Below are 57671 nucleotides of genomic sequence, written 5' to 3' on the forward strand. Positions count from 1 at the left end.
GTACCTTATTTAGGAAAAATTGTTAACAAATATACAATAAAACAGTAAATATATAAAAAAAGACCACTCAAAAGAGTGGTCCTTATCATCCTTAGAAGGAGTAGCCTACACCAGCGTGTAAACCTTTTGCAGTTTTATCATTGCTATCTACGCTATATTTATCATAGCCATAGTATACATTCAAATCTACATCAGGGCGTACTTCATATTGAGCACCTACTTGATAAGTTTGCTTAATATCATTACCCCAACCAGCCTTAGCAAAGCCGTTTACTTTATTAGTCAAAGGTACATGACCGATAACACCAGCTTGGAAACCAAGTTCAGTATCATTTGTACGAATCGCAGTACCTGCACCATATAGATTTACATTTGGATGTACCTTATAAACCAATGCTAATTGATGATCTTTAATATCGCCATTTTTTGCATTTAATTTATCGTAAGAGTATTGTAATGCAGCTTTATTGGAAAGGTCGTGTTGTAAAGAAACACCGAAACCATCATTGCTATTGCCACCACCGTTAGATACGTGTTGTTTAAAAGCATAATCAGCTTGTACCTTGGTGGATCCATCACTAATTTTTGTTACAGGAGCTGCAGCAAATGCACTGCCGGCTACAACTGTAGCTGCTAAAGTTAATAATACTAATTTCTTCATTTTTACCTCCTATACACATACCAATGGTATGTCTTAATAAGTTACTAATTGATAGGTATAATAATTATACAATCTATAAATTAGCGTTTCATGAATACAGGGATATCAGGGATACCATTGTTAGTATTTGTAGTGGATGCCGGACGGGATGTAGTTGTTGTTTTACCGAATTCAGGTACATTCTTAGTATTTGAATTAAAACCAGTTGCCACAACAGTAATTTGAACTGTATCGCCTAAGCTTTCATCGATAACAGAACCAAAGATAATATTTGCATCAGGATCCGCCGCTTCAGAAATAATTTCGGCAGCTTCATTAATTTCAAACAAGCTTAAGTTAGCACTACCGGAGATATTGAGTAAGATGCCTTTTGCACCATCGATAGATGTTTCCAACAATGGGCTATTAATAGCCATTTTAGCTGCGTCAGCAGCGCGGTTTTCACCTTCGCCAACGCCAATCCCCATCAATGCTTCGCCTTGTTCAGTCATGATAGTTTTAACATCTGCAAAGTCAAGATTGATCAAGCCAGGAACTTGAATCAAGTCTGAAATGCCCTTGATACCTTGGCGAAGTACATCATCAGCTGTACGGAATGCATCGCTTAAGGAACATTTTTTATCTACAACTTGCAACAATTTATCATTAGGAATAACGATAATAGTATCTACTTTTTGAGTCAAGAATTCAATGCCTTTTTCCGCTTGTGCACGACGGCGTTTACCTTCAAAAGCGAACGGTTTAGTAACGACGCCTACTGTCAAGGCACCGATTTCTTTAGCACATTCTGCAACGATAGGAGCAGCACCTGTACCAGTACCACCACCCATACCAGCAGTTACGAATACCATATCAGCACCTTCAAGAGCTTTTATAATTTCTTCGCGACTTTCTTGAGCAGCCTCTTCACCGATTTGTGGATTTGCGCCTGCACCAAGACCTTTTGTAACCTTCTCGCCAATTTGAATCGTTACATCCGCTTTAGATAATTCAAGCACTTGGCTTTCAGTATTAGCGGATAAAAATTGAACACCTTTAAGATCGCTATCTACCATGCGATTAACAGCGTTATTACCGCCGCCACCAACACCGATAACTTTAATATTTGCAAAATCAGACATTGAACTTCCTCCTCTTATCGTTATCTATCGTATCAATATACGTCCCAATGTATCGATTTATATACTGACAATCTTATAACAATTACATTTATTTTACACTAAAATTTAAAAACTTTCCACTATATAGAATGTGATTTATTAGAATCGCTTAGTCATAATAATCTTTCGTATAGCGCCTACATTAATAAATACATGCAATCCAAAGCCAATAAGAGCTACGTAATATAGGTTAATTCCTATGAGGTCACCTACATATACAAGAATAACAGCTAACACAACATTTGAAAAGAACCCAAGTACAAAATTACTAAGATCAAAGGTTCGTTCCAATGCAGCCCGGCTACCACCAAATACAGCATCTAGTGCAGCCAGAACAGCGACCGATGTGTAATTTGCATAACTTATAGGTATATGAAATGGTGAAAGCCACCCTAATGTAGTACCTACAATTAAACCAACAATGGCAAAGATATAAATATTCATTCTTTACCTCCTGTTTCATTAGGCTTTATATGCTCTTCTCTAAAGGTTCCTGTAAAAGCTGGAATAGCTATTTCATTTTCTTCCTTTATGGTTACCTTTATGCCCCAGTGTTTCAAGGAATCCACCACACCGCCTCGCATGGTGAGCGCAGAATTTAGTGTTTTTGGATCACCAATTGCCTTAACTGTAAAAGGAGCCCCAAAAACCTTACCATTCACAGTAATAGTCGGACCAGAGCATCGTATTTCAGAAGTCCCTATGAGACGTTGATCATTGATAGCTATCGCCTCAGCCCCACCAGCTCGCAATTCATTAACAATACGTAAAATATCTTCATCATGAATTACATATAAATTAGGATTTTCACCACTTTGAATTGGCTTTAAGCTATCCTCAATTAATACACTAACACCTGTACCTTTAACATTAGTTAAAGCTGCTTTCATCATCAACTGTTCATCTGCTTTAACATTGCTACTAGCACCAGACTGTTTAAGTTCTTCTATTTGTTTTAACAATGTATCACGTTCACTTTGAGCCTCTCGTAATTGTACGGCTAAATCACCAGCCCGTTGTAAACGGATATTTTCTTCTATATTATCTTGAGTCATCTTATATTGAGTAACAACCATGAAACCCAATATACAACTGACTAAGGCTATTGCCCACCGTTCGTGTCTCACGACAATCATCTACCTTTTATCTTCAACATGACCTTGTTTATCTTGTTTTTTATCATCCTTCTTAGTAGATGAATTTTCTGTTGTCTTTGTTCCAGTCTGATGCTTTTTAACTTCCGGTATTACATCAGTTTTTATATATGGTGATGAAACATTAACATCTATATATTGTACATTGCTATGTGTTGTCTTAATATCTTGTAACATAGACTGAGTTAACTCGGCTTTTTTAGGTAAGTCTTTACTATCTCCTAATCTAATTTGCACCCCCGATACGGTATAAGCCATTATTGCATCAGGATCTCCTATATTGACTTCTGCAATAGTCTTGAAGGTGCTCTCATCAAGAGAGTTTAAGTATTCAAGAGCCGCTAAAATGGGCTTATCCACAACGGTATCACCTAACAAAATATTTCCCGCCTTAACACCTGATATCATTGGTACCGACGTATCTTGTATTGCAGGCTCTGATGCAATCACTTGACCTTTACTGTCAAGTGTTAAATAACCAAACTGAGCTGGTACAACTGCAACAGCTTTGCGCTCTATGACACGTACAACCATTGTAAATGGCAATTGATAACTAATTTGGGCCTCTTCAACCCGTAAGTCTTTCGCCAATCTAGTTTTTAATTTCTCTGTACTAATTTGCAATATATTTACAGGTTCATGAATATCCCCTGCTACCATTACATCTTGTACAGTTACCTTATCCGACCCTATAATTTTTAAGGATCCAAAAGGAATAGGTAGTGTAAACAATCCCACCAACACGAGAGTAACTGCACCACCGATTTTTAACACTCGTTTTCTAAATACAGCCCGTTCATCTTGAACAGGTGTAGAAGACTGCATCTCCCCAGAGTTGGATGGATGGTATTGCTTATCATCCATAGATAACTCCTTATGTTCTATTCAGCCCTTAAAATTTTCCTATACTAGCTGTTAATAGAATCTTTTCACATAATGTTGGAAAGTCAATTCCCATTTCTTTAGCTGCCTTTGGTACTAAAGACGTTGCCGTCATACCTGGCACAGTATTGTATTCTAGAACATACATATCATCTGCATGATCTGTCATAATATCAACACGAATAACCCCACTGCCTTGTACTTCACGATACACAAGTTCCCCTATGCGTTGCATCTCAGCAGTCATTTCTTCACTAATAGGCGCAGGCACTAAATATTCTGTAGCACCTACAGTATATTTGCTGGTATAATCATACTCCCCAGAATGTGGACGGATTTCGATTACTGACAAGGCCTTGCCGTCAAGAACGGATACTGTAAATTCGCGACCATCAAGAAATTGCTCTACTACAAGAATCGGATCATATTTTAGTGCCTCTGTAACAGCATCCTCCAATTGTACCTCATCACGAACAATGGTAACGCCAATACTAGATCCTTGAGTAGCAGATTTTACCACTACAGGAATCGTAAACTGTTTACGAATATGTCCTATAATAGCTTCTGCAGATTCTAAATTACCATTAAAGGATTCAGAAGCGGCTGTTGGAATATTAGCTCCTTTGAAAACATCTTTACTTACTTTTTTATTCATTCCTACCGCATGAGCCATGATGCCCGATCCAGTATATGGAATTTCTGCCATTTCAAGCAAGCCTTGTAATGCGCCATCTTCACCATAACGGCCGTGAATTGCATTAAATACAATCTCTCCGCCTAAGGATTCAATATCTTTTAAAACAGTACGAGGATTAAGTTCTAATGTTTGCGCATTATACCCTTTGCTTTCGAGTGCTTCCGCAATAGCAACGCCAGTACGGCGAGATACTTCAGCCTCTTTGGAAGGGCCACCCATCAATACGATTATTTTTCTATCTTTCATTGTAAGCCTTCCTCCAATATAGCTAATAATTTGGGTCCATATTGATTAATAGAACCGGCACCCATTGTGATAACCAGATCATTAGGTCGCACAATTTTTGCCAATACAGCCGGTATGTCGTCAACAGATGGTACATAATGTACAACCTTATGTGTAGCGGCTTCAACAGCGTCAGGAATAGTACGTCCATCGATACCTGCAATCGGATCTTCACCAGAACTGTAAATATCTGTCATATATATTTCATCAGCACTTGTAAAAGCAGTGGCAAATTCATCTTTCAACAAACTTGTACGTGTATACCGATGCGGTTGAAACACACAAATAACGCGATGTTTTTCAAGCTCTTTTGCCGCTCTTAAGGTCGCTTTAATTTCTGTTGGATGATGTGCATAATCATCGACAACCCAGACTCCACCAACATGACCCTTTGTTTCAAAACGTCGTTTTGCACCGATAAATTTACCTAACGCTTTTGTGATAAAGCGATTCTCTACACCGCAACATTCATGAGCCACAATAAAGGCTGCCAATGAGTTTAATACATTATGTTCTCCAGGCACGCGCAAGCTGATGCGGCTTATATTAATGCCTTTATGATATACATCATATACCAAGGAAGAGTCCACATAATGAATATTTTTTGCTACATAATCATTATTATCCTCTAACCCATACGTAATAAAAGTACGTTTTACGCGGCTCATAACATAACGAATATTTTCATTATCACCACATACGATAGCTTTGCCTGCTTCTGGTAACGTTTCGACGAACTCACAGAAAGCGTTTAACAAGTTATCCATAGTTTTATAATGATCCATATGATCATCTTCAATATTAGTTATAACGATAGTATGTGGATGCAATTTTAAAAATGAACCATCGCTCTCATCCGCTTCCACAACGGAAAAATGGCCTTTCCCAAGGCAACTGCTACCTTTGAGATAATCTACTTCGCCACCGATAATTACTGTAGGATCCGCATTAGCCTCCACTAAAATTTGTCCAATCATTGAGGTTGTAGATGTTTTACCATGCGCACCAGCTACTGCGATACCATCTGTTACATCTAATACAGCCTTTACAATATCAGAACGATGTAAAATGGTAATCCCTTGCTCTTTAGCGGCAACAATTTCAGGATTGTCTTCACGAATCGCTGTAGAACGAACTATGGCATCAACACCATTTACATATTCTTTATTATGACCGATATGCACCGTGGCACCCATATCTCTAAACTTAGAAATCACCGCAGATTCAGCAATATCTGAACCAGATACATCATAACCTTTTTGAATCAAAATATTCGCTATCGCACGCATACCAGATCCACCAATACCGATAAGGTGAATTTTGTGAATACCGTCTAACATAAAACCTCTCCTTGTTACTTTGCAATAGATAAAGCTAATTTTGCAATATCATGAGCCGCATTCGGTTTCCCCAATTGCAATGCTCGGTCTCCCATTTGTGCCAACAAATCACGGTTGGCCATAAACATCTCGATTTCCCCTATTAAATCGTGAGCACTCAACATTTTATCTACAATCATATGCGCCGCCCCTTCTTGTACAAAGATACGTGCATTATAGGTTTGATGATCTTCCGCTGCGTATGGATACGGTATCAATACGGATGGAATACCGCGAACTGCTAATTCTGCAAGACCTATAGCACCAGATCTAAATACTGCTAAATCGGCTGCTGCTAGTGCTTTTGGCATATCATGTAAATACGGCAAAATCAAAGATGAACTACCTAAACCATCCCCATCGGTAATGCCCAATTGGGATAAAACAGATTCATATTCTCCGTTTCCCGCAATATGGATTAATTTAATACCTTTCACACCTTGGAAGTGTTTATGTACATCTATCATAGCATTGTTAATAGTTCTCGCCCCTCGAGAACCTCCAGCTATGAGTACTGTAAAGGTATCATCACTTAAATTGAAATAGTTACGTCCCACTGTTCTCGAATCAACTAGCACATCTGGACGAACAGGATTCCCTGTATAGACTACGCGCTTTGCTTTAGAAAACGATGCTTCCGCATCCTTATAGCCTAGGGCTACCACATCAACAAAACGACTCAGAATTTTATTAGTAATACCTGCTATGACATTCTGTTCTTGAATTATAGTAGGAATATTATGTAATGCTGCAGCCAAGAGAACAGGCCCACATACATAACCACCAGTACCAATAACAACATCAGGTTTAAACTTACAAACTATAGCATTAGCTTTTACAATGCCTAAAGCAGTTTTACCTAATGTAACTAAAGTACCTAACGATAATTGACGCTGCAAGCCTTGCACAGGAATCGTAGTAAACTCTATTCCCTCTTTAGGAACTAATGTAGCCTCGAGACCTTGCTTGGTACCAACATATAACACCTTTGCATCAGGATTTTGTTTCATAATTTCCTTATATATAGTTATTGCTGGATATATATGTCCACCAGTGCCACCACCTGAAATAATAACACGTTTCATTAATGGTGTCCTCCCTCTTGCAACATATGAACACAACGTTTAAAGTCATCTCCACGCTCTTCAAAACAGCTGTACCAATCAAAGCTTGAGCAAGCCGGAGATAATAGCACAATATCGCCCGTCTCTGCCAATTTATAGCCTTTCTCTACTGCGTCCTTCATGGATAAAGCACGATAAATCGGCTTCACACCAGCCTTTTTTGCAGCCGTCTCGAAACGATCTGCCGCTTCCCCCATGAAAATAACCGCTTTAGTCTTCTCCTTAACTAACTCCATGAAGTCTTCTAAAGGCGTCATTTTATCATGACCACCAGCTAATAGAATAACTTGTTGATCAAAGGATTCTAATGCTTTAACCACAGAATCTACATTAGTCGCTTTAGAATCATTATAAAATGTAATACCATCAATCGTTTTAACGCGTTCTAAACGATGTTCAACGCCATGGAACTCACTAATAATACGATGAATTGTCTCTACGGGTACGCCCAATGCATAAGATAAAGCAATAACGGTCAATATGTTTTCAATATTATGACTGCCTGGAATATGAATATCTTCATTTCCAATAACAAATTTTGCTACCCCATCTTTAGCAATATAACATTTCCCATCAGCATAATAAGCGCCATTCTCTACGGCTTTTTTTTGACTAATCTTTAGAATATGACTAGGCGCACGATGTTCCATATCAGCTACAACGGGATCATCTATATTCAACACTAAATAATCTGTACTTAATTGATTTTCAAAGATGCGTTCCTTCGCAGCAATATAGTTTTCCATCGTCTTATGACGAGCTAAGTGATCTGGAGTAATATTGAGCATAATAGCCCCAATAGGCCTAAAATGCTTGATTGTCTCTAATTGATAACTAGATAATTCAGCTACCAAAAAACCGTCTGCAGGCATAGAATACGCCACTTCACTAAGGGAATCACCAATATTTCCACCGACGTGAACTGGTTTTCCAGAGCCTTCTAGTACTTTAGTTAATAAGGTTGTTGTCGTAGTCTTACCATTTGTACCAGTAACAGCTACGATAGGTGATTTAGATACTTCATAAGCTAATTCTACTTCGCTGACCACGTCAATACCACGAGCCTGTGCTGCTTTTACAATCGGAATATCTAAAGAAATACCTGGAGAAATAACGATACGATCCACGCCATCTAGCAAGGATTCATCTTGACGTCCTGTAATAATATTTACCCCTGCCGCAACGAGTCGTTTCTCCTCAGCCGTAGGCAGTGTCATGGGCTTATAATCATTTAACACAACACGCGCACCCACTTGGGCTAATACCCAAGATGCACCTATACCGCTGGCTCCAGCGCCAAGAACAAGTATATGTTTATCTCCGTATTCCATCTATATCACCTAAATTATCTACAAAATTAATGTATCCTATCTAACAAGCATACCATTATTTACAACTTCCGTTAAGTATTATCTTATAAAGTTATAGTCGCTAAAAGCACACCAATAATGGCTAAAACAGCTCCACCAAACCAGAAACGATTAACAACTGTTTGTTCTGCCCATCCGGAAAGTTCAAAATGGTGATGAATAGGACTCATCTTAAATACACGCACACCACGTGTTTTGAAAGAAATAACTTGAATAATAACAGATAATGCTTCCATAACAAAAATGCCGCCAATCACCACAAGTAACAATTCTGTTTTAGTTAAAATAGCCATTGCTGCAAAGGCACCGCCTAATGCCAAAGAGCCTGTATCCCCCATGAATACTTTTGCAGGGTTCACATTATATACCAAAAAGCCAAGACATACAGCTGCTATAATAGCACCGAAGTACGCAACACTTTCAGCACCGATAGAATTTGTCATCGATACAGCCATCAGGCCAATAACAGAGAATGCTATCGCCGCCACTGCTGATGTACCACCAGCAAGACCATCAAGACCATCTGTTAAATTTACTGCATTTGTAGCTCCTACAATAATCAAGAATGCCAATACATAATACCCCCATCCCAATTGTAATTGTATATCTACAACAGGAATCCATAATGTGGTAGGAACAACCATAATCTCAGTAATGCAATAACAGAATACGGCAGCCAATATAAATTGTCCAAGTAATTTTTGCTTCGCTGTTAAACCAAGATTTCGTTTCTTTACTGCTTTTACAAAATCATCAAAAAAACCTAATAAACAATGACCCAGTGTTAAAAATAATAACATACCTGTGCCCACATTCCATGGTGCAAACAATGCCACGCCAATAACAAGGGCCACCATCATGAAAGCACCACCCATTGTTGGCGTACCGGCTTTTGCTTGATGACTTTCAGGGCCTTCTTCACGAATACTTTGTTGTGCGTGCAAAGAACGCAACATAGGAATAGCAATTTTACCTAGCACTACCGTAATGATGAAAGTCGCTACGAAGGCTAATAGAATGTGATTTATCATATGAATCCTCTACTTATTAATAAATAGGACGGCTAGATATAACTAGCCGTTACCTATTATTCTCGATCCTTTAATTCTTCAACAACGCGCTCCATTCGTAAACCACGAGAACCTTTCACAAGGATAACATCCCCTTTTTCACGAATATCACTATATGCGTTGGCCATTTCTAAATGGCTGTTACAACGGAATATAGTTAAACCTGCTTTTTTTGCTTCCTTTGCAATGAAGGCAGCAGCATCACCAAAGGTGAATACAACACTATACCCCTCTTCAGCAAGCAAATGGCCGATTTCACGATGTGCTTCTTCAGAGAAGTCGCCGAGCTCGAGCATATCGCCTAACATCGCAATTTTACGCTTACCTTCTAATTGGCCAAGTGCTTTAATAGCTTCTGCCATGGATGAAGGGTTTGCATTATAAGCATCATTTAAGATAACAATATCTTCAAATGGGACGATTTCTTGACGCATTGGAGTTCCACTAAACTCACTCAAACCTTTGCGAATTGTGTTGGATTTAATGCCTAGCACTCGACCTGCAACGATAGCCGCCAATGCATCATATACATTGTGTTCACCAATCATAGGCAAGAAGATATCAAAAACTTCGTCATAACACTTACAAGTGAACTTAATACCATCTTTTTTATAGCGCAGATGACTACCAATACAAGTAGCATTCCGTTCAATACCATAGGTGATTGTTTTACCCTTAGCCAAACGATCCATTGCTTTTACATATGGATCATCTTCATTGAGGATAGCCACGCTGTTTTCAGGCAAGCAACGAATCAATTCACCTTTCGCTTCGGCAATGGCTTCTCGAGAACCTAAAAGCTCGATGTGACTAGTACCAACATTGGTAATAATCCCCATCGTTGGTTCTGCAATCAACGCCAGTTCTTCGATTTGTCCGAGCCCACGCATACCCATTTCGACAACACAAGCTTCATGCTCAGCAGTCAAGCGCAATAATGTTTTTGGTAAGCCAATTTCATTATTAAAATTTTTCTCAGTTTTTAATACATTAAATTCTGTGCCAAGTACGGCTGCCACCATTTCTTTTGTCGTTGTCTTACCAGAGGAACCAGTAATAGCAACTACAGGAATATCAAAGCGGCGACGATGATATCGTGCTAAGTTTTGATATGCTACCAAAGTATTGTCTACCTCTATACAAGCAATACCTTCTACAGAACGTCCTTTTTCAACGATAGCCCCTGTAGCACCTTTTTCAATAGCCGCATTGATAAAATCATGGCCATCAAAGGTATCACCTTTTAAGGCTACAAATAAAAAGCCTGATTCAATAGTTCTTGTATCAGTAGACACATCGAAAAACTTAATATTGTCGGTATGTGCACTCGTCCCCTTTGTGGCCTCCAGTACTTGAGACAATGTAAATTCTGCCATATTAGATCTCCTTGAGGGCTGCTCGCGCCTCTTCACGATCATCAAAATGGATCGTTTTATCCTTTAAGATTTGGTAATCCTCATGCCCCTTACCTGCAATGAGTACAATATCCCCAGGTTTTGCATGTTGTATTGCATGTTGAATCGCTTCCCTACGATCAACGATAACTTCATAATGAGTTCCTTCTCGAAGGCCGTCTTTAACGCCTACTTCCACATCTTTAACAATTTGTACAGGATCCTCTGTACGCGGATTATCAGATGTAACATACACAACATCACCGTATTGTGCCGCAATGCGTCCCATAATAGGGCGTTTCGTTGCATCTCGGTCACCGCCACAGCCAAAGACTACAATAATACGATTTTCTTGAATAGCCTTTGCTGTTTGTAAAATATTTTCTAACCCATCTGGTGTATGTGCATAGTCTACAACAACAGCAAATGGTTGACCTTCTTCAATCAATTCAAAACGACCAGGTACAGCACTAAATGTTTTCAACGCTTTATCGATGTCTTCCATGGAAATACCTTCTAATAGGCAGGCACCAATAGCTGCTAATGTATTATACACATTAAACAAGCCAGTCGTATTCATTGCAACTGTATAGTCATGACCATCATAAGATACAGTATAACGGCTAGACTTTGGCGTCATATCAACGTCATGAGCATTCAATGTGCCGCTACCATCGATACTATAGGTAATGATAGGGGCTGTAGTTTTTTCAACAACCCGCTGTCCATAGGCATCATCAATATTGATGACAGCACCCTTACCAGATTTTACTTGGTTTGATTTACTAACTTGTTCAAATAGTTTACATTTAGCTGCCAAGTAATTTTCAAATGTTTTGTGAAAGTCTAAATGATCTTGTGTAAGATTTGTGAATACAGCCGTATCATACTCAACACCAGATACGCGTCCTAAAGCCAACGCATGAGAAGATACTTCCATTACACAATGTGTAACACCCTCTTCTACCATTTGATGCAAAATATGTTGTAAATCTACTACGTCAGGAGTCGTATTATGAATCGGATATGATGTATCACCAATCATGATATGAACAGTACCAATCACACCGACCTTATGACCTTGAGCTCTCAAAATATGACGAATCATATGAGTTGTAGTCGTTTTACCATTAGTACCAGTAACACCAATCATGCGCATGGAATTGGCTGGATAATCAAAAAAGTATGGCACACAGGCCATCATAGCCGCACGTGTATCTTCAACAGTGATAACACAAACGTCACTACTTATCTCAATAGGTTTAGATACTAATACAGCTACTGCCCCAGCCTCAACAGCTTTATTAACATAATCATGTCCATCGACAGTAGCACCATCTAAAGCAATAAATAAACTACCTTCTTTTACAGCACGAGAATCAGCGGTAACATCTAAAATTTCAACAGCTGTATTACCTTCTACATGCGGTGCATGTAAGGTTTTTACTATATCTTGTAAGTGTTTCATATACAATCTCCTTTACACGCAAAGGAAAGCAGCCCAATTCGAGCTGCTTCGCCTGCTAGTCTATAATTTGCTGTTTCTCTTGTACATTACGTTCAGTAACAGCGCTTTTTGTGCTATAAACAAAAGAATCAGGCAAAACCATTCCTAGTTGTTCTTCTGCGATTTGTTGGATACGTACAGGAGACTTCAAGGAAGCCACTTCAACGTCCAATGCATCGTTATCTTTTGTTAATTGTACTACAGCTTGCTGTGTTTTAACTACCTCATAGCCCAACTTTGTACTGTATGCATTCATAACCATCATAATAAGTAAGCATGCAACTAATGCAGCAATACCATATACTACTTGCCACATCATAGGGCTTAAATCTAAAGCTACGTTTGCACTACGTCTTTTCCCTTGTGCAATGACCAACATATCACCTTTTACTTGGCCCACAACAGCCTTTCTCGCTAACATAACACTTAACCCCTTCCAAATCTACAACTTTACTGCTACGCGCAATTTAGCGCTTCTAGCTCTCGGATTAACTTCAATCTCCCCTATACTTGGCTCTATAGCCTTATTCTTTGCCTTTACAACTGCCTTGTGATTACAAACACACACAGGCAATTGTGGAGGACATATACATGCAGTACTTAACTCTTTAAAAGTTTGCTTTGTAATTCGATCTTCCAAGGAGTGGAATGTAATAACTCCAATCTTTCCCTTTGGTTTTAACATCGATACAGCATCTACAAAACTATCATGCAAAATTGCTAACTCTCTATTTACTTCAATACGTATGGCCTGAAACGTCCGTTTTGCCGGATGAGGTCCATCTTGTCGCGCCTTTGCAGGTATTGCATTCTTAATAATTCTAACTAACTCGCCAGTAGTAGTAATTCTTTTTTCTTGACGTGCTTCAACAATAAACTCGACAATTCTTTTAGCCCATCGTTCTTCCCCATAATCGCGGATAATTTGTAGTAATTGTTCACTGTCATATTCATTGACAATTTCCTCTGCCGTGAGAGGTGCATCTTTATCCATTCGCATATCAAGAGGTCCATCATTCATATATGAAAAACCTCGTTCAGGAGTATCTAGTTGATAGCTGGATACACCAAGATCAAATATAAAACCATCGACTTCATAAATGCCCGCATTTTGAAGGGCTTCTTTTAAGTTAGAAAAGTTTGTAGGTATTGTTAACACCTGACATTTCAAATCAGATAAACGCTGTCGAGCTACACTCAAAGCATCTTCATCCTGATCTAAACCTATAATCATGCCTTCTGGATCTAGCATCTCGCCCACTGCATGAGCATGTCCTGCCCCACCAAGAGTACAGTCCACATAAATGCCTTTTGGATTAGTTACGACGGAGTCCACCGTTTCACGTAAGAGTACGCTAGTATGATTAAATTCCATCATAGCCTCCTATAACATAATCCCTTCAAGCCCTTCAACTAATTCTTCCATACTTTCAGCCACTTGCTCATCATAGAAATCGTATTTTTCACGGCTCCAAATTTCAACGTGGTCTCCAGCACCTACAATAACAGCCTGTTTATCAAGGCTTGCATATTCACGTAATGGTACAGGAATGAGGACACGACCTTGTTTATCATATTCAAGTTCAGCGGCACTACCAAAAACAAAACGTTTTAAAGCACGCACGCTAGCTTTAGTGGAGGATTGTGATTGTAAAGCTGTAGAAATTTTTTTCCATGCCTCTTCGGTGTAAATAGCCAAGCAGTTATCTAGGCCTTTTGTAACGATGCACAAATCGCCTAGTTGTTCACGTATTTTAGCAGGTATAATCATCCGCCCTTTTGTATCAATGGTGTGATTATATTCGCCCATGAACATATGTATCACCGCCCTTTACTATTTCTTATCCACCACTATATGGTAAATTCTACCACAATTCCCCACCTTTCACAACAAAAAATCTATTTTTATCCCACTTTTTTATATTTTTCTTGTTTAATCTCTATTTTTCTCCTCTTTTCTACAATACATATGTTCGATTAAATATTCAAAAATAAATAATTTAAACCACTCTCCACCACAATTGCGTAATACCAATCCTTAAATGGACATAAACCCCACTTTTAGATGTATTATGTTTAGGAACTCAATGTATTATGTTTAGTAACGCATAAACGTTAAATATATTTAGGTCTATATTAAAAAAGCAAAAAAACCTCATCAATGTACAACACATACATTGATGAGGTTTTCCTCTATTTATATGATTTTAATTATAGTATTAGAATTTAGATTCGATAGCCGCTTGAAGATCGCCTTTAGGCAAGAAACCAATTTTACGGTCTACTACTTCACCATCTTTTAGAATAACGAATGTAGGCAATACTTCAACTTGTAAGTTACGTGCTAATTCTGGTTCTTCATCAGCGTTTACTTTTACAAAGTTAGCTTTACCTTCAAGCTCACCTGCAATTTCTTCAATGATTGGCATCATACGTACGCAATAACCGCACCATGGAGCCCAGAAGTCAACAACAGTAACACCACCTTGGTTTACTAAATCTTGATATTCAGCAGTTTTTAAATCTTTTAATTCGCTCATTGTACCCTCCTACGGTAATTGAACTAATACACAATCTTGAATGACATGCAGATCTAAAGCATGTGCTTTTTCAACAACAGATGGTTTATCCGCCCCCGGTTGCAACCACACAACAGAAATGCCAAGTTCTTTGCATTCATCAAGTGCAGCTAACCCCGCTGCTTCTGGTACAACAAAATCTACCACAGCAGGCACAACGGGAAGTGCAGAAAGACTAGAGTAACAAATGTCTCCATCTATTTCTGCAATATTAGGATTGACTGGATATACTTCATATCCGTGATCTTTAAGACATTTATAAATCTTATAACCGAACTTCTCGGTTTTATGGGTAGCTCCAATAACGGCCCATACTTTTTGATCTAAAGCTTGTTGAATTGTCATTTCGACCACCTCTTATATACTATTATAAATAAATATCGAATATTGTCAATATATTATATCGAATTATATAGTTAAAGAATTATTCTCTTTTAGCAAACATCCTATAACATAAATCAATACTATTTTATTACTCTATTCTTTAATTTGTATCTCAATCGCTTTCTGACTAAGACTAGGTACATTTAAATCAATCTCAATTAATTCAGATAAACTGATTTCTCTACGACTTAATGTATGAGCTTCAACTAAGCCCCCTACAATAGCCAGCTCACCTAAAATCCTATTAGGAGACCATTGATTTTCACGTAATTCACGAATAGTAATACTCTTTTGTCGCTTAGATAATCTATGCCCTTCAGAATCAATTAATAATGGAGCATGCCCATAAGAAGGTAGTTGTATATTTTTAGATTTGAAACTGGTTTGTAATGTTCTATATAAATATATTTGCTGCCCTGTAGTCTCTAGTAAATCGTCTCCACGAATGACCTCCGTTATCCCCATAGCAATATCATCCAGTACAACAGCTAAATTATAGGCATACATACCGTCACCACGACGCAATACATAATCATCTAATTCACCTTCCAAATGAATATGTTGAAAGCCTTGCCAACGATCTACAAAATCTATATCACAGAAATTAACGGCTAAACGCAAAGATGGCTCCTTAGACATCATAAACTCTTTTATCAATTTATCCTCTAGATGACGGCAATGACCATCATATCGATGTACTACCTCTCCTACATGGGGCGCCGAAGCAATAGAATGCAATCTTGTGCGATTACAAAAGCAAGGATAAATTAGTTTTTCTGATGCAAGATGTTCTAATACGTCTCCATAATATGTTTGTCGTTCACTTTGCCAATATGTTGATTCTGGTCCACCAACGCGAGGTCCTTCATCCCATTCAAATCCTAGCCACTCTAAATCATCTAATAGAGCTTCCCCTAACTCACGTTTAGAGCGTTGGATGTCTATATCCTCCATTCGCACAACATACTGCCCTTTTTGTTGCTTCGTAGAAACATAAGATAATAGGGCTATCCACACATTTCCAAGATGGATATATCCTGTGGGGCTTGGAGCAAATCGACCTTTCATGATGCTCTCCTACAGTACAAAACAAGTGGCATATCCCGTAAACTTACACAGAATATGCCACTATAAATAATATAAAACGATTATCCTAGAGAAATAATGTTATCGAATACCTTACCAGCGTCTTTAATTTTTTGTTCGTTCCCCATTGTACAAATATGATTGTCCTTCAATACTGGTTCAACCACATCTGCTAAAGCAACGATATCCTCTGGCTTACAAGCGATAACTTGTTTACGAAACTCTACCTTATCCTCTAGTTTAGCACCGCTAAAATACATTCCCATCGCACGTGGACCACGCAACGCAGGAGTCATAGGCAAGTCCAAGGAGCTCATAGTACCGATAATATATTTACGCATCTCACGATCAGTCAACGTAAACTCACGAAGGTATTGAGGTAATTCTTTATATACATTTAATGTTTCTACCAAGTTTGGATCGCGATAGCTACAGAAAATCATATTACCATCGTCATAGAAGTTTGCAAAGGCACCGTAAGCACCGCCTTGTACACGAATACGAATCCAAAGATACTCATAACGTAAAATCGTTTCCAATACACTCATTGGGCCTACGTGTTTATACCCATGGTCTATAAAGTTACCACCTTGAGCTACGTATTGAACTTTACCAGCTGTAACGATACCATCATTACCAGACAAACGTGTAATTTTTAATGTATCATTACTTAAGTCAGTAGTATCCCAGGTTTCAATCAATGGTTTCATAAGATTTTCAAAGGCTTCTAATTCTCCTTCTTCACCAACGAACATGATATCTACATTATTAGCACGGAAAATCTTACGAGCCACATCAGCTAATTTTTCCGGCAATAATGGTAATGCCGCAGGATTAGAAGCCAATTCGCTAATCTTTTGATAGTAACCAAAGTTACCATTATCTCTAAATTTACCAACTGCAGATACTTGTGCCATAACACGTTGACTTACAATGGAGTTGCCACGACGAAACGCTTCATTATCCCAAATAGCTTTGCTTTCTTGAACAAGTTCGGTCAAGCGTCTATGGTCACTATAATCTGCTTTTTGTACTACTTCGTTAATCAAACGGCATAAGTCAGGTAATTTAGAATGCAAGGCTTTAGCTCGAACAATCATGAGAGGAGTAAATTCATCACGCTTACCATCTTTGCTAATAGCCGTAATATCTGAGCTTAAACCACCAAGATTCATATTGATATCTTTCGCCAATGCTTCATAGCCACGTTCAGATGTGTTGATACGACCGATAATATCACTTAGAATATCGGCATAGAACAACTCATCTTCTGTAAGACAACTTAAATTAAAGTAAAGACCTACATAGTTGATGCCTTTTGTGAAAGTAGGTACAAAATGTACTGTAGTATTGCCAATTTTACTTTCACGACGTTCTACTTCTTCAATATTAGGATTTAAATCTGATAATTCAAGCAATGGAATCGACGCTAATGCTTCGTCGCTATCTGGAGCCTCTTGACGAAGTTTAAGTCGTTTTGTTTGCTCTACAATCGCTTCGATTTCTTCTGGAGTCATCTTAGCTTTTACAGAAGCTAAATATTCTTTAACCTCTGCATCCTTGCGCTCTTGAAGACCACGTTCAGGATAAATAGAAACAAGCACTTTATGATTGTTATTTAAGATAGATTGACGAATTAAATCTTCAAAGTACGTACCGGATAAGCCCTTGCGAATATTCACTAATGCTTCTTCGTAGTGTAATAACTCAAGTGGGTCATTGTCATATAGCCAATTATCCATCATACGGATAACATAAGCAAGACCAATTGGGCGACCACCAAAGTCGCTTTCACGAAGAGCAAACTCAATGCTATTCAAGGAAGCTTCTAATAATTCTTTATCTAAACCGTTATCACAAAGTTCTTGCAATGTAGATTCCACAATACGCTGCAAGTCAGCTTGTTTATCGAGATTAGAACCAGTTGCTTGCACGGTCCACAAAGGTTGACGGATACTATCAAGATAATAACCACTCACATCAGAACCGATACCGGCTTTCACCAAAGCCTGTTTAAGAGGCGCCGCAGGAGATGTCAACAATGCATGTGTTAATACCTCAAAAGCTAAGCTATGCTCAGGTGTTACATCAGGTAACACATAGGCAAAGGAATGTAAAGTTCGGTTGTCTGTTGGCTCTTCAGAACCTACGCTATATGGATAACTTACCACTTTACCTTCCGCAAATGGCGTTTGTATACCAACCTCTGTATTAACCTCAATAGCATCAAAATGACTTAAGTACTCATCATTCAAGAATGCCAATTGCTCTTCAATATTCATATCACCATAAAGGAAGATATAACTATTGGATGGATGATAATGAACTCGATAGAACTCTTGGAACTCTTCATAAGTTAAGTCCGTAATATGATCAGGGTCTCCACCAGAATCAACACCATAAGTGGTATCTGGGAAAAGTTCACGCATCATTTGGCGTTCTAGAACGGAATCCGGAGAGGAATAAACCCCCTTCATCTCATTAAATACAACACCTTTATAGGTAAGTTCATCGTCCGCACTATCTAATTCATAATGCCAACCTTCTTGCATTACGATTTCCGCATCTTCACGAACCCGTGGATACAATACAGCATCAAGATATACGTCCATCAAGTTGTGGAAATCTTTATCATTCTTGCTGGCTACAGGATACATTGTTTTATCAGGGTAAGTCATAGCGTTTAAGAACGTGTTCAAAGATCCCTTAACAAGCTCAACAAATGGCTCTTTTAAAGGAAACTTACAAGAACCACATAAAACGGAATGTTCCATAATATGTGCAACACCAGTACTATTATGTGGTGTTGTTCTAAAAGCGATATTGAATACTTTATTAGAATCTGGTGAATCAATATAAATTAAACGAGCACCAGACTTTTCATGTTTCATTTCATAAGCGGTACCATTGATCTCATCAATGCGCTCAATGCGGTCAAGGCGAAAGCCAGAATAAACCTTATTTATTTCCATGCTGTCCCTTCTTTCTATACTAATATAATGATTTCTCTCTGAATAATTTATTATATCATATCGATGACTCTATATATAGATGTTAAGAATAATTATCGAATTATAAAACCCCATAGGCAAGTATTCCCATGGGGTTCATATTATTTATTATGTTGCATCTGCCACTTTTGATTGCGACGCAAGGTTAATAAGCCTTCTAACACGGCTTCGAATTGTATAAAACTCAATGTATATGGTTGATACATATCTGGTACAACCTTGTAAGTAATAGTAACCTCAGACTTATCGTAATCATAGAAGATACCATGTAAATTACTCATTGTTGTGTAACCAGTTTGAGCTTGTTCCAATGTTGGAATAGGCTGATTTTTTAGATTTCCTAGTAGATCGCTAATGAAACCTTCCTTACGACCTTGGTCATTGAGCATTTCATCCATAAAACTACGTAGACTATCCATGCAATGATTAACCTCGTTGATCTAACAATAAGCCATTATGAATTACACGAACAGCATCTTTTACGCGATCTTCAGCAACAAGACAAGAAATACTAATTTCAGAAGTAGAAATGATTTCAATATTGATACCTTCTTGGCTCAAAATATCAAACATTTGCGCAGCTACACCAGGCTGTCCTAACATACCTGCACCAATAATGGAAACTTTAGCCATTTTTTCATCAATATTAACAGCTTCAATATCTACTGCTTTTTGTAATTCTTCTAATACTTCTCGAGCTAATACCACATCATCCATAGCTACTGTAAAGATAAGATCAGTTTTTGGTTCTCCCACGGAACGAATAGATTGAACAATCATATCTACGTCAACGTTTCTAGCAGCTAATGCTTTGAATACAGTCGCTGCAACGCCTGGTTTATTTTCAACGCCTACAAGGGCTACTTTTGCTGTATTTGTATCATCAGCTACGCCAGTAATTACGTGTTTATTTGCTTCCACAGTATAATCCTCCCGAATAATAGTACCTAGTTTATCACTAAATGTAGAACGTACATGAATAGGTACACCATAACGGAAACCCATTTCTACGGCACGCGGTTGCATTACACCTGCACCAAGGCGTGCCATTTCAAGCATTTCGCCATACGTTACTTCTTCTAATTTGAAAGCTTCCTTCGCCACGCGAGGATCTGTAGAATATACGCCGTCTACATCCGTAAAAATCTCACATACATCCGCTTTCATAGCACCTGCCAATGCAACAGCTGTTGTATCAGAGCCACCACGGCCTAATGTCACCATATCACCATATTCAGTTATACCTTGGAAACCAGCAACTACTACAATTTTACCTTCATCCAAAGCTTCAAACACACGATTAGGATCAACGCCCAAAATGCGACCTTTATTAAACGTATCACTACTTGTAATACCTGCTTGATCACCTGTTAAGGATACAGATTCCTGACCACGTTCGTTAAAAGCCATTGCCATCAATGCAATTGTTACTTGTTCACCGGTAGACAACAAGCGGTCCATTTCGCGACCATACGGCTTGGATGTAACTTGTTTAGCTAAGGCCACCAAGTCATCAGTTGTATCACCCATAGCAGATACAACAAGAACGATTTTATCGTCAGCTTGCTTCTCACGAAGAACGCGATCAACAATATTAAATATTTTTTCTGGTGTAGCTACGGAACTACCACCAAATTTTTTAACGATTAAGGCCACAATAATCCCTCATTTAACTATGTTTACTAAATATCAATATGCATATACTTTACCACAAACAAATAGCACTGTAAAGGGATATACAGCAATTAATCCACTGGAGTGATACAAAATTCTTTTTTATACGGACATTAAAAATAGAATAATATGTCTATAATTTAATGAATATACATTAAATAGTCATATCATATATTACGCATAACACTATTAAGTATCTATTATTGATAGTTTAAATTACGTTCTTATCACACGATAAGAAACATATAGATATACAAAAAGACCAGCCCTAGGACTGGTCTTTATTAGTTGTAATAGTTAATTAAGCAACTACGATATCTTTTTCGGATTCCCATAAACCATGGATATTGCAGTAAGATACAGCAATCAATTTACCAGATTTTTTCAAGGAAACTGCCAATGTACCTTCAGAAATTGCATGTACTGGGCCTTCATTTGCAGTTGCACCATCACCATGTACGTTGAAGGAAATTTCACCAACTTCAAATGGCAATTGAGTACCTTCAGCTACGAAGTATAATTTAATCCATTCAATATGATGTTCTACAGTGTTTGGATGTGCAATGTCTTTACCTACGGATAAAGTAACGTGGAATGTTTCACCTGCTTTTACAGTATCAACTGTTTCGATAACAGGAACGTGTTTTTCAGTAGCGAAATCGCCAGATTTAATGTAATCATGTACAGCCATAGTTAACCTCCTGGTTAGTCTTATATACATACTTAATGTCAAGAATATTGAGCACCTCTGTGCTTATAACTATATTATACATTTTCGATATAGTTTTAGCAAGGTCTTTTTCGATTTTTTTCGATTCTTTTGAATTAAATTAAAATTCTATTCCTTTAGCCGCTTTTATGCCCTTTTCATAAGCATGCTTTACTACCTTCATTTCTGTTACAGTATCCGCCATATCAATGATTTCAGGTTTAGCATAACGCCCCGTCAAAACAACATGAAGTCTTTTAGGCTTATTTTTTAGCATTTCCACTACAGAATTCACATCGATAAGCTCATAATTAATAGCATTATTTATTTCATCCATAACAATTAAATCCCATTTGTCGGAGTTTACTTCCTCTACCAATGTACGCCAAGCGGCTTGTGCTGCTTCTTTGTGGCGAGCAAGCTCAGCTTCCCCTACTTCATTACGGTTATAGTAAATAAACCCTTTTCCCATAGAACGAATTTCAACTTGATCACCTAGTTTAGCGAGACCTGACAATTCACCATAGCCATTGCCGCTCTTAATAAATTGTAATATAAGAACTTTAAAACCTTGTCCAACAGCACGTAAAACAACGCCCAATGCCGCTGTTGTTTTACCTTTACCATTGCCTGTATTAACTAGAATTAATCCACGTTCTTCCATAATAGCTCCTTTAATACGAACTAATACATCTACACATCTATAACTTTTGGGCTTTGTAAGCAGCACATGTATCAACAAAGTGTTGTGCCCCTTCATCAGAGCCAGCAAAGTTCAAATGTAAGTAAGAAGCTAATACATTTTCTGTTGCATAGCCGCCGTCATACGATTGAGGTTTACGGCCCCCTTCTAAATGAAAAGCCCATGGGAAGTCATCTATAGTTGGCTCCATTGTAGAGAAATGGAACTCATGACCACGAATGGCTGTATTCATAGCGCCTAGCAAAGTATCTCTCTTTGCAGTTGCTGTAACATAGCCCACCTTTTGAAGCTTTTGTTGCATCACACAATTGGCAGGTACAATACCTACAGTTTTATATATAGAACCTTCGAAGTCATGAATACTTTCACAAAGATACATGAGGCCACCACATTCGGCATAAATAGGCATACCTTGTGCATTAGCTTGGCGGATAGATTCCTTCATAGACTCATTACTAGATAACTGGAATAAGAACATTTCTGGGAAGCCACCACCAAATACAAGTCCGTCTACATCAGGAATTACCGAATCATTAAGCGGACTAAAATAAACAAGCTCAGCCCCTTTTTCCTCTAACGCAGCAAGACTAGCAGGATAATAAAAAGAGAATGCCTCATCATAAGCTACACCAATTTTCACACGTTTTTCAATGGTTTTAACATCTATAGCATCTGGTAGTTCGATAGTTGGTGCATTAGTAGCAATTTCCAATAGTGCATCGAGGTTTACCATCTTCTCGACAGCTTCTCGAATCGTATTAATCGCCTCTGTTGGATCAATTTCAGTAACCGGTGTAAGTCCTAAATGACGCTCTGGTGAATGCATACGGTCATCACGGTAAATAGCACCAATAACGGGTACGCCAATTTTATCCATTCCTTCACGAACCATACGCTCATGATTAGCAGAGCCTAAGCGGTTTAAAATGACACCTCCAAAGTTTACCTCTGGGTCATAATCACGGAAACCTTTAGCAATAGCGGCCGCACTTTCACCCATAGCCTTACAATCAATAACAAGCACCACCGGTGCATTTAACTGTTTAGCAATTTGAGCCGTAGAACTAACGCCTTCTCGACCACCATCATAAAGGCCCATAACACCTTCAATAATGGCAAGGTCTACATCATGTGCCATTGTAGCAAAGAAAGGAGTTAACTTGTGAGGTGGCACGAGCCACGTATCTAAATTATAACTGTCACGGCCGGATGCAATTTTATGAAAGCCCGGATCAATATAATCCGGGCCCACTTTAAAAGATTGCACCGTACGTCCACCATTTGCATAAGCGGCCAATAAACCCGCTACGATAGTTGTTTTACCAACACCAGAGTTGGTACCAGCAATGACAACACGTGGAATCTGTACTGTGTTCATAGATATTACCTCGTAATACGACGTATTTGTTAACGATCCTTGCGTTTTGCAAGAATTGTAGATAAATAGTTAAGTTTAGTATCTTTTGGCATATTATCTAAACCTACGAATACTTGCTCATCAGGCAAACCTACACGGCTAATCATAACCGCATCATCTGCCATATTATGTTTAATCAAGGTTTCTTGTACTTCATCAAAGTTTTTATATACCTTCATGATAACTGCATCATCTGCAACAGCCAATACAGCATCGATTTTTTCTTTAGGCGCTGTAGCTGGAACGATGGCCAATACCTCTTCCTTCTCTACAATTGGATAGCCAAGGTGAGAGCCGATAGCACAGAATGCAGTAACGCCAGGAATTGTTTCAATTTCATGACCTGTATTTTCAATCAAACGATATACATACATATATGTACTATAGAACATCGGGTCACCCAATGTTAAGAATACAACACTTTTACCTTCATCTAAGTAAGACAAGATAATGCGTTTAGCCTCTTGCCAGCCTTCCTCTTGCGTAGAATCATCCAACACCATTGGGAATACAACGGGAACGATTTCTGTATGTTCTTGTATATATGGGGATGCAATATCAAGGGCTACGGAACCATCTTTCTTTTCTGTTTTAGGTGTGATAATAATATCTGCTTCACCTACGATGCGAGCAGCTTTCACAGTCATCAATTCAGAATCGCCAGGGCCTACGCCAATACCATATAATTTACCTTTCATGGGTATCTCCTCTTCTTATAGCTACACTCTATTTATAATTGCAATATCTTTTATTATAACTAATTTATGCAATATATACAAAGGCACTATTTAATATTTGGTATTGTAGGACGATGAGCACTACGTTTGCCATACAAATCATCGATACAATCTTGTAAATGCTGACGGAAAATATCTTGAATTACTTCGTACTCACCTAAACCAGCATTGATTGGTTTAACCTCATAACCTGCTTCAGCGAGTTCATTCACTATACTATCCTCTTCATCGCCAAAGAGATCATTTTGCGCATGATCACCAAGGACTAATAATAATGGATGTAAATAAATCGTATTTGGGCGCTTACCATCGAGCCACTCCCAAGGTGTTGCTACGTCGGCCACATAAGGAGCATTCTCTAGCACAGCGATACGTACATTCGTAAGACCAGCACGAATCAATTTGAACTGTAAATTACCATACGAGGAGTTTCCAGAGCCAAGACCTCCATGACCAACCATTAACAAACCGTCATCCTTAGAAATATTAAGAGATTTAATGAAACGGTCAATCAAGATTTGATAATCATCTGGATGCTCTTCTTGTCCCATGTAGTATACGAGAGGTCTACCTACACGCAACACTTCAAGTTGTCCTTCACCCTCATGAGCAAGAATATTATTTTTCAATTTATCGAACTCCTCACCACCGGTGAAATGGAGTGGCTGCACATATACATGTGTATAACCTTCTTGAATCAGTTTTTCTAACGCCCCTTGTTCAGTAGGAATCTCAATACCACGATCACGTAATCGCTTAACGATGATACGAGACGAAAAAGCTAATTCCACCGTATAATCTGGATACGATTTACGAATATGTTCTACTACGGAATCGATATTATGTTCACGAGCACTGTCCACAGTGGATCCAAAGGCAACAACTAAGATAGCTTGTTTCATGAAAGTCTCCTTATATTAACTATTAATGTATCTTAATCATACCATAGACCATCCTTTAGGGGCATACCGTGGTACGTATAAAATAGAAATTATTCTTATCTTTCATGGTAAAAGTAAAAATCCTCCTCATTGGATATCCAACAAGGAGGATTTTTATTAATGTAAAGGGATGGAGTAATGTATGTCTAATTATGCAATAGCAAATATTAAGAAATCAAACCTTGCGCTTCTAAGCGAGAATTTGTCATGACAGGTTTTACGGATTCTCTAGGCATGGGCCGCTTCCGATCAGACATACGGATAGCTTGACCTAAATGTTTCAAGAACAAATCTTGTACATATGGGTTTTCCCCAAGCCCTTCATTCCAGATATCTACATTGTAGCCTTCCTCAGCGAGTAAAGCATAAATGGAATCGGAGCGTTCACCGCCAAGATAGTCCATTAAATGTGTAGAACCTATAAGAGCCAATGGTACAACTAACAAATCTTTATGCCCCATACGATCCAAGAAAGTAAGAGCTTGTTTGAAGGTAGGGAAACCATTTGTAGTAAATACTACTACGTTTGGCGCTGCTCCATACATAGCCTTTAATTGCAAAGTACTGAACTCTAATTGATTTTGACCATTCGCCATGAGTACAACAGATTTATTAAGTGCTTTTGTATTAACATGACGAACAATGCTTTCTAATGTTGCTTCATAATCATCGGCATAATTTTTTACACCTAAAGAGGTAAGCAATGGTTTACCAATATTAACCTGACTAAAACCATATTCATTGCTATGTAAAAATTTTAATGCTTGTTTGCGCATTTGTTGGTAGCACTGATCTGCCACCAATGTAATAGGTTGAATGTACACCTCATCGATACCCATACGAGCGAAATCTTGCATAGCCTCTGTGAAAGAAGAAATCTTATCCTCGTACTTCTCATTCCACTTCTCTACTAATGCATCAGATAAGAATACACGGCGTACCTCCATATCGCTATACATGGAACGTACTTTTTTCTCTATACTGCCAATGGATTTCTCCACAGCATCTTGGTAAATTGATCCAAAGGATGCAATAATTATGCCTTTCATATGTGACCTCCATATTACTCATACATGAAACAACTTTCACAATTGAAAATTGTTATCAACTACTATGTGTCAATAATACATGATTGAACTACGAAAGTCAATGAGAAATATTATCACTAATTGCACTGGCATCAATGTACCGCCATGAACCTTTAAATAATATTAGATATAGTACATATACATTTACATAAGGTATGAACACCCCAAATAACCAAAAAGCACTACTATAAGAATCATGTAACCGCAGAATTAGTACTTTTAATAAATATATAAAACACCAAATCAAAAAAATAGCTACAATAGATGATAAAAATATATTCTTTAATAATATTGTAGGTAAAATAGTCCCTATTGAATAAATTAATATTACAAGTAATAGAACCATGAATTGATATACTATATAATAATATATCAATTCACCTCTTGATATACGGCCCTTCCAGTTAAATAACTCAAGCGATAAGCTTTTTTTTAAAATCGGTAAGATTTTATATAAGGAAAATTCATCTAAAAATTGTTCAAACCCGCCATAGTCAATTCTTATAAAGCTAGACCCCACCTTTTCAATACAATTTGATAAGCCATAGTCATTATTATATTCATTACTAGGAAACAAAGATAATATTAATAACCCTACTACCAATATGTTTAAATTAACTGACATATTTGTAATCAAGGAATCCTCTGTATATGTTACCTCTAATATAGGTGGTAAATAATTTAAATAATTAGTGTACAACGTATATATACCGGCTACTATTACAAATCCTGAAATCCATTTTTGATTAACATCTAGAACTCGTCTAATTGCTAGTAAAGAAAAAATTACTAACGATATTACTAAATTAGTATATCCAATTAAAGACACTACACTCTCTTCATACTCTGGTAAGGAATTAAATGTTAGTCCTGGCATAGCAATATAAGAAAAATATACTAATATTATAGAAAGTAAGTAAGGAGTACGAGTAATACGCCATGATAACATTAAAGATTTAACGTTAGTTCTTAACAAAAATAACTCGTCCTTAATTGCTTTTGCGCTTATAATATCTTTCAAGACCATATTTTGTAATATCCTTCCACCCTTGATCAAATAAAATTTTATATTTTCCATTCTCCTCTTCTACAATATAATCTCTCCCATTACCTTTATTAGTCCAACTACTGCTATACTACATAAAACAAGAAAAAAGATAATGATGAACCTAATTCGACTTACAATGATATCATACATTCTCTTGTCACCAGCTGTGATCGTACCACTGCGATTACTTCGCCATAAATCATATACACAAGCGATACAAAGAATAATTATTAAAATATACTTCAAATCTATCATATAACTAGGCAACGCAATATAACCACTAAATAATGTAAGTCCGAAGAAACAATTCCCTAAGATACCAATTACAATTTTAACTATTTGCTGTCTAGCTATAATAACGTGATAATTCACCATTAATAAGCCAAAGAGGCCAATTACAGTATTCTCAAACATATCTACCCTACTAATTTAAAACTATAGTACTATAATCTATTTAATATATACATTACACTATTACTTCAAGATACACAAAATGGTGTTGAACTCAAAGGAGGACAACACCATTTTTTAATTAAGAATCATATTAAAATCTAAAAGAATACTATCCAAACTAACACTAATCCATATAAAAACATGATTGCATGAATTGTTAGAATTGAATTAATTATACTTTTCTTTTTTCTTTCATCATCACTATTTTTATATTTATATCTATGTAACCATAATATACAAAAATACATGATAACCGCTAATACCATACCTGAATAAAAATATGTATCTGATACAAAATAGTTAGCTTCATATAATTGATTTATTAAGTATCCAGCAATTAATATCACAAGCAATATAGACTCTATTAAGACTTGTGATTTATTCTTTGCTTTATGCATAAGAAAAATATCATATATTAACCATATGCTGATTCCCCAAATTAATAGATTATAAATCATATATTATGTCTCACCCATAAAATTTAAAATTCTTATTAATATATGTAATATTTTTAAGCATAATAAATCTGATAAAAGGGCCTTCCATAGCCACTACAACTTCTGTAATTTTATTTTACTAAAATATTTTTTATATTTCTTATAATAGCATATTTTGATGGGACACCTATATGACTAAAGTAATAAAAATGGCGACCTGTACTTGTGCAGCGACATCAGGAACGAGGAGCAAACAAGTATAGGTCGTCATTTTTAAGGTAGTTGTAGTAATATTATTGGGCCCCATCAAAATATATTTAAAATAAAATTACTCATATATTCACATATTCATATCCTTATAACCAACAAGAATATAATTATAAAATGTACTATCATACTTTATTCATCACATTAATTTATTAATAATCTCTCAAATTCCTTATACCTCTAGGGGTATAGGGTTTATTGACACCTGTTTTCCGCTTTGTTACGATTGAAATAAGGTTATATATATGCGATGAATCCATAGTTTTCATATAATAGAACTATGTAAATGATTGCATATTAGTGTAGTTATAGTTATAGATAGGAGTATAGAAATGAAAAAACAATTAGCTTTAGCATCCGCTATTCTAGGTCTTGCAGTATCCTTTGGTGCACCAGTTGTATCTAATGCTGCATATCAATTAAATGAGGAAGTAAAAGATCCTACACCAGCATTGAAAGAAGCCGCTGCAATTGGTGTTCGTACACATAATACAGAAGCTTTACAAAACTTGCCAAACAAAGATGCTATGGTTGTTATGAGCTTTGGTACAACTTATAAAGATACTCGTGTGAAAACAATCGATGCTACTGTAGATGCTATTAAGGCAGCACACCCAAATACTAAAGTGATAACTGCTTTCACAAGCCATATTATTCGTGATCGTATCCAACAAAAAGAAGGCATTACATACCCTACACCTGAAGAAGCTTTAGCTGAACTTAAAAAAGATGGTTACACTCGCGTTGCATTGGCATCTCTAGATGTAATTCCTGGTATGGAATATAACTACGATGCAGCAGTATATAATTTATACAAAAATGATTTCAAAAAAATGACACTCGGTACTTCTCTTATGTACTGGATGGGTCAAGAAAACCAAACTGACCAAGTTATTGAAACATTAAAAGCTGTTCAATTCCAATTCCCTAAATTAGGTAAAGAAGATGGTCTTCTTATCATGGCTCATGGTACTCCAGATCCTTCCAATGCATACTATTCTGTAATTCAAGACCGTATCCATACTCTTGGCATGAAAAATGTATTCATCTACACAGTAGAAGGTACACCAAATCTTGAACAAGTTATCCCTCAATTGAAATTACATGGTATTAAACATGTTACATTGATGCCTTTCATGATGGTTGCTGGTGACCATGCAAACAACGACATGGCTGGTAACGAACCAGATTCCCACAAATCCATTCTTGAAAAAGAAGGCTTCAAAGTTGACACTTACATCCATGGTTTAGGTGAAAACCAAAACATCCGTAACTTATTCGTTGAACGTGCTAACGAAGCTTGGGATGCATTAGAAAAATAATCAATATAACTAAGATCGTTATTGCATATATAACATTCATAGGAGTACATCATGAAAAAACTACTACTCGGTAGTATCGCTTTGGTTATGATTGTACTAGCACTAGCTGGGTGTGGTAAAACCACATCCAGCTCTTCTGCTACTACGAAGGAATTGACCTTTAATGGCCAAACCTATACTGTACCAAAGGATCCACAAAAAATTGCTGTATTATCTAATTCTGTTTTATCTATACTTTATGCTGTCGATGGTAAAGCCATTAGCCGTGCCAATACAACGGATAAATTAGCCCCAGAATTAGAAGCTCTACCCGCTCTTGGTCAAACTGCAAATATCAACATGGAACAACTATTAGGCTTGAAGCCAGATGTAGTATTGGGTTTAGTAAATCAACATAAAAAATATGAATCCCAATTACAAGCTAATAATATTCCAACCGTACTTTTTGATTACGATGGTATTAAAGATAATGTACCAATGTTAACATTCCTTGGCGAGTTAACCAATCATCAAGATAAGGCTAAATCTGTTATTAATACCTATGAAAGCAATATTACCAAGGTAAAAGATGCTGTTAAGAATCAACAGCCTGCACGTGTTGCCGTATTACGTGCCACAGGAAAAGGTGTAACTGCCGAAACTGATGAAGCAGTTACTGCATCTATGGTAAAAGAACTAGGCATGACAAACGTTGTTGCCTCCCACTTAGAAGGTACAACCAAGGATAAAACTGTCCCTTACTCTCTTGAAACATTGACTGCAGATAACCCTGATATTATCTTTGTTGTTACAATGGGTAAAGAAGAAGAAATTACAAAAGCTATGAAACAAGCTATGACAGATAATCCTGCATGGGCTAATTTAAAAGCCGTACAAAATAACCGCGTAATATACTTACCATCTAAACTATTCCTATTAAACCCAGGACTACAAACACCTGAAGCTATGGCACGTTTAGTTAAAGAAGCATACGGTATTAATGTTACATTCTAACATATTGTATCATGCAAAAGAGGGCATCCCCCAAATAGGGAATGCCCTCTTTTTCTATTAGTATCAAGCTACTCAACTAATCCTTTTACGCGCACATATTTTTTATTATCAAATGTATCAAGTTGTACATCTACAGAGAATACATCTCTAAACAACTCATCCGATATAATTTTACTTGTCTCTCCTGATGCTACTAAATGTCCTTCTTTTATAACAGCCATATAATGTGAATATTGAACCGCCTGTGTTAGTTCGTGAAGTACCATGAGAACGGTTAAATCTTGTTCCTTATTTAATCGTTTCAATAACTCCATAATTTCTAATTGGTGATTAATATCTAAATATGTTGTTGGTTCGTCTAAGACTAATAATTTTGGTTGCTGTGCTAGCGCCATAGCAATCCAAACGCGTTGCCGTTCACCACCAGATAGGGATGGGATTAATTGTTCTCGCAAATGATTCGTTTTCGTGATATGTAACGCATAGTCAACAATCTCACGATCTTCTTTAGCCGTGTTTTTCCACCATGTTTGGTATGGATACCGTCCACAATATACCAATTCTTCTACAGTCATATCCTTTGGCATATTCGGTACTTGTGGCAAAAATGCCATTTGCCGTGCCAGATTGTTTTGAGAATATGATTGTAACGGTTTATCAAATATGGTAATACATTCATGAGGGCTATGAATATATCCGATCATAGATCGTAAAAGCGTACTTTTACCACAGCCATTAGGTCCTATTAATGTCGTAATTTTACCGATAGGAACCGATACATTAATGTCATGTAAAATATGACGATTGCCAAGAGTTACGGATAACTGTTTTACATCAATAGCGGTATTCATTAGTTATCCCTCCTCAATAGATACAAGAAGAACGGCGCTCCAAAGAATGCCATAATAATGCCCACTGGTACCTCTATAGGGCTCCACATAACACGTCCTATTGTATCACTAACAACAAGAACTAGAGCGCCTAATAATGCGGATCCAGGCAGTAAATATGCATAGTCATTACCGATTATAAGACGTAACATATGGGGAATAACCAAACCTACAAATCCGATAAGCCCAGCTATACTTACAGCACCAGCCGCTAAAAGAGCAGCCACTGCAGTCATAATAAACCGTGTTTGTTCTACCTTAAGGCCTAATCCCTTTGCAGTTTCATCACCTAAGCTTAAAATGGTAAGTCGTTTAGCTCCTAAACAGGCAAAAATAAGACCAATTATAGCATATGGAAACAGCACTTCTACCTGAGGCCAACTGCGTGCAGCGAGTCCCCCTACCATCCAAAGCAATGCCCCTTGTACACGATCACCGAAGAATACAAGTAGTGCTGAAATACCTGAGCCTAAAAAGGCTGCGACCGCAACACCAGCTAAGATAATACGACTAGGTCGCACTCCATTTTTCCATGCTAATGCATACACCATGAGTGCTGCAGCCATAGCACCTAAAAAGGCCACTAAAGGAACTATATGATCATACCCAGGAAATAAAATAAATATGATAACACCAGCTAGTCCTGCACCAGAGGATACCCCTACAATCTGTGGATCTGCTAGAGGATTTTTCATAACTGCTTGCAAAATTGCACCAGATACAGCTAGACAAGCTCCCACTAACGCAGCTACAATATTGCGAGGCAATCGAATATTCCAAATAATTTGTGAAGATGTATCAGTTAGCTCACTAGACCATAATGTATGCCAAATCTCAGCTAATGATACGGGTGTTGATCCCCAAATAAGAGATATAATCATACTCATAATAACGGCGATGATTAAGATACAAATCACTGATACACGAAATAATTTTCGTTCATTACTAGATGCCATATGAACCCCCTCTCAAAACCTACCTAATGTAATATAAGTCTCTTATAAAATGAACTCTATTTTACAGATACTACATTATAAGAAATTTAATATAGCATAATTACTGTGTTTATCTAATTTATGTTTAGCAATTATTGTGAAAAATATATACAGTAAAACCCGAATCGCAAAACTACTAAAACACGATTCGGGTTTTGTACTATTTAGATTCTTTGCCTTCTACGAAGAGCATGTCATTGCGTTTTACGTCTGTGTAAAGTAATGCATTACATACGGAGGCAGCGATTGGGCTACCACCTTTGTTGCCTTTTACAGTGATGTAAGGAACCGGAGATACTTCCATCAGATAGTCTTTGGATTCTGCTGCACCTACGAAGCCTACAGGAATACCAATGATAAGAGCTGGTTTAATGCCTTCTTCAAGAGCAAGGCGCAATACTTCATACAATGCAGTTGGTGCATTACCGATAGCAACGATTTGTCCTTCTAATTGTTTGCCAAAGGTACGCATAGCTGCGATGGAGCGAGTTACACCTAATTCTTTAGCCATTTTAGCTACATTTTCATCTTTAATTAAGCAGTGCACTTCATTACCGCGAATTTTAAGAGCTGGCTTAGAAATACCTGTGCGAACCATTTCTACATCTGTATAAATATCTGCACCATTATCCAATGCTTCAATACCTTTTTGAACAGCATCAGGGCTCATTTTTACAAGTTGAGCATATTCAACATCGCCAGACGCATGTACTGTACGAGATACAACGCGCACTTCATCATCTGTTAAGCCTAAATCCTTTACATAATCGTAAATGATTTCCATGCTTTTATCTTCAATAGCTTTAGGATTTTTAACGTAATCCATTAGTGTCCTCCCATAATTTAAAGAATTCATCATTTGATGATACCACGTGACTTTCAAGTTTAACACGCGGACGATCGATAACAATAACATGGATACCAAGATCCATAGCTGCTTGTAATTTTGTATCAGCACCACCTACAAGGCCAGAGTTTTTCATAACTACAACGCTTGCCTGTGTATCGTGGAACATGATGCGGTTCATATCATAAGAAAATGGACCTTGGACAGCAACAATGCGCTTAGGACTCACGTTGAGGTCTTCCATCATTTGTAACACCTCGGCGGTCGGCAAAATACGTGTCCATACTTCACAATCTTGTAAAGCCTCAGATTTAGCAAAGATGTGCATTGTCTTACTACCTGTGGTCAAATACACATGTTTATTGTTTTCCTTTGCCAATTTGCCAGCTAAATTAGCGGCTTCTACCTCATCCACTACGATATGCAATTTATCATAGTCTGGCAATGGCACCTCTTTACGTTCAAAGCGAACAAAAGGAATACCTTCAGCTTTTGCTGCATCTTGAGCCGTAGCTGTAACAATAGCAGCATACGGATGGCTTGCATCGATTAATAAACGTACGTTGTGTTTCTTAATCAAATTTTGCATAGCCTCTTGATCAAGACGGCCCGTATGAACAGTAATGCCTTTATGGGCAGCAAGCTCTGCCCCATACTGACTCACAACAGTAACGAGAACCTCTTCACCTGTCCGTTCTTGGATGTCTACCGCTAAGGTACGACCATCCAAGGTACCAGCGATGACCCAAATCATAATTTGTAGCCTCGAGGTGTAATCATGCGACCATTTTCAACATAGGTTTGACTATTGCCGATAATAACAAGTGTTTGCATATCCACTTCTTCATTTGTGAAATTCTCAAGGTCAGAAATTACCATGTGTTGCCCTGGACGACCTGCTTTTTGCACGATACCAACAGGTGTTTTAGGATCGCGGTATTTAAGAACGATTTCACGAACTTCATCTAAATGAGTAACGCGTTTTTTACTGCGCGGGTTGTACAAGGAGATAACCATGTCACCTTGTGCACAAAGATCAGCACGTTTTTTAATTAAATCCCATGGAGTCATCAAGTCACTAAGAGAAATAACTGCAAAGTCATGCATCAACGGAGCGCCTAAAACAGAAGCCGCTACGTTTACAGCACTAAGGCCAGGTACGATATCTACGGAAGGACGTTTTTCTGCTGGTACTTTATTAGCAAGTTCCAACACAAGACCTGCCATGCCGTATACGCCAGAGTCACCAGATGATACAACTACGACTTGATGGCCTTCTACCGCTAAATCAACAGCTTGTTGGCAACGATCTACCTCTTGCATCATGGCAGTGCCTACAGTTTCTTTACCTTCGATAAGGTCTTTAATCAAGTCAAGATAAGTCAAATAACCTACAACACGGTCAGCCGCTAAGATGGCTTCGCGCGCTTGAGGTGTCATGAACTCTTCATCGCCAGGGCCAATGCCAATTACTTTGATGTTACCTGTGCAATGGCTACCGTTGTTTTGGGATAAATTGTTTTGTGCTGTATTAGTGTTCGGCTCTTGGCCGCTAGTAATGCTGTTGTCTCGCATACGTTTCCTACTCCTATAGTTCCTTTTACAAAATTAGATTCTTTTAATTCTTGTTCTTCAATGAGTGGTGCCATATCGTCCTGCGTATAGAACACGATAGGCCACCCCATAATTTGCATAGCCGCTAAGAGGCCTACTTCATCTTGTTTAACAATCACTGATGCAGCCGTTACAAGGCTCTTTGGTGAAAGCCTATGTGCTGCTAGCGATTGTTGTATGGCGTCAAGAATCAATTCCTTTGGTGTGTCTCGGCGACAACCAATGCCCATCGTATACGTACGAGGGCGTAAAATCAATTGATGACCATATTCGGTAATTACTTTGTCCGTAATGACTACGCGAGAAGAATCCTCTTCAGCGCTTTCATTTTTACATGGAATAGACTTTAGTTGATCCAAAGAAACAACGTGAACCAATCCATGTTCGCCAATATGAGCTTTCGCAGCTTGCTCTAGTTCCTCTGCATTCGACAAGCTTTCATCGATATAATAATCAACCCGCTCTCCCCCGACGATGGCAGAGTTCACATTGATTAAAGTTTGAAAATCATCTACCAACAGATGCTCATGGCGCGCCAACACGTCAGGCGCTGGCAATCCGTTTACATCCGTTGCGGTTGTAATAACAGGGTCCGCATCGATGGCCAGCGAAATGGACTGCGTCCATTCGTTGGCGCCCCCAAGGTGCCCAGATAATAAACTGATTACATGGTGCCCCACTTCGTCCATTACGACTACCGCAGGATCCTTGGATTTATGTTCAATATACGGTGCAATCATGCGCACTACGATGCCAAGCGCCATAATACATAATACTTGGTCATAATCCTTGAAAATCTGTCCAATATGATTTTTAAGGGAATCAAAATAAATAGCCTCTCCACCAGAGGGACGGTTTTCTTTTTCAAAGCAATCCGCATGAGGTGCCACCAAAGACTTGATACGTTGACCTAGCTTTGCACCTCGTTCAGAAACAGAAAGAATAGCCGTTCTATTCTTCTTAGCTTCCGTCATAGGCGCACCAATTTCTAGTTCTTTCATCATACTAGTCCTTAGCACTGCGGTACATATGAGCAAAGCCTTTGTCATAGAGTTTAGATAATTCGTATTCACTATCTAATACATGACTTACTACGATCATAGCTTGGCGCAATACGCCTTCTTTCGCTACGATGTCCGCAATGGTTTCCAATGTGCCGCGGATAATACGTTGGTCTGGCCAAGAAGCTTTTACCACGATAGCCACTGGAGTTGTTTTGTCATAACCACCCTCGATGAGTTCAGCTACAACCTTATCTAACATTTGAACGCTAAGGAAAATACACATTGTCGCTTCATGAGATGCTAACATGCGCAATTTTTCCTTTGGAGGCATTGGTGTACGGCCTTCCATACGCGTAATGATAACTGTTTGAGATACATTAGGTAATGTATATTCTTGTTTCAAAGCCGCTGCTGTGGCAAGGAAAGAGCTTACACCTGGCACGACTTCATAAGAAATACCCATGCCAGCCAATGCATCCATTTGCTCTTGAATAGCACCGTAAATAGCAGGGTCACCTGTGTGAAGGCGAACTACACGTTTACCAGCCTCAACGGCAGCTTTCATAACAGCCAAAACCTCATCAAGGTTCATAGTAGCACTGTTATGGATTTCACAGCCTGGTTTACAAGCCTCTAAAATAGCAGGGTTTACCAAGGAGCCAGCGTAAATAACAACGTCTGCCTCTTGCACTAAACGATATCCTTTGCGAGTAATTAACTCAGGATCCCCAGGGCCTGCACCTACGATATGTACGTCAACCATATTACTCTCCTTCTGCGATACGCGTTGCAGATACAATGAAAATTGGACTCAATGGGTCTAACAAATGATAGGGACCAGCCTTGCGGTAACGGCTGATGGACATTTGGTAACCTTCATACGTGAAAGGACGACCTTTCAACTCTTTCAAGATTGTATAACCTGTCTCCATCGTTACAGCAGTTACAACTAAACGGCCGCCAATTTTTAATAGACGTTGCGCTTCGTCCATGATGCCTGTCATACCACCAGCGCTACCTCCGATGATAACCGCATCAAGCTCAGGCAATTCTTCCATGCCTTCAGGAGCTTTGGATTTGATTACGGTCATATTATTTACATTGAATTTCTTTATATTCTCATTGATAAGGTCGATGCCTTTATCAAAGCGCTCAATTGCATATACATGTCCTTTAGGAGCTGCCAAGGCTGCTTCAATAGAAATAGAGCCCGTACCAGCACCTACGTCAAGGACGATGCTATCCTCCTCGATGCGTGCCTCATTCATAACGGCTTTGCGAATTTCGCATTTCGTCATCGGCACATCGCCGCGGATAAACTCCTCATCAGGGATTCCGAAAAAATGTCTCATCCTAGTACCACCATTACAGAATGACCAAAGCCTTCGAGCTCAGTTAACACCTCTAGCGTAGAGTCTACGATTTTTTCATCATCATAACTCAAGCGCTCAAGGGCTGCCGCTCTCGTTTCTTTTGGCCAACCTGCATCTATTAAAATACGCGCAATATGCGCTGGATTATATTCAGGATCCGTTAAGAATCCCATCTTTTTACCTGCTTCATATACGAGTTTCTCTGGTGCCGGTTGGCGTCCATGAAAACTCATCAAGTCCGCATCATGCCATACCTCATTAAGACGGGCAAAGGCAAAGGTCATAGAACTAATACCTGGTACCACCTCAATAGGATTAGCAGTAAATTTCTTCTTTAAATAGGGCAACAAGCTATAGTAGCCTGTATCGCCACTAACCATGACCACCACGTCATGGCTCTTGAGCTCCTGCTCAATTTGTTCGGCTAATAAACTAAGTTTACCCGTTACAGGATATGTAATTTGTCCAGGCTCTTGAAAGTCCTCTAAAGACCGTTCACTGCCTACCAATACTGTAGCATGTTTAATTAAAGTAAGGCCTCTAGGCACCACATAATCAGGGTTCCCCGGACCAATGCCTACGATATACAAGGTATGTGCCAATGTTCAAGTTCTCCTATCTCTTTTGCATGCTTATCCATTGCCAAGATTACGCCCTTTAAGGTCGTAATGATGATGCCCACCTCTGCTTCGTTAGCAATATAGCGCTCACTACGTAGAGAGGCACGATCTACAACACGTTGGTACACACCAGTCAATCCTTCTCGCTCCAAGATAGGGAATGTAGACTCTGTAGTTTGGCAATTAAATAACTCTTCACACACCTCTTGGGATGCTCCTTCTAAGGCAGCATAGGCCACGATACTTTCCATACGTCCATCACTCATGCGATTATGAGTATGGAAGCTACCGCTAGCTAGTTTGATTAATTTACCGATATGACCGATGATTAAGATTCGCTTGAATCCAATCTGTACAGCCTTTTCAAGCATAAATCCGATAAAATTACTCGTTTCTGCCATTTGGTTCTTATGAATACCTAATACTTGCTCTGCAAGATCTTGACCAATACGCCCCGGTACGAGAACAGCTGTTTCACATCCGTTAGCCTTCATAACTTTCAACTGTGGCACTAACGAGTTCTTAAACCCTTCTTCACTCATAGGCTTAACAATACCGGTAGTACCAATAATAGAAATGCCACCTTCGATACCAAGTGTATGATTTAATGTTTTCTTAGCTAATACCTTACCATTAGGAACACTAACGGTTACCGTTACACCTTGACCATGGACACAATGTTCTTCAAAAACTATTTTCATCATTGCCCGGGGCCCTGGATTGATAGCCGGTTCTCCTGGTGGCATAGCAAGGCCTGGTTTCGTTACTGTACCTACACCAAAGCCAGCTCGAAATCGCAGTTCACCAGTATCATCAAGGGACACTGTCGTTTCTACATCATTTCCATGAGTTACATCTGGATCGTCGCCTCCGTCTTTCATGACGGTCACCTTCGCCTCTGTATCGGATATAACCTCTATCGCTTTAATAGGAACCTCAATGTACTGCCCTTGAGGATTCTCAATGACCACTTGGTCCACAATATTCTTATCTAAGAGGGCCAATAAACCAGCTTTCATACCTGCCGTAGCACATGAACCTGTGGTATATCCACCCTTCATGTCCTCCACTTTCATAAGGCCTCCTACACTGATAGTATTAGAGATTCAAACAAGTCTAACTAACCTACCCTATGGACATATAATATTAAGAACGGAAGTTAACAAATTGCAATTCTACAGGGATATCCAATTGTTTTAACATTTGGATTACTGCTTGCAAATCATCTTTATCTTTACCAGATACGCGCACTTGATCCTCTTGGATAGATGCTTGTACCTTAATTTTCATGTTTTTAATTGCTTTTACTACTTCTTTAGCATTTTCTTTAGTAATGCCTTTTTTAATAGTAATGATTTGGCGAACTGTTGCACCTGCTGCTGGTTCAACTTTGCCGTAATCAAGATTTTTAATCGCTACGTTACGTTTAACCATCTTGCCTTTTAATACATCGATAATGGCATTCAATTTGTATTCATCATCACCGATGATTTTAATAGTGTCACCTTCAAGACTAATTTCCGCTTTAGAACCACGGAAATCATAACGCGTACCAATTTCTTTTTTTGCTTGGTTTACAGCATTATCTACTTCCTGCATATCCACTTCAGACACAACGTCAAAGGAACAATCTTTAGCCATTTTATACCTCCTACACCTGAACCTATTGGGCATAAGGTTCATAGCATTACTTTCATCATCCTCATATTCCAAGTGAAAGTGTAAAACTACACCAAATCGGAATACATCTCTATAATTATACCTTAAAATATGCTTATTTTCTAGGTAAATCGATTTTCTTAATTATAATTGTTAGCTATGTATTAATGAAGCTTTTATAAGTATAGTGAAAGTTCTCTAATACGGTTATGCAACGCAATACACAAGACAAATAATATAAAAAACTAGCAACATACATAATATATGTACATTGCTAGTTCTATATAACGCTATTCTGTTGTATTTAGTTTATAGCTAAGAACTATAACTAAACAATACTAATTAAGCCAAAACTAAAGACAATACAAATTCAAAGGAATTCTACAACCAATTATATTATAAAACGTTTACCGCATCATATGTAGGTTGTACAAGCCATTCGCCTTTGGAGTTCATAATTCCCCATTTGCCTTTAGACTTAACAGAACTAAAACCATGGTTAAAGGACTTAGCGTCTTCAATAAGTTTGTTTGTATCTCTAAATAAAATATGACCATTATTATCTATGATTGTATAGCCCTCTTTACCAGTATGAACCCATGTTACAGTATCGTTGTTGAACGGTTCAATAGTTGCTTCTGTTTGAGCAGAATACAAGGATTTACCACTATTCATATCGATAAGATTTTTAACATGATCTTTCACAACTACTAAACGATCAGTCCCTGCAAAGGAAATAGAATCATATTTGAAGGTTACTACTTGCTTACCTGTTGATACATCAAAAATGCCCCATTTCTCAGTCTTATTGTCTCTTAACGCTAATAGACCATTTAATTTATCCATTTCACCTGCATCGTAATCGCCTGGTTGAATAACAACTTCACCTTTACGGTTCACAAAGTATAAGTTACCAGCATCTTTGATTACCGTACCATAAGCTGTGATAGGCCATACTTTATCTTTTTTGCTGTCAATAACAATATTACCAGAGCGATCGATATAGCCACGTTTTGCACCATCATAGGCAAAACCACCTACGTGATAATGTTGACCACCTAAAAGCGCACCTCCAAGGATACCGCCCACGATGAAGCCACCTACAAGACCACCTAAGTTAAACCCACTTACGGAGCGACGATATTCAGCAAGACCATTGCGGAATGCATATACTTCTTTAGAAGGAGCATTAAATAATTCTTTACCAGTACCATCAATAGCTACGATTTTACCTTTAGCATTCTTAACAAAAGCACGGTCTTCGCTAAATCCAGTCACGATTTGACGGAATTGTGGAGCAATCACTACTTTGTTGTCAGTAGTCTTAAAGCCGTATTTTCCTTTTTCTTTAAACTCTACATAGGAATCGCTTGGATACTCTTGAGTTGCTTCTTGTTTTACACGTTCTTTTAAAGCTTCCTCTTCAGAGATTTCTACACCCTTAGGGGTAACCCAAGTGTCTGTTTTCTTATCTACTTGAGCTAACACATTGCCCGTTTTATAATCAACATCTTTAATTTCTTTATATTTAGGCTCAATAGCAACGGTACCATCTGGACGGATAACACCCCATTTACCACCTTGTTTCATAGCTGCCAATACACCATGTTCAAGCACTTCGTCATTTTTGAAAGTAGTGCCTTTGCCAGATTTTAAAGATTTAGGAGCATTGCGATAAGGGTTTAATGCGCTCGCCACATCAGCTGCGATATAGCCAGAAAGTGCACTACGTTCTTCAAGTTTTTGAGGAGTCATTACGCCTACACTAGCTTTAGTGCTTTTAGTGGAGCTAGAGCTCTCTGTACGAACAGTAGAAGTTGATGTAGTCGTTGTATGTTCCTCACGAGTTACACGTGTACTAGTAGATGTTGGTGTGTCTTGGTTTGTTACCGTTGTACTACTAGTAGATGTTGTAGTAGATGCCGCAAAAGTTGTTGTAGACATAGCCGCTAACACACATGCGACTAATACAGAGTTCTTGTTAATATTCATAAACCTCTCCTTTTATAGAATAAGCTATAACCATACAGTCGTTAACATACATATATAGTTCATAAAATATACTGTTATAACTAAACACACAGTTTTACAGTAAAAAAAGTTCACACATAAATAATGTATAAAATTTAATAATTCAAATTATACTATATGGACCTTCATAAAAACAACGAATTATGAAAAATTCTTCATTTATATTTTATTTGTTATAATAATACGTATGAAAACAGCAACAATAATCGACTTAATTGTAGATTCTGATTTACACACACAATCTATAAATCATATTATAAAACAACAGCATATCTCCCAGCGCATGAGACGACGTTTACGAAGTGATGGTATCATAACAATTGATGGTAAACCTGCTACCTGGAATACGCTCATTCACGGTGGTGATCATCTCATTATGAAGTTAACACCAGAGCAAGAGTTTAGTTTAAGCCCTATGGAACTAGATATCATATATGAGGACGAATATATTTTAGTCATTAATAAAGCGGCTGGTATTCTTATGCACCCTACTTCTATCGTCCGAGATCATACGCTGGCAAATGGTGTACTTCATTACTACCAAGAAACAAATCAGCATTATGATTTCCATCCTGTACACCGATTAGATAAGGATACCTCAGGTATTGTCATCATTGCTAAAACATCGGTGGTCCAACATGCTTTTGATAAAAAACACACCCATTTTTACAAAATCTACGACGCCATTGTAGAAGGGCATCTCCCTTCTATGCCTATAAGCATTAACTGGCCTATAGGTCGTAAACCAGGCAGTATCATTGAGCGCTGTTGTACAGTCCAAGGAAAGCCGGCTCGCACGGATATAACTATTATTAGTAAAAATACAAGCAAAATCAGTAGTGGTAAGATTAATTCTGATGATGTAATTACGATGAATAATAATAGTAATGTATGTTCAACTAACAGCTCGCTTACATCTTATAATCAGTTTACCCATGTACGGTGCTTATTGCACACAGGACGCACCCATCAGATTCGAGTTCATTTATCTCAACTAGGGTATCCACTAGCTGGTGATGACTTATACGGTGGTCATCTAGAATCTATTCAACGTCAAGCACTGCATGCATCGCGCATAAGCTTTTATCATCCCATAACAAATGAATGGCTCGAACTGCATGCAGAAATGCCAGAAGATATGAACGTATTGCTAAACGATTGAGCTGATATAATACCCTAAATAAATGCTCCTACACAGAAATAACCCACATGGGTCACAAAACAAGACGAAATTTATGCATAAGTTATACAAAAAATATTGGCCCTTTATAGTGTTTCTTGATATACTTAACTTGAATTGATATATGATTGCAATAACACTAGTTTTTTTATCTAGCTCATATGCGCTAGAAATACTAGCAGTCACAGTATTAATAACATGATATGACAGGCTCTAGAGCCAAGGAGGACAACATGCCATTAGTTACTACTACAGAAATGTTCAAAAAAGCCTATGAAGGCGGCTATGCTGTTGGCGCTTTCAATGTAAACAACATGGAAATCGTACAAGGTATCGTAGATGCAGCGAAAGAGGAACAATCCCCTCTTATCTTGCAAGTATCTGCAGGTGCTCGTAAATATGCTAAACATATTTACCTTGTTAAACTCGTAGAAGCAGCTCTTGAAGACAGCAACTTACCAATCGCTCTTCACCTTGATCACGGCGATTCCTTTGAAATCTGTAAAGACTGTGTAGATGGTGGCTTCACATCCGTTATGATCGACGCATCTCACTATGATTTCGATGAAAACGTAAAAATCACTAAACAAGTTGTTGAATATGCTCACGCTCATGGCATTGTAGTAGAAGCAGAATTAGGCCGTTTGGCTGGTGTTGAAGATGATGTAAACGTATCCGATGCAGATGCTCGCTTTACAGACCCAGAACAAGCTGCTGAATTCGTACACCTAACTGGCGTAGACTCCTTAGCAATCGCTATTGGCACTAGCCATGGTGCTTACAAATTCAAAGGCGACCCTTACCTCGACTTCAATCGTTTGAAAAAAGTTGGCGAATTATTGCCTAACTTCCCTATCGTATTGCATGGGGCATCCTCCGTATTGCCTGAATTCGTAGCAAAATGTAATGAATTCGGTGGCAACATTCCTGGTGCTCAAGGAGTTCCTGAAGAAATGCTTCGCAAAGCAGCTCAAATGGCGGTTTGCAAAATCAACATCGATACAGACCTTCGTCTTGCTATGACCGCATCTGTACGTGAATACTTGGCTCAAAACCCATCCGAATTTGACCCTCGTAAATACTTAGGACCTGCTCGTGATGCTATTAAAGGCATGGTAGCTCACAAAATTAAAAATGTATTGGGTTCTTCCAACAAACTATAATCAATGGCTAGTGGATTTTTAAAAGGAACCTTAATTTTAACCATTGCCGGTTTCGTAGTAAAAGCCATCGGTAGTATCAACTGGATTCTTTTATCCCGCATCTTGGGCGGTGAAGGAATCGGCATCTACCAGATGGCCTTTCCTATCTATTTGTTACTATTGCAAATTTCGAGCGCAGGTGTGCCGATTGCCATCTCTATTTTGACGGCAGAACGATTAGCCTTACACGACTTTAGTGGTGCTAAGAGAGTATTCAATATTTCTTTTACAATGTTGACTATTACAGGTTTTATCGCCAGTCTTGCCATGTACTTTGGTGCAGATTGGTTAATCTCTAGTGGTCTCATTGCTGAAAGCCGTGCCTACTACTCTATCATCGCGCTCGCTCCGGCAGTATTCTTTGTAACATGGATTTCCTGTTTCCGCGGGTATATCCAAGGCTATGAAATGATGACGCCTACAGCGATTAGCCAAATTGTAGAACAATTGCTACGGGTTATCGTTATGCTTGGTGCTGCTGCTATTTTATTACCTTACGGCTTACCGGCCGCGGCAGGTGGAGCTAGCTTAGGTGCTGGCGTAGGTGCCTTTGGTGCCTTCCTAGTGCTCTTGTACTACTACTATAAATTACCTAAGGCAAGTAGTACTGGTGAAAGCTACGATGGGCCTCGTGAATCAGCTAAAGAAATTTTGTCACGACTCTTAACCTTGTCCATTCCAATTTCCTTAGCAAGTATCATGTTACCGTTGACGGCGAATCTCGACTTACTTATCGTACCACGTCGCTTATTAGATGCTGGGTTCCCAATGAACGAAGTAACAGAACTCTTCGGTTACCTTACTGGGATGGCGGTACCGCTCATCAACTTGGCTACCATCATTACCGCAGCCCTTGCGACAAGCATTGTACCAGCTATCTCTCATGCCTTTGCAAAACGCGATCATCAAGGTATATATGATCGCACTGCTGGCTCTATGCGTTTAACATTTATGGCAACCGTACCATTTACAGTGCTATTATATGTACTTGCTGCCCCAACTGTTACACTGATTTACAATGCGCCTAAGGCAGAACTAGCAACGCAAATCACGGCATTCTCTATATTCTTCCTAGGTGTACATCAAGTAACAACAGGTATTCTACAAGGTCTCAACAGACCACGTATTCCAGTCATAAATATGGGGATTTCCCTCATAATCAAGGTCATCCTTAACTGGACACTGACTGCTATTCCTTGGCTTGGCATCGGCGGTGCCGCTTGGGCAACCGTTGCTGATATTGGCTTTGCCGCATTACTTAACTTGATTTATATCAAAAAATACACAGGCTACTTCCTTGATATTTCCCTGCTTTGGAAAAACGTGGTCAGTGCCGGTGTTATGGGTATACTTATTTTCATGAGTTACCATTACTTAATAGACATCCTACCAATGTGGGCTAACTTTATACTCACAGGTATTGAAGGATTACTACTATACGTAATTATCATGGTTCTTTTAAAAGGCCTTAATAAAAACGATGGTGCTAGCATGCCACTCGTTGGTAGATTCTTTAGATAAGCTGTATATACTTACATAAAAATAGGTTCCTAATAGTCACCTATATGACCATTAGGAACCTATTTTTTATTTACTTATTTTAATCTTTTCCTTATTTTAAACTTGTATACCTATCATTATTAAAATTTCCATTATGATTGGAATTACTACAACAAATAATATGGTACTAATCATAACTAGACCTGTAGCAAATGGCAAATCAGCTTTTGATTCATTAGCTACAATTGGCAATACTGCAATGACAGGTCCTGCTGATTGTACAACAAAGGTAATGATTGCAATCGGTTCTAGAACTATGCCTGCTCCATATTGTAAGACCGTAATCAAACAGAACATGATAATCGGGGAAATGACAAATCGTCCTACAATCCCACCGATGGAGTCTTTATTTAAACGCATGCTTTTTAAGCCCGCATCATGAAGTACAATACCTATATAAATCAAGGATAGTGGGGTTACCATGTCACCTAAGTAATTCAAGGTAGTATGCAAAATTGGAAGTAAAGGAATTTCAAAGAATAAGAAGATTAACGCCACAAAAAAACCTATCAATGGTGGTGGTAATAACTTCTTCCAATCAAATTTAGGTTTCTTGCTTTTACCTTCAGTAGATTCTGAACTATTATTTATACTATCAATCTTATGGGAACCATTATTAAAATCTACTTCAGAATTTGGTAGTGGATCTAGTTCTATAAGGAATACCCCTACCATCCATACGGAAATAGTGTTACCGATGTAATATAACAGGAAATACGGCAGCGCATCTTGCCCAAAGAGTGCAATTTGCACTGGTAACCCAATAAATAAGCAGTTATCATTTACTACCATATTGATAAAAATACCACGTCGTCCTTTAGGAACTTTCAGCATTTTCATCATAATGAAAGCTACGATATATGCAATAACATATGTTAGGACAACCACTAACATGCCATATCGTAAATTCCAAATATCTGAAGTATGTAAGTGATGCAATACAGATACAAATACTCCAGCTGGTAATGCAACCGACATGATAAATCGCGATAAATTACCACTAAAGGTGGGATTAAACATGCCCCGCCCTTTTAATATATATCCTAACAAAATAAGTAGCACAATAGGTATGATACTTTGCAAAGATGTTAGAAAAACCATAGTAAACCTCCCGTACAGTTCATTCGTAGTTTATCATATCATGTTTCGCAATAAACTTATACAACTATATCTGGAAAGAAAATATAGTAAAATGTATCAACTTTAACATATTTTCTCTATTATAAGTCTTATAATTATATCTATTAGTAGTGTTTTTATCCATAAAAATCTGATACACTAACATCAGGTTGTACAGATTTTTACACATATGAGGTGATATTATGACGAAACCATTTATTGGCATATCTGGCAATATCTTACGAGATAATGGTGGTCCTTACGTAGATTTATTGCGTTCTTACGTAAACCAAGACTATCCTCGTTCTATTGAGGAGACTGGTGGCATTCCTGTTATAATTCCATTTACCCAAAATCTTGATGTAGCTCGCGAAACGGTAGCAAAACTTGACGGCTTGTTATTATCCGGCGGTCATGATGTATACCCTCTTCACTATGGAGAAGAACCTCTGCAAGGTCTTGGCGATGTATTTCCGGAGCGCGATCAATTTGACTTTGCCTTAATCAAAGCAGCAGAAGAAAAGCAAATTCCCATCTTTTGTATCTGTCGTGGCTTACAAATCTTAAATGTATATCGTGGTGGTTCTTTATTCCAAGATTTAAAATATGATCAAAACTGTACAATAAAACACTCTCAGAATCAAACACCTTCTCTTGGTACCCATACTGTAGAAATTGATTCCAAATCAAAACTAGCTAGTGCTATAGGTTACAATACTTGGATTACGAATTCCCATCATCACCAAACAGTTAAAAACGTCGGTAAAGGATTACAAGTTGTAGCAAGAGCTAAGGATGGTACTGTAGAAGGTTTAGAGGACCCATCCTATCCTTGGTTAGTCGCCTGTCAATTCCACCCAGAAATGATGTCTACAAGTGATGAAAACGCAAAACGCTTATTTACTGCATTCGTAAAAGCAGTTCGAGAAAATATAACTAAATAGTAGGAAGATTATATCATGAAAGAAACAGGAAAATTTGACTTTTGGAGTATTGTACTCCTTGGCATCAATGGTATTGTAGGGACAGGTATTTTCCTACTACCAAACAAAGCATATTCTATAATTGGTTCCGCTAGCTTAGGCGTCCTGTTATTTGACGCCATTATCGCAGGTTGTATCGCCCTTTGCTTTGCAGAGGCAGCCAGCCTATTTACACGTAATGGAGGTCCTTATCTATATGCAAAACATGCATTAGGTGATTTCTGGGCCTTTGAAGTGGGCGTTCTAAAATGGATCGTAACCGTTATTGCCTGGGCGGCTATGGCCGTTGGCTTTGCTACAGCATTAGGTGCTGCAGTACCAGCTTTAAGTGGTGATTTTGCAAAGGATGTCATTTCATTTATCTTAATTGTAGGCCTTACGGTTGTAAATATATTTGGTGTTAATGTATCAAAATTCGTTAATAACTTAATTACTATCTCTAAGTTAGTTCCGCTTACCCTATTCATTGCAATTGGTATCTTCTTTATTAATGGTGCTAACTTTACGCCTGTATTCCCACAAGATACCTATGTAGATGGATCATTTGCACAAGCAGCAGTACTTCTATTCTTTGCGTATACAGGGTTTGAAGTTATTGCCATTGCTGCAGAGGATATGAAAAATCCTAAAAAGAATTTACCACGTGCTATTATCATGTGTATGCTTCTCGTATCCGTTCTGTATATGGCAATCCTTGCCGTATCTATTGGTGTACTCGGTACTGACTTGGCAAATACCAAGGCTCCAGTACAAGATGCATTCAACGTAATTGTTGGACCTATTGGTATGTATATCGTATTAATAGGCACATTGATCTCTATGGGTGGTATCAACTTTGCTGAAGCTTACTATGCGCCTCGTGTGGCAACATCCATGGCGGAAGATGGTATGCTACCAAGTGCTTTAGCAAAACGTAATCGTTACAATGCACCATATGTAGCAGCTATCGTTACTGCCATTGCCAGTGTATTACTTGCCTGGTCTGGTTCCTTTACAACACTAGCAGCCATTAGTGCGGTATCTCGTTTTACACAATACCTACCAACTTGTTTGGCTGTTATTATCTTCCGTCGTAAATGGGCAGACAAAGCTCGTTCCTACACAATCCCTGGTGGCTACTTAATCCCAGTCATCGCTATCGGCACATCCCTATGGATGCTTGCCCAAGCTCAAACTAACCAATTATTATGGGGTCTAGGCGGCTGTATCATAATCTTGCCATTCTACTACTCCTACTGGAAAAAGAAAAAAGCTGGTCTCATTAAAGACCATGATGAAATGTAAATAATACAAAAAACTACCAGTTATTCATAATATCTAGTGGCTTATCCTTCTATAGTAGAAGGTCTGTTTAAAAGATATATGTTTAATTGGTAGTTTTTGTTTTATCTATTAATCCTAATTAGATTAGATATATCAAATGAGTAGTATCAACTAATATAGATCCTCTTCAATAATAGTTTCCTTCGTTAAGTCCTCTTCGATATAACCAACCTCATCAGTCGCTTCATCTTCATCGCGTGTATCGATATAGATACTGATAAGTGCTAGTGCACCTTCTTCATTGAGGGTAGCAATAGCACTCATAGGGCCGTAGGTTAAGATTAATCCATCTTCTTCATCTCGAATGATATGAGGCACCGCATCAAAGTGTTGGTTCATTAATTGATCAAAGTAATCCTCTACATCAAGACCGCTTTCAAGAGTAATAGATTCTGCATCGCCCTTTTGAAATACAACGCGCGTATCTTCATCGATATATTGATAAAAATCGTCTACATCTACATTTGCAGTTTCAAGCCACATGCTGAGTGCTGTAATCCAATCTTTCACAGTCGTTGGCGAAGTCGTGAAAGCATATTCGCTTTCATCAGAACTAAAGCGGAGATCATCATACTCAATGCTATAGTTTTCTTGACTAGAAACGATACGGTCTACAAGGCCTTCATTATTTACGTCTACAAAAATCATGTACACATAGTTATCGCCACTTTCATAAGAAACCGTTAAACCATGACGCCCTTCATGGAATAACGCATCCTCTTCATATATATCGGTAATATGCATCACCTTGCAGGTAACAGGCACATTATCTGCCTTAATAGACTCAGTCATAGAGGATAAAAACTCAACAGTTTCATTGCGGTTTCGCCCAATAATACCACGACCTGTAGACATGTACTCACAATCTTCACTTAACATATGTTCAATACCATGAATATCTGCGGATTCGAGAATAGATTTTATCAATAAAAGAGCTTGTATTTCAGTCATTCTACTTCTCCAAATCTTTTTTAACTATATCTTCAATATTAGCAAGATCAACATTGCCCTTGAATTTCTCAGGAATAGTAACTAACTTAACATCAGTTATCATATTACGAAGTTGTTCTTTAGTATAAGACATATTTCTATTATAACTCAATATACTAGTTAAAGCTGTCGTTCCGTCCTGAATATAAAATACCATTATACCCTCTTTATTAGCTTTCTCTTGTTCCACTAAAATACCTGGTACACCATCATTCCATACAATGCGTTTAGCAAAGTAAATATAATCCTCAGGCGATTTAACCGAATTAATAATCACCTCATCCAGAAAGCTACTAAGCTCAATCGAATCTGCGCTACTTGCCTTATCTATCGTTTCTACATAGACAGTGTGAGTTATACCAGAAGAGCTTTTATAAGACAAACCATTTTGAACATCTCTTACAGAACCAATAACTTTTGCATCATTAAGAATACGGTAGATAAAATTTTCACCCTCTTTTTTCGTTGTATGAGAATATGCATCGCTATCTGTTAGTGGTTTTATAGATGGTAGCACGTAATTAACAAGTATGGGACTGATTACCTGTCCCATATTCTGTTTGGCCTCAGTCAAACCTACATGATATCGAATCGTCGAATTATTAGCCAAAGCAAAGTTCAAATTGGAACAAAACTGAGCTTTATTATTTTTCTTAATTTTACCATATAAAGAATCCCAGTAACTATCCGTTAACCCTGCATACAAAAAACTTGCACCATGGATATCTTCGGGTTTATAAGAAAGTGCTCCAAACTCTTTTATGTTTGTTGGTCGTTCATAATCTTTACGTAAATCCTCTCCCGTAATCGAATCAAATGGCTTTCCCATGTAGTCAGAGCTTGCCAATTCTGTTTATTTTCAACAATTAAGCCTATCGTCATATCATGTGAGAAAAGTTCATACGCTGTATATTTATCAGTTATATTATTTTTCTGCACTTTATAATAACTTATATAGGGTACAAGGAAACGAATTCCCTTTCCACTATGATCAATAATCTCTGTTTGTCCCTCATATATATTAAGAGGCCCTACATAGCTTTCTCGGATAACTGTTTCAGCCTCTTTTTCAGATAGACCGTTATCTATATATAGTTGCTTAGTTTCATCATACAGCTTATTCTTTTGAAAGTCTCTCAAGGCTCTCTCTTGTATATTTCTAATTGAGGAATCATGATGTATATAACTTTCATAAGCATTTGCAGAAATTCTATTATCCGCACCAGGAATATTAACATCAACAGCCCCTACTAAAGTAGTAATTAAGCTAATATATATTGAAAGTGCAATTGTTTTATGAATCATATACCTCTCCAGTTTTAAAGCTCTCAACTATAGTATATTAATTGTAACATAGTCTAATTTTTTATGAAAATTTTCTCAGTCTGTCATATAATAGAATAGTTAATAATTACATTTGGAGGTCCCTATGAAATATACAACCATCGTTTTTGATTGCGACGGCACATTACTTGATACGGCTACAGATTTAGCGAATGCTGTAAATCATGTACTACGTACACATAACTTCCCTGAAAAATCTCTAGCAGAGGTAAAAGCAGCACTCGGTAATGCAGTAACCTATTTGATGCGTCAATGTTTACCAAGTACAGTAGCTGATCATGAATTAGAGCCATACATTGAGGAGTTCAAAGCTTACTATGGTGAGCATTTAAAAGACACAACAGCTCCCTACCCAGGCATCCTAGATATGCTTGATGAATTGCGTGAGCAAGGTTATAAATTAGCCATCGTATCCAACAAAATCCAAGAAGGTGTAACACCGCTCAATAAAGAGTACTTTGGCGATCGTTTACCTGTTGCCATCGGTGAAAGACCAGGATTACAACGTAAACCTGCTCCAGACATGGTGTTACAAGCCTTGAAGGAATTAAACTCTCCCCCAGAAGAGTCTATCTATGTAGGTGACTCTGAAGTTGACGTAGCTACTGCAGAAAACTCCGGTCTACTTTGCATTGGTGTTACATGGGGCTTTAGAGAAGAATCTCTCCATCAAGAACTAGGCGTAATACATATTGCACGCAAAGCAGAAGATATTGTAAGCATTGTTGGAAACTTAAATAAATAATAATTTCCTTTAGGTAAAAGCATATTATAATAGTTTGAAAACTATATAAAATCTTGCACAACAAAAGAGGTTCCTGATGGGCACAAGTTGACTCATAGGAACCTCTTTTTAATTTACTTTTACTATACCCGTTCAGCTAAATATTACAGACTGACTAAAAACATTAAAATAAACAAATATGGGAATCTGATCAAAACACCTTATTTATAACTAAACTGCGCATCCATAATCATCTGGCGCAACTGCTCAATGTGAACACCTTTTGGTAGCTTGTCTCTATAAAACTGCAACTTATAATAGTAACGAGTGTCTTCATAATCAGTAACAAGTACCATATCCGTCCTATTATGTAATGGCCAGCCATACATAAATTCAGCTAGTAAACTGCGCACACCATCATTATCAACCTCTGTTACATCATATTTAATAGGCAATACCATCTTTACAGTAGGTTCAGGAATCGTCCTATCTTTAACAATTTTTTCAATCTCTTTATCTAAAGAGATACTTGTATTATCGATAGATCTAGCCTTCACATGCATAAAGACACCATCAGAGGATCTAAAGGCTCTGCCATCTATATCTTTAGTTTCCCCTTTAGTCTCCACAGAGTCCTTCAATACACGGAACTGATACGGTCCATAAAACTTGGTTGCTGTAATAGCATCTAATTCTTCATCATATTGGCCATTATGTACATTCGTAACATGTATGATAGGTCTTATATCCACTGCTTGTGAAAGCATTGGTGCTACAAAACATAAACCTAAAGTCAATAGCATAATATAACGTTTCATATGAGTTTCCCTCTCCCTAAAAACTATTATCTTATTTGCATTGTAACATAATTTATCTATCCTATAATAATAATTACAAAGCGAAAAAGGTTCCTATTGGTCACCTAGGTGACTATTAGGAACCTCTAATCTATTTACTTTTATTATCCACAACACTATATTGAACTTGAGGCCTCTAAATGGGTCCAGCCTTTGCTAATCTTCTAGAGATTGGCGGTGATCAATATGAGTACATTCAAAGTGTTATCATTAATGATTTCCTTTGGCATACTTGTGGCGACCATTATCATGGCAGCTAAATGAATTGACATCTAGCAAAAGTTAGCTTTTCACAGAATTAGGCTATGAAAAAAGGCCCGACTGTGAAGTCAGACCGTTTCTTCAACATTAAATTCTAGAAGCGAAGTCAGGCGACCAAACCATTTATGCCTCACTTTGATATAAATTATATCATATCTAAACAAGGAAAGAAATCCAAAGATTTCTTTCCTTGTTTTCAATTATAAATCATCATAATGCATACGATAGTGACTTAGATCACCGACAAGATGTCCTTTCAATTGCTATATTTGTAATATATTCCTACTGGGCTGACGGATACGTAGAATTGACTACATGCACAGTAGCACACATCGTGTGATAGCCGACCGTCTGGGCAAGCTTTTGTTCAGATGGTCTTTTTTATTGCCTTCTCGTAACAAATGCTTCTTTATCTATATCTGAGTATCTCACCTATATGAAAGGAGTTTTCTTATGAGAAATCGTTGGTTTATTGCATTAGCAGCCATTGGTTTGCACATATCCATTGGTAGCGTATATGCATGGAGTGTACTCACACGTCCTATTATGGCAGATATGGGTTTTACTTTATCGCAAACAACATGGACATTCTCATTAGCTATTTTAATGCTCGGACTATCTGCGGGCTTTCTTGGATCCTTTGCAGAAAAAATTGGACCTAAGAAAAGTGGCCTTCTTGCCATGTTATTCTGGGTAACTGGATTATTCGGTACGGCCTATGCACTTAGTGTCCACAATCTCACCTTACTCTATCTCTTCTATGGTATCATCGGTGGTATCGGATTAGGTATTGGTTATATAACACCAGTTTCTACACTGGTAAAATACTTTCCAAATCGTCCGGGATTTGCAACAGGATTAGCCATTATGGGTTTTGGATTTGCTTCACTCATTGCAGGTCCACTTATGCAATTCCTCGTTGCTCAATTTGGATTAGTAAATAACTTCATTATCCTCGGTGTAATCTATCTAGTGATTATGGGCGCCTCTTCGCTCTATTTGAAAGCACCTCAACTAAAACAACCAACTCAAACTACGAAAGATAAATCCACTATGTACGTTCACAACCATGGCATGCTAGCCAATGATGCTATTAAAACTTGGCAATTTGGTGCCCTTTGGTGGGTATTCTTTATTAATATTACCTGTGGTATAGGCCTACTATCCTTAGCGTCCCCTATGGCACAAGAAGCCATTGGTATGACACCTGCAGCAGCTGCATCACTGGTTGGTATCATCGGTATTTTCAATGGTGGGGGGCGTATTGCATGGTCTACTATCTCCGATTACCTTGGGTGAGCACAAACTTACATACTATTCTTTATTATAGAAATCATCGCATTCTATTTACTCGCCCAAACCAATAGTGCCCTAACATTCCAAATCTTAATCCTTCTCATTATCACATGCTATGGTGGTGGATTTTCTTGTATGCCAGCATATCTTGCGGACCTCTATGGTATACGTCAACTATCGACTATTCATGGCCGTATTCTAACTGCTTGGGGATTGGCGGGCATCGTGGGTCCTATGCTCGTGTCATACTTTCACGAAGCAGGATATGGCTATACTACAGCTCTAAAGTGCTTCGCTCTTCTATTTGTATTAAATACAATTATTGCTATAGTCCTAAAAATATACGGAAAACAAGAGTTACAAAACTAATAACTCCATTTAAACATGAAGAAACGGCCTGACATGATGTCAGACCGTTTTTTCAATTATAAATACTAGAAGCGAAGTCTGGCAACCGAACCATTTATGCCTCACTTGGGTATAAATTATATCATATCTGGACAAGGAAAGGAGACTAAGGATTTCTTTCCTTGTTTTGTTTTATGGACCTTTATTGTATATATAAATTCTTTATAGAAACATCTATAGTAACCTATACCTTATAATCTAGCAATCTACTATAGTCGTTACAATTTATTAACTTAGAAATCCTTTAGTGTATAAATAGGCAAATATCTTTGTGCGAATGCAAGGTTTTTATTGAGTTCTGCCCATTTCACTGCATCACCAATAACATAGATATACTCCCTTGCTCTTGTAAAGGCTACATTTACATTATTGGCGTTAACCCATTTAATAGCTCCATTAGCAGAGTCATCGCTTTGACAGCCTAACATATAAATAACGACTTTAGCTTCTTTACCTTGGAAGGTATGAACCGTACCGATATTATCATCTAACCAGTCTTTCTTATTATCCTCTTTAGTCCAATTCACAATATCATTACTAAGGGATTCCATATACTTTTTAAACCCATATGCAACACTAGTAAATGGTGTAATGATAAAAATATCTTTAAACTCCACATTTCTTGCTCGTAGCTTTTGAATCAATTCAAAAGCAATTTGACCTTGTAATTGTATATATCGATCTTTACCCATAGTAGATTCAATATTACTTGTATCATATGTTATCCAACAGCTCTCTTTGCATGGCTCAATAGACTCTTTAGGCTCCATGGTCTTATTAATCATAAAGCCACCATAAGATAACTCATTAGCTACTGTAAACATAGGATTCTTACAGCGTCTATGAATAACGAGCGGGCAACCGACCCAAGATTCGGAACCATCAAGATTTTTGATAATGCCTGCAAATGGATTTTGTGCATCAGCTAAGCTTTGTACAGATAGCTCTTTACTCCGATATTTACCAATACCTTCGCCACCAATTTTTTCTACAAACAAATCCTGTACAGTTTGTACAGGTTCAATCTGTTTAGGATCACCAACTACTACGGCCTTCTGCGCACGGAACAATGCCCCTACAAGCATATGAGGTGACGCCTGCCCTGCCTCATCAATAATAATGGTACCTAACGAGCTTTCAGATTTACAATTAATCAAAAATCTCTCCACAGCAGCAAAGGTGGAGGAAATAACTGGTACTGCAATCATCAAGGAATTAAGTAATGCAGGGAATATGGCATCAAGGTCAAAATTTTTCTGTAAATTTTTCCTATCATTTAATGAGCCCCAATACTGACTAAGTAATTGCATATTTTTTCTGAAAGCATCACTCATAACAACAGTCTTTTGTACTTGTAAGGCATCGTATAACAAACGTTCTCTACATTCATTTAAGTAGTTACACACATATAAGAACGCTGTATGGGCCTCTGCTCGGTCCTCATCAGGTGACATTAACTTTGATGCTATATCATCAAAACAATGTATCGTGTCTTTATTATCAGTTTTTAATATACCTAAAATATCTTGCTGTGTATGTTCTGCATTTTGGACAGTACCATCAAGTTCTTTAATATCAGATAATAGACCATCTTTCGTATTGATTATAAATTCACGCTCATTAACCAATTTGTGTAATGCATCTAATTCACTTTTAACATTTTGAAGTTTTGTAGTCTCGTCTTCAATAACTGATAACAATGCAGCATTACTCATGGCTTCTAAAATAGACCAGTTAGTAGCACTCCAAATCTTATCAATAATAGAACGTTTGCTGTTCAACTCTATTAATTTAGACTCAATACTATTTTTACGCTCTATCAACTTCAACAAATTATCATCTAAATCATCATACTTACT

General features: G+C 37.9%; 56 protein-coding genes, 1 pseudogene and 1 riboswitch (1 of these 58 running past the window's edge). Of the genes and pseudogenes, 10 read left to right on the forward strand and 47 right to left on the reverse strand.

Translation table 11 applies throughout. The features are described from left to right. Window positions 1-91: 91 nt before the first annotated feature. From VPHSUH08_RS02040 to VPHSUH08_RS02180, 29 genes are all read right to left on the reverse strand, one after another. Entirely contained in the window at window positions 92-661 is a 570-nt protein-coding gene (locus tag VPHSUH08_RS02040; RefSeq protein ID WP_004696198.1) for an outer membrane beta-barrel protein, read from the reverse strand. Between the two features lie 80 nt (window positions 662-741). Continuing rightward, a complete protein-coding gene (ftsZ, locus tag VPHSUH08_RS02045; RefSeq protein ID WP_004696200.1) occupies window positions 742-1782 on the reverse strand; it encodes a cell division protein FtsZ in 1041 nt (346 codons plus the stop codon). A 138-nt stretch (window positions 1783-1920) separates the two neighbouring features. Continuing rightward, window positions 1921-2265 (reverse strand): small basic family protein, encoded by a 345-nt coding sequence (locus tag VPHSUH08_RS02050; protein ID WP_004696202.1) that lies wholly within the window; start codon window positions 2263-2265, stop codon window positions 1921-1923. Then, a complete protein-coding gene (locus VPHSUH08_RS02055) occupies window positions 2262-2957 on the reverse strand; it encodes a DUF881 domain-containing protein (protein WP_105086599.1) in 696 nt (231 codons plus the stop codon). The genes VPHSUH08_RS02050 and VPHSUH08_RS02055 overlap by 4 nt, the downstream gene beginning before the upstream one ends. Next, a complete protein-coding gene (locus VPHSUH08_RS02060) occupies window positions 2958-3839 on the reverse strand; it encodes a cell division protein FtsQ/DivIB (RefSeq protein WP_105086600.1) in 882 nt (293 codons plus the stop codon). It lies immediately after the preceding gene. Window positions 3840-3867: 28 nt separating this feature from the next. Continuing rightward, window positions 3868-4800 carry a D-alanine--D-alanine ligase gene (locus VPHSUH08_RS02065; protein WP_105086601.1) on the reverse strand — a complete coding sequence of 311 codons (933 nt, stop codon included), beginning with the start codon at window positions 4798-4800 and terminating at the stop codon, window positions 3868-3870. Then, the gene (gene murC, locus VPHSUH08_RS02070) at window positions 4797-6179 is read right to left on the reverse strand and encodes a UDP-N-acetylmuramate--L-alanine ligase (protein ID WP_105086602.1); all 1383 of its coding nucleotides are present in this window, start codon (window positions 6177-6179) and stop codon (window positions 4797-4799) included. Before murC ends, VPHSUH08_RS02065 begins: the two co-directional genes overlap by 4 nt. Window positions 6180-6193: 14 nt before the next feature. After that, entirely contained in the window at window positions 6194-7303 is a 1110-nt protein-coding gene (murG, locus tag VPHSUH08_RS02075; protein WP_105086603.1) for an undecaprenyldiphospho-muramoylpentapeptide beta-N-acetylglucosaminyltransferase, read from the reverse strand. After that, window positions 7303-8673, reverse strand: a complete 1371-nt coding sequence (gene murD / locus VPHSUH08_RS02080; protein WP_105086604.1) for a UDP-N-acetylmuramoyl-L-alanine--D-glutamate ligase — start codon at window positions 8671-8673, stop codon at window positions 7303-7305. The genes murG and murD overlap by 1 nt, the downstream gene beginning before the upstream one ends. Window positions 8674-8756: 83 nt before the next feature. Continuing rightward, on the reverse strand, window positions 8757-9743 hold the full coding sequence (gene mraY / locus VPHSUH08_RS02085; protein WP_012864508.1) for a phospho-N-acetylmuramoyl-pentapeptide-transferase: 987 nt from the start codon (window positions 9741-9743) through the stop codon (window positions 8757-8759). 56 nt (window positions 9744-9799) lie between these two features. Further along, entirely contained in the window at window positions 9800-11158 is a 1359-nt protein-coding gene (gene murF, locus VPHSUH08_RS02090) for a UDP-N-acetylmuramoyl-tripeptide--D-alanyl-D-alanine ligase (RefSeq protein WP_105086605.1), read from the reverse strand. Between the two features lies 1 nt (window position 11159). Continuing rightward, complete coding sequence (locus VPHSUH08_RS02095; protein ID WP_105086606.1) at window positions 11160-12644, reverse strand: UDP-N-acetylmuramoyl-L-alanyl-D-glutamate--2,6-diaminopimelate ligase; 1485 nt, start codon at window positions 12642-12644, stop codon at window positions 11160-11162. A 55-nt stretch (window positions 12645-12699) separates the two neighbouring features. Then, entirely contained in the window at window positions 12700-13104 is a 405-nt protein-coding gene (ftsL, locus tag VPHSUH08_RS02100) for a cell division protein FtsL (RefSeq protein ID WP_004696224.1), read from the reverse strand. 21 nt (window positions 13105-13125) lie between these two features. After that, the gene (gene rsmH, locus VPHSUH08_RS02105; protein ID WP_004696226.1) at window positions 13126-14058 is read right to left on the reverse strand and encodes a 16S rRNA (cytosine(1402)-N(4))-methyltransferase RsmH; all 933 of its coding nucleotides are present in this window, start codon (window positions 14056-14058) and stop codon (window positions 13126-13128) included. Between the two features lie 9 nt (window positions 14059-14067). Further along, complete coding sequence (gene mraZ, locus VPHSUH08_RS02110; protein WP_004696227.1) at window positions 14068-14499, reverse strand: division/cell wall cluster transcriptional repressor MraZ; 432 nt, start codon at window positions 14497-14499, stop codon at window positions 14068-14070. 403 nt (window positions 14500-14902) lie between these two features. Continuing rightward, window positions 14903-15223: a thioredoxin gene (trxA, locus tag VPHSUH08_RS02115; RefSeq protein ID WP_004696229.1), complete on the reverse strand. Its 321-nt coding sequence runs from the start codon at window positions 15221-15223 to the stop codon at window positions 14903-14905. 9 nt (window positions 15224-15232) lie between these two features. Then, window positions 15233-15607: a CoA-binding protein gene (locus tag VPHSUH08_RS02120; RefSeq protein ID WP_004696231.1), complete on the reverse strand. Its 375-nt coding sequence runs from the start codon at window positions 15605-15607 to the stop codon at window positions 15233-15235. A gap of 132 nt (window positions 15608-15739) precedes the next feature. Next, window positions 15740-16714, reverse strand: a complete 975-nt coding sequence (gene gluQRS, locus VPHSUH08_RS02125) for a tRNA glutamyl-Q(34) synthetase GluQRS (RefSeq protein WP_105086607.1) — start codon at window positions 16712-16714, stop codon at window positions 15740-15742. Window positions 16715-16794: 80 nt separating this feature from the next. Beyond that, complete coding sequence (locus VPHSUH08_RS02130; RefSeq protein ID WP_004696235.1) at window positions 16795-19704, reverse strand: insulinase family protein; 2910 nt, start codon at window positions 19702-19704, stop codon at window positions 16795-16797. Between the two features lie 140 nt (window positions 19705-19844). Beyond that, on the reverse strand, window positions 19845-20162 hold the full coding sequence (locus tag VPHSUH08_RS02135) for a hypothetical protein (protein ID WP_004696238.1): 318 nt from the start codon (window positions 20160-20162) through the stop codon (window positions 19845-19847). A gap of 7 nt (window positions 20163-20169) precedes the next feature. Continuing rightward, a complete protein-coding gene (locus VPHSUH08_RS02140; RefSeq protein WP_004696240.1) occupies window positions 20170-21399 on the reverse strand; it encodes an aspartate kinase in 1230 nt (409 codons plus the stop codon). Window positions 21400-21718: 319 nt separating this feature from the next. Then, window positions 21719-22108 carry a class II SORL domain-containing protein gene (locus VPHSUH08_RS02145; protein WP_004697147.1) on the reverse strand — a complete coding sequence of 130 codons (390 nt, stop codon included), beginning with the start codon at window positions 22106-22108 and terminating at the stop codon, window positions 21719-21721. A gap of 139 nt (window positions 22109-22247) precedes the next feature. Then, window positions 22248-22790 carry a cob(I)yrinic acid a,c-diamide adenosyltransferase gene (cobO, locus tag VPHSUH08_RS02150; RefSeq protein WP_105086608.1) on the reverse strand — a complete coding sequence of 181 codons (543 nt, stop codon included), beginning with the start codon at window positions 22788-22790 and terminating at the stop codon, window positions 22248-22250. A 37-nt stretch (window positions 22791-22827) separates the two neighbouring features. Next, a complete protein-coding gene (locus VPHSUH08_RS02155; protein WP_105086609.1) occupies window positions 22828-24207 on the reverse strand; it encodes a cobyrinate a,c-diamide synthase in 1380 nt (459 codons plus the stop codon). Window positions 24208-24236: 29 nt separating this feature from the next. Then, window positions 24237-24944, reverse strand: coding sequence for a precorrin-2 C(20)-methyltransferase (cobI, locus tag VPHSUH08_RS02160; RefSeq protein WP_105086610.1), 708 nt, complete (start codon window positions 24942-24944; stop codon window positions 24237-24239). A gap of 86 nt (window positions 24945-25030) precedes the next feature. Continuing rightward, entirely contained in the window at window positions 25031-25885 is an 855-nt protein-coding gene (locus VPHSUH08_RS02165; protein ID WP_077708519.1) for a sirohydrochlorin cobaltochelatase, read from the reverse strand. A gap of 206 nt (window positions 25886-26091) precedes the next feature. Continuing rightward, window positions 26092-26973: a sirohydrochlorin cobaltochelatase gene (locus tag VPHSUH08_RS02170; RefSeq protein ID WP_008714159.1), complete on the reverse strand. Its 882-nt coding sequence runs from the start codon at window positions 26971-26973 to the stop codon at window positions 26092-26094. A 97-nt stretch (window positions 26974-27070) separates the two neighbouring features. Beyond that, the gene (locus tag VPHSUH08_RS02175) at window positions 27071-28090 is read right to left on the reverse strand and encodes a DUF805 domain-containing protein (RefSeq protein ID WP_105086611.1); all 1020 of its coding nucleotides are present in this window, start codon (window positions 28088-28090) and stop codon (window positions 27071-27073) included. A gap of 9 nt (window positions 28091-28099) precedes the next feature. Continuing rightward, complete coding sequence (locus VPHSUH08_RS02180) at window positions 28100-28474, reverse strand: hypothetical protein (protein ID WP_024062488.1); 375 nt, start codon at window positions 28472-28474, stop codon at window positions 28100-28102. 1075 nt (window positions 28475-29549) lie between these two features. Here VPHSUH08_RS02180 and VPHSUH08_RS02190 point away from each other — a divergent pair. Both VPHSUH08_RS02190 and VPHSUH08_RS02195 read left to right on the forward strand, forming a co-directional pair. Continuing rightward, a complete protein-coding gene (locus VPHSUH08_RS02190; RefSeq protein ID WP_105086612.1) occupies window positions 29550-30539 on the forward strand; it encodes a sirohydrochlorin cobaltochelatase in 990 nt (329 codons plus the stop codon). Between the two features lie 51 nt (window positions 30540-30590). Beyond that, a complete protein-coding gene (locus tag VPHSUH08_RS02195) occupies window positions 30591-31532 on the forward strand; it encodes an ABC transporter substrate-binding protein (protein WP_105086613.1) in 942 nt (313 codons plus the stop codon). Window positions 31533-31600: 68 nt separating this feature from the next. On the opposite strand, the gene VPHSUH08_RS02200 is transcribed toward VPHSUH08_RS02195, so the two are convergent. The 12 genes from VPHSUH08_RS02200 to VPHSUH08_RS02255 all read right to left on the reverse strand — a co-directional run bounded on the left by VPHSUH08_RS02200 (window position 31601) and on the right by VPHSUH08_RS02255 (window position 42526). Continuing rightward, entirely contained in the window at window positions 31601-32383 is a 783-nt protein-coding gene (locus VPHSUH08_RS02200; protein ID WP_105086614.1) for an ABC transporter ATP-binding protein, read from the reverse strand. Continuing rightward, entirely contained in the window at window positions 32383-33378 is a 996-nt protein-coding gene (locus VPHSUH08_RS02205) for an iron ABC transporter permease (protein ID WP_008601262.1), read from the reverse strand. Before VPHSUH08_RS02205 ends, VPHSUH08_RS02200 begins: the two co-directional genes overlap by 1 nt. Window positions 33379-33577: 199 nt before the next feature. Then, window positions 33578-34243: a precorrin-8X methylmutase gene (locus tag VPHSUH08_RS02210; protein WP_004696261.1), complete on the reverse strand. Its 666-nt coding sequence runs from the start codon at window positions 34241-34243 to the stop codon at window positions 33578-33580. Further along, complete coding sequence (gene cobK, locus VPHSUH08_RS02215) at window positions 34230-35018, reverse strand: precorrin-6A reductase (protein WP_008714166.1); 789 nt, start codon at window positions 35016-35018, stop codon at window positions 34230-34232. The genes VPHSUH08_RS02210 and cobK overlap by 14 nt, the downstream gene beginning before the upstream one ends. After that, window positions 35015-35704 (reverse strand): precorrin-3B C(17)-methyltransferase, encoded by a 690-nt coding sequence (cobJ, locus tag VPHSUH08_RS02220; protein WP_004696265.1) that lies wholly within the window; start codon window positions 35702-35704, stop codon window positions 35015-35017. Before cobJ ends, cobK begins: the two co-directional genes overlap by 4 nt. A gap of 29 nt (window positions 35705-35733) precedes the next feature. Beyond that, on the reverse strand, window positions 35734-36879 hold the full coding sequence (locus tag VPHSUH08_RS02225; protein WP_199176055.1) for a cobalt-precorrin 5A hydrolase: 1146 nt from the start codon (window positions 36877-36879) through the stop codon (window positions 35734-35736). Window positions 36880-36883: 4 nt separating this feature from the next. Next, complete coding sequence (gene cobM / locus VPHSUH08_RS02230; protein WP_004696269.1) at window positions 36884-37645, reverse strand: precorrin-4 C(11)-methyltransferase; 762 nt, start codon at window positions 37643-37645, stop codon at window positions 36884-36886. Window position 37646: 1 nt separating this feature from the next. Next, on the reverse strand, window positions 37647-38234 hold the full coding sequence (gene cbiT, locus VPHSUH08_RS02235; protein ID WP_008601266.1) for a precorrin-6Y C5,15-methyltransferase (decarboxylating) subunit CbiT: 588 nt from the start codon (window positions 38232-38234) through the stop codon (window positions 37647-37649). After that, complete coding sequence (cbiE, locus tag VPHSUH08_RS02240; RefSeq protein ID WP_105086616.1) at window positions 38231-38857, reverse strand: precorrin-6y C5,15-methyltransferase (decarboxylating) subunit CbiE; 627 nt, start codon at window positions 38855-38857, stop codon at window positions 38231-38233. The genes cbiT and cbiE overlap by 4 nt, the downstream gene beginning before the upstream one ends. Beyond that, a complete protein-coding gene (gene cbiD / locus VPHSUH08_RS02245; RefSeq protein WP_105086617.1) occupies window positions 38833-39951 on the reverse strand; it encodes a cobalt-precorrin-5B (C(1))-methyltransferase CbiD in 1119 nt (372 codons plus the stop codon). Before cbiD ends, cbiE begins: the two co-directional genes overlap by 25 nt. A 70-nt stretch (window positions 39952-40021) precedes the next feature. Further along, complete coding sequence (locus VPHSUH08_RS02250) at window positions 40022-40516, reverse strand: YajQ family cyclic di-GMP-binding protein (protein ID WP_004696277.1); 495 nt, start codon at window positions 40514-40516, stop codon at window positions 40022-40024. Window positions 40517-40930: 414 nt separating this feature from the next. After that, window positions 40931-42526, reverse strand: coding sequence for a WG repeat-containing protein (locus tag VPHSUH08_RS02255; RefSeq protein ID WP_105086618.1), 1596 nt, complete (start codon window positions 42524-42526; stop codon window positions 40931-40933). Window positions 42527-42752: 226 nt separating this feature from the next. Here VPHSUH08_RS02255 and VPHSUH08_RS02260 point away from each other — a divergent pair, with 226 nt between their 5' ends. The 3 genes from VPHSUH08_RS02260 to VPHSUH08_RS02270 all read left to right on the forward strand — a co-directional run bounded on the left by VPHSUH08_RS02260 (window position 42753) and on the right by VPHSUH08_RS02270 (window position 46468). Then, on the forward strand, window positions 42753-43727 hold the full coding sequence (locus VPHSUH08_RS02260; protein ID WP_105086619.1) for an RluA family pseudouridine synthase: 975 nt from the start codon (window positions 42753-42755) through the stop codon (window positions 43725-43727). 251 nt (window positions 43728-43978) lie between these two features. Further along, on the forward strand, window positions 43979-44908 hold the full coding sequence (gene fba / locus VPHSUH08_RS02265; protein ID WP_105086620.1) for a class II fructose-1,6-bisphosphate aldolase: 930 nt from the start codon (window positions 43979-43981) through the stop codon (window positions 44906-44908). Between the two features lie 3 nt (window positions 44909-44911). Then, window positions 44912-46468: a polysaccharide biosynthesis protein gene (locus tag VPHSUH08_RS02270; protein WP_105086621.1), complete on the forward strand. Its 1557-nt coding sequence runs from the start codon at window positions 44912-44914 to the stop codon at window positions 46466-46468. A 96-nt stretch (window positions 46469-46564) separates the two neighbouring features. Here the strand turns inward: VPHSUH08_RS02270 and VPHSUH08_RS02275 are convergent, their stop codons facing one another. Further along, window positions 46565-47608 carry an AEC family transporter gene (locus VPHSUH08_RS02275; protein ID WP_105086622.1) on the reverse strand — a complete coding sequence of 348 codons (1044 nt, stop codon included), beginning with the start codon at window positions 47606-47608 and terminating at the stop codon, window positions 46565-46567. A 221-nt stretch (window positions 47609-47829) separates the two neighbouring features. Between VPHSUH08_RS02275 and VPHSUH08_RS02280 the strand changes: the two genes are divergently transcribed. Both VPHSUH08_RS02280 and VPHSUH08_RS02285 read left to right on the forward strand, forming a co-directional pair. After that, window positions 47830-48570: a gamma-glutamyl-gamma-aminobutyrate hydrolase family protein gene (locus tag VPHSUH08_RS02280; protein ID WP_105086623.1), complete on the forward strand. Its 741-nt coding sequence runs from the start codon at window positions 47830-47832 to the stop codon at window positions 48568-48570. A gap of 15 nt (window positions 48571-48585) precedes the next feature. After that, window positions 48586-49893 (forward strand): APC family permease, encoded by a 1308-nt coding sequence (locus VPHSUH08_RS02285; protein ID WP_105086624.1) that lies wholly within the window; start codon window positions 48586-48588, stop codon window positions 49891-49893. Between the two features lie 150 nt (window positions 49894-50043). Here the strand turns inward: VPHSUH08_RS02285 and VPHSUH08_RS02290 are convergent, their stop codons facing one another. Genes VPHSUH08_RS02290 through VPHSUH08_RS09580 form a run of 3 tightly spaced genes read right to left on the reverse strand, consistent with a single transcriptional unit; the run spans window position 50044 to window position 52227 of the window. Continuing rightward, on the reverse strand, window positions 50044-50883 hold the full coding sequence (locus VPHSUH08_RS02290) for a hypothetical protein (protein ID WP_105086625.1): 840 nt from the start codon (window positions 50881-50883) through the stop codon (window positions 50044-50046). Between the two features lies 1 nt (window position 50884). After that, window positions 50885-51751 carry a hypothetical protein gene (locus VPHSUH08_RS09575; protein ID WP_233189856.1) on the reverse strand — a complete coding sequence of 289 codons (867 nt, stop codon included), beginning with the start codon at window positions 51749-51751 and terminating at the stop codon, window positions 50885-50887. Next, window positions 51682-52227 carry a hypothetical protein gene (locus tag VPHSUH08_RS09580; protein ID WP_233189858.1) on the reverse strand — a complete coding sequence of 182 codons (546 nt, stop codon included), beginning with the start codon at window positions 52225-52227 and terminating at the stop codon, window positions 51682-51684. Before VPHSUH08_RS09580 ends, VPHSUH08_RS09575 begins: the two co-directional genes overlap by 70 nt. A 124-nt stretch (window positions 52228-52351) precedes the next feature. Here VPHSUH08_RS09580 and VPHSUH08_RS02300 point away from each other — a divergent pair, with 124 nt between their 5' ends. Then, window positions 52352-53011, forward strand: a complete 660-nt coding sequence (locus VPHSUH08_RS02300; protein WP_105086626.1) for an HAD family hydrolase — start codon at window positions 52352-52354, stop codon at window positions 53009-53011. Window positions 53012-53211: 200 nt separating this feature from the next. Here VPHSUH08_RS02300 and VPHSUH08_RS02305 read toward each other — a convergent pair whose 3' ends face one another. Beyond that, entirely contained in the window at window positions 53212-53808 is a 597-nt protein-coding gene (locus VPHSUH08_RS02305; protein WP_105086627.1) for a hypothetical protein, read from the reverse strand. Between the two features lie 252 nt (window positions 53809-54060). Here VPHSUH08_RS02305 and VPHSUH08_RS09635 point away from each other — a divergent pair, with 252 nt between their 5' ends. Together VPHSUH08_RS09635 and VPHSUH08_RS02310 are read left to right on the forward strand one after the other, a co-directional pair. Beyond that, window positions 54061-54111, forward strand: a complete 51-nt coding sequence (locus VPHSUH08_RS09635; RefSeq protein ID WP_353511575.1) for a hypothetical protein — start codon at window positions 54061-54063, stop codon at window positions 54109-54111. A 273-nt stretch (window positions 54112-54384) separates the two neighbouring features. Beyond that, a riboswitch (ZMP/ZTP riboswitch) is annotated at window positions 54385-54472 on the forward strand. Window positions 54473-54561: 89 nt separating this feature from the next. After that, window positions 54562-55773, forward strand: a pseudogene (locus VPHSUH08_RS02310) (OFA family MFS transporter). A gap of 272 nt (window positions 55774-56045) precedes the next feature. On the opposite strand, the gene VPHSUH08_RS02315 reads toward VPHSUH08_RS02310, so the two are convergent. Continuing rightward, window positions 56046-57671: the 3' end of an ATP-binding protein gene (locus VPHSUH08_RS02315; RefSeq protein WP_105086628.1), read on the reverse strand. Its footprint extends 1713 nt past the window's final position; only the last 1626 of its 3339 coding nucleotides appear in the window; the start codon falls outside the window, past its right edge; the stop codon is at window positions 56046-56048.

It is taken from the genome of Veillonella sp. S13054-11 (assembly GCF_002959795.1).
GTDB classification, from domain to species: Bacteria; Bacillota; Negativicutes; order Veillonellales; family Veillonellaceae; genus Veillonella; species Veillonella parvula_E.

Coding starts and splice junctions, on each gene's coding strand:
- VPHSUH08_RS02165 (WP_077708519.1), bottom strand. CDS start 25,885: ATGAAACAAGCTATCTTAGTTGTTGCCTTTGGATCCACTGTGGACAGT.
- VPHSUH08_RS02170 (WP_008714159.1), bottom strand. CDS start 26,973: ATGAAAGGCATAATTATTGCATCCTTTGGATCAATTTACCAAGATGCT.
- VPHSUH08_RS02195 (WP_105086613.1), top strand. CDS start 30,591: ATGAAAAAACTACTACTCGGTAGTATCGCTTTGGTTATGATTGTACTA.
- murG (WP_105086603.1), bottom strand. CDS start 7,303: ATGAAACGTGTTATTATTTCAGGTGGTGGCACTGGTGGACATATATAT.
- VPHSUH08_RS02250 (WP_004696277.1), bottom strand. CDS start 40,516: ATGGCTAAAGATTGTTCCTTTGACGTTGTGTCTGAAGTGGATATGCAG.
- mraZ (WP_004696227.1), bottom strand. CDS start 14,499: ATGTTCATGGGCGAATATAATCACACCATTGATACAAAAGGGCGGATG.
- VPHSUH08_RS02190 (WP_105086612.1), top strand. CDS start 29,550: ATGAAAAAACAATTAGCTTTAGCATCCGCTATTCTAGGTCTTGCAGTA.
- VPHSUH08_RS02155 (WP_105086609.1), bottom strand. CDS start 24,207: ATGAACACAGTACAGATTCCACGTGTTGTCATTGCTGGTACCAACTCT.
- VPHSUH08_RS02285 (WP_105086624.1), top strand. CDS start 48,586: ATGAAAGAAACAGGAAAATTTGACTTTTGGAGTATTGTACTCCTTGGC.
- VPHSUH08_RS02135 (WP_004696238.1), bottom strand. CDS start 20,162: ATGGATAGTCTACGTAGTTTTATGGATGAAATGCTCAATGACCAAGGT.
- murC (WP_105086602.1), bottom strand. CDS start 6,179: ATGTTAGACGGTATTCACAAAATTCACCTTATCGGTATTGGTGGATCT.
- cbiD (WP_105086617.1), bottom strand. CDS start 39,951: ATGAAAGTGGAGGACATGAAGGGTGGATATACCACAGGTTCATGTGCT.
- VPHSUH08_RS02270 (WP_105086621.1), top strand. CDS start 44,912: ATGGCTAGTGGATTTTTAAAAGGAACCTTAATTTTAACCATTGCCGGT.
- VPHSUH08_RS02205 (WP_008601262.1), bottom strand. CDS start 33,378: ATGGCATCTAGTAATGAACGAAAATTATTTCGTGTATCAGTGATTTGT.
- VPHSUH08_RS02050 (WP_004696202.1), bottom strand. CDS start 2,265: ATGAATATTTATATCTTTGCCATTGTTGGTTTAATTGTAGGTACTACA.
- VPHSUH08_RS02300 (WP_105086626.1), top strand. CDS start 52,352: ATGAAATATACAACCATCGTTTTTGATTGCGACGGCACATTACTTGAT.
- VPHSUH08_RS02055 (WP_105086599.1), bottom strand. CDS start 2,957: ATGATTGTCGTGAGACACGAACGGTGGGCAATAGCCTTAGTCAGTTGT.
- VPHSUH08_RS02145 (WP_004697147.1), bottom strand. CDS start 22,108: ATGGCTGTACATGATTACATTAAATCTGGCGATTTCGCTACTGAAAAA.
- mraY (WP_012864508.1), bottom strand. CDS start 9,743: ATGATAAATCACATTCTATTAGCCTTCGTAGCGACTTTCATCATTACG.
- ftsL (WP_004696224.1), bottom strand. CDS start 13,104: ATGTTAGCGAGAAAGGCTGTTGTGGGCCAAGTAAAAGGTGATATGTTG.
- VPHSUH08_RS02095 (WP_105086606.1), bottom strand. CDS start 12,644: ATGAAACACTTACAAGATATAGTAAAAACCTTACATGCACCGCATGTA.
- cobK (WP_008714166.1), bottom strand. CDS start 35,018: ATGATTTGGGTCATCGCTGGTACCTTGGATGGTCGTACCTTAGCGGTA.
- VPHSUH08_RS02200 (WP_105086614.1), bottom strand. CDS start 32,383: ATGAATACCGCTATTGATGTAAAACAGTTATCCGTAACTCTTGGCAAT.
- cbiT (WP_008601266.1), bottom strand. CDS start 38,234: ATGAGACATTTTTTCGGAATCCCTGATGAGGAGTTTATCCGCGGCGAT.
- fba (WP_105086620.1), top strand. CDS start 43,979: ATGCCATTAGTTACTACTACAGAAATGTTCAAAAAAGCCTATGAAGGC.
- cobI (WP_105086610.1), bottom strand. CDS start 24,944: ATGAAAGGTAAATTATATGGTATTGGCGTAGGCCCTGGCGATTCTGAA.
- VPHSUH08_RS02040 (WP_004696198.1), bottom strand. CDS start 661: ATGAAGAAATTAGTATTATTAACTTTAGCAGCTACAGTTGTAGCCGGC.
- cobM (WP_004696269.1), bottom strand. CDS start 37,645: ATGGTTGACGTACATATCGTAGGTGCAGGCCCTGGGGATCCTGAGTTA.
- VPHSUH08_RS02290 (WP_105086625.1), bottom strand. CDS start 50,883: ATGACTGAAATACAAGCTCTTTTATTGATAAAATCTATTCTCGAATCC.
- VPHSUH08_RS02275 (WP_105086622.1), bottom strand. CDS start 47,608: ATGGTTTTTCTAACATCTTTGCAAAGTATCATACCTATTGTGCTACTT.
- gluQRS (WP_105086607.1), bottom strand. CDS start 16,714: ATGAAAGGTCGATTTGCTCCAAGCCCCACAGGATATATCCATCTTGGA.
- cobO (WP_105086608.1), bottom strand. CDS start 22,790: ATGGAAGAACGTGGATTAATTCTAGTTAATACAGGCAATGGTAAAGGT.
- murD (WP_105086604.1), bottom strand. CDS start 8,673: ATGGAATACGGAGATAAACATATACTTGTTCTTGGCGCTGGAGCCAGC.
- VPHSUH08_RS02255 (WP_105086618.1), bottom strand. CDS start 42,526: ATGAATATTAACAAGAACTCTGTATTAGTCGCATGTGTGTTAGCGGCT.
- VPHSUH08_RS02260 (WP_105086619.1), top strand. CDS start 42,753: ATGAAAACAGCAACAATAATCGACTTAATTGTAGATTCTGATTTACAC.
- trxA (WP_004696229.1), bottom strand. CDS start 15,223: ATGAGCGAATTAAAAGATTTAAAAACTGCTGAATATCAAGATTTAGTA.
- VPHSUH08_RS02130 (WP_004696235.1), bottom strand. CDS start 19,704: ATGGAAATAAATAAGGTTTATTCTGGCTTTCGCCTTGACCGCATTGAG.
- rsmH (WP_004696226.1), bottom strand. CDS start 14,058: ATGGAATTTAATCATACTAGCGTACTCTTACGTGAAACGGTGGACTCC.
- VPHSUH08_RS02065 (WP_105086601.1), bottom strand. CDS start 4,800: ATGAAAGATAGAAAAATAATCGTATTGATGGGTGGCCCTTCCAAAGAG.
- VPHSUH08_RS02180 (WP_024062488.1), bottom strand. CDS start 28,474: ATGTTTGAGAATACTGTAATTGGCCTCTTTGGCTTATTAATGGTGAAT.
- VPHSUH08_RS02305 (WP_105086627.1), bottom strand. CDS start 53,808: ATGAAACGTTATATTATGCTATTGACTTTAGGTTTATGTTTTGTAGCA.
- VPHSUH08_RS02225 (WP_199176055.1), bottom strand. CDS start 36,879: ATGAAAGAACTAGAAATTGGTGCGCCTATGACGGAAGCTAAGAAGAAT.
- VPHSUH08_RS02210 (WP_004696261.1), bottom strand. CDS start 34,243: ATGGATTACGTTAAAAATCCTAAAGCTATTGAAGATAAAAGCATGGAA.
- VPHSUH08_RS02280 (WP_105086623.1), top strand. CDS start 47,830: ATGACGAAACCATTTATTGGCATATCTGGCAATATCTTACGAGATAAT.
- murF (WP_105086605.1), bottom strand. CDS start 11,158: ATGGCAGAATTTACATTGTCTCAAGTACTGGAGGCCACAAAGGGGACG.
- ftsZ (WP_004696200.1), bottom strand. CDS start 1,782: ATGTCTGATTTTGCAAATATTAAAGTTATCGGTGTTGGTGGCGGCGGT.
- VPHSUH08_RS09575 (WP_233189856.1), bottom strand. CDS start 51,751: ATGGGAAAGCCATTTGATTCGATTACGGGAGAGGATTTACGTAAAGAT.
- VPHSUH08_RS02060 (WP_105086600.1), bottom strand. CDS start 3,839: ATGGATGATAAGCAATACCATCCATCCAACTCTGGGGAGATGCAGTCT.
- cobJ (WP_004696265.1), bottom strand. CDS start 35,704: ATGACACCTCAAGCGCGCGAAGCCATCTTAGCGGCTGACCGTGTTGTA.
- VPHSUH08_RS09580 (WP_233189858.1), bottom strand. CDS start 52,227: ATGATTCATAAAACAATTGCACTTTCAATATATATTAGCTTAATTACT.
- VPHSUH08_RS02175 (WP_105086611.1), bottom strand. CDS start 28,090: ATGGAAAATATAAAATTTTATTTGATCAAGGGTGGAAGGATATTACAA.
- VPHSUH08_RS02120 (WP_004696231.1), bottom strand. CDS start 15,607: ATGACAATTCAACAAGCTTTAGATCAAAAAGTATGGGCCGTTATTGGA.